The organism is Gluconobacter sp. OJB (assembly GCF_039638275.1).
Classification (GTDB): domain Bacteria; phylum Pseudomonadota; class Alphaproteobacteria; order Acetobacterales; family Acetobacteraceae; genus Gluconobacter; species Gluconobacter cerevisiae.
On sequence record NZ_JBDIWH010000001.1, the window covers coordinates 115,344 to 171,309 of the forward strand.

The window sequence follows — 55,966 nt, forward strand, 5'->3', positions numbered from 1 at the left end:
GCAGGAGGTGCGGAATGCCCGGAGACAGGATGAGGGCCGTCATCCCTGACAGATCGTTCAGAGGAGCAAGCGTCAGGCCCGGATGTGCAGGCAGATCGGCATTGCGATCGTCCCAGGCCTGAACCTGTGCGCCCATTCCGAGCAGGGCATGGACGACAGCTGCGCCGTTGCGTCCCAGACCGCAGACGGCATAACGCTCGCCTGCAAGAAGATTGGACGGGAAGCCGTTCATCGCAGTTTCAGGGTCGCAAGGCCGCACAGGCCGAGCACAATGGAGACGATCCAGAAGCGGATGACGATTTTAGGTTCCTGCCAGCCTTTTTTCTCGAAATGGTGGTGGAGCGGCGCCATGAGGAATACGCGGCGTCCTGTTCGCTTGAACCAGAAGACCTGAATGACGACGGAAAGGGTTTCGGCCACGAAAACGCCGCCCACAATGCACAGGACGAGCTCATGCTTGGTGGCGACGGCGATGGCGCCAAGTGCTCCGCCGAGGGACAGCGAGCCGGTATCGCCCATAAAGACAGCCGCAGGCGGGGCGTTGAACCATAGAAATCCGAGGCCTGCGCCAATCAGGGCTGCACAGAAAACCGCCAGTTCGCCCGTACCTGGAACCGGGTGCAGTTGCAGATAATCCGCAAAAACGTGGTTGCCGACCAGATAGGAAATCAGGGCGAAGACAAGTGCAGCGATCACGACCGGCACGATGGCCAGTCCGTCCAGCCCGTCCGTGAAGTTTACGGCATTGCCGAAGCCAGTGATGGCGATCATTGCGAAGATCGGGAATGCATAGCCCAGCGGAAGCAGCACATCCTTGACGAACGGAAAAGCCACCATGTTCTGCAGTTCCGGTGGCGTCAGATATTGCAGCCAGATCCCGGCGATCAGCGATGTGAGGAATTCGCAGCCCAGCCGGGTGCGTTTGGACACGCCGATTGTGTTGCGTTTGGAGAGCTTCAGGTAATCGTCCGCAAAACCAACGGCTCCGAAAGCTGCCGTTGTCAGCATGACAGCCCAGACGAAGCCGTTTGTCAGGTCCGCCCAGAGCAGGGTCGCCGAGAAAAGCGCAATCAGGATCAGCATGCCGCCCATCGTCGGCGTGCCGGCTTTTTCCAGAATATGGCGTTCTGGTCCAACAGAGCGGATCGGCTGGCCTTCGCGCTGGATCCGTTTGAGTTGTGCGATGAAGGGTTTGCCCAAAGTCAGCGAGATGACCAGCGCCGTCAGACAGGCGCAGCCCGAGCGGAACGTCAGGTAATGGAACAGGTTGAAGAACCCGCCATGAGACGTATCGTGAGCGGCGATAAGATTGAAAAGCATCAGGCAGAGACCGGGCTGGAGGCATTGTCGAGGGCTGAGATCACGTCGCGCATCCGGCTGCCGAAGCTGCCTTTTACGAGCAGGAGATCACCGGGGCGGAGGGCGTTGAGAAGCACAGGCGCGAGAGAGGCGGCATCGGCGGCGTAACCTCCCTGAAGCCCTTGGGGAAGTGCGTCGTAAAGAGCGCGCATATGGGGGCCGCAGCAGAACGTAAGAGCGTTTGCGGTCTGCACGGCGTCCGCCAGAGAGCGGTGCTCGTCATCGGCGAATGTGCCGAGTTCGCGGATGTCTCCGAGGGCTGCGACATGCCGCTCGGCCGAAAGGAGAGCAAGCGTTGCCAAAGCGGCGCGGACGCTGGGTGTGGAAGCGTTGTAACTCTCATCGAGCAATCGCACGTCGTTCAGGATCGTGCGCATCTGTCCGCGCCCTGCGCCCGGTACGAAACTGCTCAGGGCGTGGGTTGCTGCTGCGACGTCTTCGCCAAGGGCTGCAACTGCACCGAGGGCCAGAGCCGCGTTTCTGGCAAGATGCTCGCCGGGCGCGGTGAGCGTCACGTTCTGCTCGCCGCAGGGAGTGTGGAGTGAAAAATGGCTGCCGTCCGCCGCGCAGTTCAGGTCTTCAAGGCGGAGTTCCGCCGTTGCGGAAAAGCCGGACCGCCAGAGGGTGCAACCTTCTGGAAGAGCGTCCGTAAAGACTGTCTGTCCATGAGCATCATCGGGAACAATCGCGACCCCATGCTCGGGGAGGGCGCCGAACAGGGAGGCTTTTTCCCGTGCAATCGCTTCGATGCTGCCCATATGGCCAAGATGCGCTGTGCCGATCGTAGTGATGATGGCCACATCGGGACGCACCTGCGCGGCAAGGGGCGCGATTTCTCCCACATGGTTCATGCCGATCTCGCTGATGCAGAAGCGCGCGCCCTGCGGCAACCGGGCCAGCGTGAGGGGAACGCCCCAGTGATTGTTGTAGGAGGCAACGGCGGCGTGGGTCGGGCCGATCACGGACAGGGCGACTTTCAGCATGTCCTTGGTCGTTGTCTTGCCGACGCTCCCGGTAATGGCCACGACTTTTCCGCGGAAACGGGAGCGGGCGTAGCGGCCCAGATCTATCAGTGCGGTCATGGTGTCGGGCACGATCAGGAGGCGCGGATCGTTCAGACCGGCGGTGTCATGCACGAGGACACAGGCTGCGCCCTTGTCCAGAGCCTGCCGGATATGGGCGTGGCCATCGCTGCTTTCGCCGCGAAGGGCGATGAACAGGTCTCCGGGCGCGAGCGTGCGGGTGTCGATCGAGATGCCCGTAATATGAACATCGGCTTCAAGCGTGCCGCTCGTCGCAGCCCGCAGGTCTGCGCTGGTCCACAGAACGTTCATGCTGCACCCGCCAGTTCGCGGAGGACGAGACGATCGTCGAAAGGCAGGATGTCCGTGCCCACGATCTGTCCCTGTTCGTGTCCCTTGCCTGCTACGACAAGAATATCGCCGGGCTTCAGAATCCCAAGCCCTGCTGCGATGGCGCTGCGACGGTCTGCGATTTCCAGAGCGTCCGGGCAGGCCGCGCGGATTTCGGAACGGATCGTCATGGGGTCTTCCGTGCGGGGATTGTCGTCCGTGACGATGGCCAGATCTGCCATACGTGCCGCGACCTCTCCCATCAGCGGACGTTTGCCGCGGTCACGGTCCCCGCCTGCGCCGAACACCACGACCAGACGGCCTGTCGTATGCGGGCGCAGACTGGACAGGACGCAGTCAAGGGCATCGGGCGTGTGGGCATAATCGACATACGCCGCGGCACCGTTGGGCAGTTCGACCGCACGTTCGCATCGTCCGTGGACGCCTGTCAGGCGTGGTAGTAACTCGACAACCTGCCGGGCATCAGAAACATCATCCGTCCAGCACATGGCTGCGGCCAGCATCACGTTGTCGGCCTGAAAACGACCCGGCAGCGAAAGGGATATTTCGGACAGTTCTTCATCATGCAGGGCCAGACGCAGGATCTGACCGGACGGCGTGGGACGGGCTTCGATCAGTCGCAGGGCCGCGCCATTACGTCCGACGCTACGGAGTTTCAGGTTTCGTCTGGCTGCAATCGCCTGAAGGGCTGCGAAAGTCTCGCTGTCCATATCGGCATTGACGGCTGCAACGCTGCCCTCGGGTAAAACTTCGTCAAACAGGCGCAGTTTGGCCGTGCGGTAGGCTTCCAGTGTCAGGTGATAGTCGAGATGATCACGGGTGAGGTTGGAAAAGCCAGCAGCTGTCAAGGTGATGCCGTCCAGCCGGTGCTGCTCCAGCCCGTGCGAGGAGGCTTCAAGCGCGACATGATCCACCCCGTTTTGGGCCAGTGCGGCAAGGGTCCGGGCGAGTGAGACGGGATCGGGGGTGGTGAGGCTTGGAGGGGCGGGGATTTTTGTATCTGACACAAGCCCCAGCGTTCCCAGACTGGCCGCGCGGTTTCCCTGAAGAATCCAGAGCTGTCGAAGGAAGTCGGCCGTGCTGCTTTTGCCGTTTGTCCCTGTGATGGCCGCGATGCAGGAGGGCTGGGGGCCGGCGAGGGCGAAGGCCATGCAGGCCAGAAGATGCTTGGCATCCGGGCGCACGATTACAGGAACCCGGCCTGAAGTTTCTGCGGCGTCATGATCCACGATGACCGCTGCGGCGCCCTGCGAGAGGGCCTGCACGATGAAGGTGCTTCCATCCTGTTTTGCGCCGCGCAGAGCAAAGAACAGCGTACCCGGTTTGACGCCGCGGCTGTCGGCAGTCACGGCCAGAATATCAGGATCATCCGTCAGGGCGTGTGATGTGCCACAGAGGGCAAAGAGTTGGGAGAGGCGCATGGGACGGTTCAGTGCTGTGTCTTGGAGGGCAGGGTCTTGGGTGTATGTGCCTGATTACGTGGATCGCCAGGGTCGTTTCCGGGGCCGAGCGCATGATAGCCGGGGGGAACAGGTGGGTTCATCGGAATGGCCAGGGAGGCGTCGATGGCGTCCTTGTTCGCAAGATCCGGGAACTGGTTAAGGATCGGACCGACGCGTGAAATGATTCTCTTGACCGTGGGGGCTGCGTTCCATGCTGCCGTTGTCCAGCCATGTGTTGCCGCCGTTCCCTGTGGACTGTCGAGCATGACATAGACAGCGTAATGCGGATTGTTCATCGGGAAGACGCTGGTGAAGGCCGAGACGTTGACGTGCTTCAGATAGCCTCCATGCGCGCCGATCTTTTCCGCCGTACCGGTCTTGCCGCCGACGTAATAGCCCGGAACCTCGGCGGACTTTCCGCTTCCCAGTGTGACGTCGAGCCGCAGAAGCTTGCGCAGGAGTGCGGAGGTCTGTTCGGACAGGACCCGCGTGCCCACAGGGGTTTCGGCGCCGATTTCGTCACTGTCAGCACCCGGACGATAGGCGACCGGGCGGAGTTGCGCTGCATCAGCATCGGGTGTTGGTTTGCTGTCGTCTTCGGTATCGCGGGCTACCAGCGTTGGTTTCAGTAGAATGCCGCCGTTTACGGTCGCTGCTGTACCGCGCACGATTGCCAGAGGTGATTCGGCCACACCGTGTCCGAAGCCGACCGTCATGACAGTGGAAATGCCCCAGTTACGGGGTGCCGGAACAAGCGGACGTCCGGCTTCGGGCAGTTCGACGGGGACACGGTTGAAGAATCCCATGTTCCGCAGCCAGTCCTGCTGCCGTGTCGCACCGACATCAAGCGCGATATGTGCGGCGGCCGGGTTGGACGAAAAAGCCAGAACGCCGGGCAGGGAAAGCCAGGGCGCGAAATGATCCGTTCTCATGTCCCGAATGGTGAAGCGGCCGACCCTGATCGGAATGGTTGAGAAACGGTCCCATATATGAACGACACCGAGTTGCAGGCCCATTGCGGCAGTCTGGAGCTTGAAGGTAGAACCGGGTTCGTACATGCCGGTGACGGCGCGGTTGAAGCGCGCATCATTGGGTGCGTGTCCGAAATCGTTGGCGTCATAATCGGGCAGGCTGACCATGGCCAGAATTTCACCGGTGCGCACATCCATGACGATCGCGCTGGCGCCAATGGCGGAGAACTCGTCTTTCGCGGCCTGAAGTTCATCATGCGCGACGGTCTGGACACGAACGTCCAGAGACAGGCGTAGAGGAGATTTGTCGGAATTCAGGCGCTTGTCGAAATACCGCTCCACGCCCGCGATGCCATGATCGTCGATATCGACGCTGCCCATGATCTGGGCGGCAGTGCGGCCAAGCGGATAGTGACGGCGTTCGCCCGCTTCAAAATAGATGCCTGGAATGCCCAGATTGTTGATGGCGATTTCCTGAACGGGGGAAATATCGCGTGCCAGATAAACGAACTGTTTTTTCAGCGACAGGCGCCGGATTGTCTCATCCCGATCCAGTTGTGGGAGGACTTTGCGGAGTTTGTCTGCCGCGTCTGCCGGGTCGATCAGTTCCATCGGGTTGGCGTAAACCTGCGCTACGGGCAGCGAGAGCGCCAGAGCCTGACCGGTCCGATCGGTGATGGTGGCGCGCTTGACGGTCGGTAGCACGAAATCGCCTGACATTTCTCCGCGCGGATCGCTCTTGGGAATTTCAGGAACCTGCGGGGCGATCTGACGCTTTTCCGGCTCCATGGGCATCAGGACTGTGGCGACGGTCGCCTTGAGGGCCACAGCGCCGTAAATCGCGAGAAAACCCATCCCGACGCCGAGCAGGCGACCGTGCATCTGGTCAAGATTCAGGCGGCTGCCTCTCCGTGGTGCCGCACCTTTCCGGAGACGCCCTGACGGCACATCCTGACGCGCGGGGCGCTGCGAACCGGAAGAAGGTGGCACGTCCTGGGGCATCGTGCGGGGGTGCGTCCTGTTAAAAGGCTCGCCCTAAGCTATCCGAAAATGCTGAACGAGCGGTTAACGATGAAAGGGCTTTCAGTTAGCCAACGGCACCGGCGCGGGCAATGCGTCATTTGCATTTGCCAGAGCAGAAAGTTGAGCGTGACGCACTCGCGGACGTTCTTCCGCAAGGCGGGTCGGCACCGCAGCATGGCTGACGCGTACGATCTGCGGATGCCAGGCAGCAACCATCAGCGGCGCTGGGTGGCTTTCACGATAGCTCACGAGATGGACGTTTGGCGCAGGGTCCGCATGGCTGTGGACGGGAGCAATAGCCGGACGGGATGCGGCGGAGGCGAGTTGAACATCTGCTGCATGGGCATGGGAGGAGCGCGCCGGGATCGCAGCAGGCTTGGCGACAAGGGCCGGATGGTTTGCCATGGCTACGACCATAGGCCGGGGTGCTGGAGCACTCTGGCTAGGAGGCTGCGTATGCACGACAGTCTGCGGAGCGGGCAGGGGAAGATGCGCGGCTTCTGCGGCCCTGTTGACGACTTCATGCAGCCCTTCGCGAGGATCTGCTGCCTGTGCCTTGGAGCCGGGAGCCGGCAGATGCGCTTCAAGAGACGCCATGCGGATGAACTGGTCCGGCTCCATCGGATGCAGCGCCGGAACGAAGCGGGCGGCGAGTGTGTTGAGGCGGTCCGGCTGGTTCAGAAGTGCCCATTCCGTTCGCAGCATGGCGGTCTGGCTTCGCACGCGCTGCGTGTCCTGCACGATTTTCGTGATCTGCTGGTCCAGAACCGTGGTCTCATGCTTCTTCGTATAGAGAAACAGGCCGGATCCTGCGGCAAGGACGGCGCAGGCGACGGTGAAGGGCCGGATCATGAGGACATTCCTGAGACGGGATTACGGACCAGTGCACGCAGACGGGCGCTGCGCGCGCGCGGATTTTCCCGGGATTCCTCGTCCGTAGCGGAGAGGGGGCGGGAATGGAGAAGGGAAAAAGCCGGCGCGTCCTGACGGAGCGGAGCCGGTTCGTAGCGGGAAGGATTTCCCGTCCGTCCTGCAAGGACGGCCATGGCGCGCTTCGCCAGACGGTCCTCGAGGGAATGGAAGGTGACGACCACGAAAATACCGCCCGGCGCCAGAAGGCGTGGTGCGGCTTCCAGCGCCCGTTCCAGTTCGCCCAGTTCGTCGTTCACGGCAATCCGCAGCCCCTGAAAGCTGCGGGTCGCAGGATCGATATTGGCGCGGTCACGAGGGACGCAGCACCGGATGATGTGGGCAAGCTGGCCGGTCGTAGTGATCGGAGCTTCGGCGCGGGCAGCCACTACGGCGCGCGCAATGCGGCGGGAGAGTTTTTCTTCGCCGTATCGGTAAAGGATGTCCGCAAGGTCTGCTTCCTTGAGGTCATTGACCAGATCGGCAGCGGAAGGCCCGTCCGAACCCATGCGCATGTCCAGTGGGCCGTCGTTCCGGAACGAAAAACCGCGCTCGGCCTGATCGATCTGGAAAGACGAGACACCCAGATCCAGTACGATGCCGTCAAACGGCCCCTCTGCGCCGACCAGGGCCTCCATGTCTCCGAACGTGCCCTGATGCATCCGCAGTCGCCCGTTGGCCTGTACGGCCATAGCGTTTCCGCGTTCGATAGCTGCCGGATCACGGTCGATGCCGTCGAGCGTGCAGTCAGCGGCGTTCAGAATGGCGCGGGCATAGCCACCGCCTCCGAACGTGCCGTCCAGATAACGGCCGCCAGCGCGTGGCGCGAGGGCTTCGAGGACCTCGTGCAGCATGACCGGGACATGGCCCGAATGAACCAGAGTGATCGCGTTCATTCGGCTGCTCCGGCAGTGTTGATGGCAGCGGGGGCGCTGATGGGGCGACGGCTGGTTGCAAGTGTTTTTGCGCGGCTGCGGGCTGCCTGACGGCGCTCTTCGGCAGCGGCGGGATGCCAGATCTGGAATGTCCGTCCCAGCCCCATGAAAGACACTTCGTCCGTCAGCGCTGCGTGGGTGCGCAGGGTTTCTGGAAGAATGATGCGGCCTTCCTTGTCGCTGTCCAGCGGATAGGCATCCGCATAGAGACTGGCGGCCAGATCTTCATGGTCTTCCGAAAACGGATCATATTCGTCAAGCGGGGTGGCAAGGGAGGCAAACGCGCCAACCGTCCAGCCCTCAATGCACGGGTGGAGATGGGACGGACGAAGAATAACAAGCGGATCACCCGGCTGCGCCTGGGATTTCAGGGCGGCACGAAAAGGTGCAGGAATGGAGACGCGCCCCTTGGCATCGAAACGGTTCTGATGCGTGCCGAGGAACATGCTCATGAACGATGTGCCTCCTTCCTGCATTCAGAACCGGGTATTCGGCTGCTGATTATTTGGCTTGGTCTTTATTGGGATATCATGGGATTTCATGGGACGTCAAACAGATATCATTAAAAAACCGCAGAAAACTGCGGCATTTTCAAAAGTTGAAATGTGACGGAAATTTTTGCGGTTTATTAGGGTTTATCAAGGATAATCGCGGAGGCGGATCTATACCTGCCGTTATTTGTTCTGTTTTTGTTCTTCTTTGGGGGAGGGGATAATTACTGGAAGAACAGATTTTCAGAGGGTGCCAGACGGCCTGTAAGCCGGGTTCTGTCCGCCCGAAAGCGGGACGATCATTCCTCTGGGACCTGCATTGCTGCAGGCCTCACGCAACCAACCCGAACGACGGGGCGAGAAGCCCCCGGCTTCCTTGCGGAAACCTGCCGTTCCTATTCGGTCTTGCTCCCGGTAGGGTTTACCATGACCATCGCCGTTGCCGGAGATGCGGTGCGCTCTTGCCGCACCGTTTCGCCCTTACCCGCAACGTATTTTCCCGGCGATAAATCGCTGGGGAAACAGTCCGGCGGGCGGTCTGTTTTCTGTGGCACTGTCCCTGGGGTCGCCCCCGCCGGCAATTAACCGGTACCGTTTTCCCGTGGAGCCCGGACTTTCCTCCCTGTATGCGATCCTCATCGCACACACAGCGATCGTCCAGCCGTCTGGCGGGGCAGACACTGCTCCGGGATGACTGCGGGGTCAAGGGCAGACTTTTCAGGGACAGGTCGGCATAATGCAGACATGCTCCCGAGCCTGCCCAAACCACTGACCCCGGCCCTGACATTGCGGATCTTCCTGTTCTGGCTGAACCGCCAGAGCCGTAGGCGCGGTTTTACCCCGCGAAAAATCGTCCTTGACGAAATTCCGCCCATCCCTGCTCCACAGCCTTCTGCGGACGCCCTGCGGCAGATCCGCCGTGTGACGGGGCGTCCGAGTTTCCCGGTCAGTCTTTCATCGCTGCGGATCCGGCGGTGGCGTGAGATTCGTGTTCCCGGAGCCGAGGGACCGCGCAGTGCGCGTCTGTACCGGCCGCGGGGGGAAGTCAGGGGTATTGTGCTGTTTCTGCATGGCGGCGGATTCGTGCATTGCGATCTTGTCTCCCATCATGGGATCTGCTGCCGTCTTGCGGCCTCTTCAGGGGCGATGGTGTTGTCGCTGGATTATCGTCTTGCGCCTGAGAATCGTTTTCCAGCCGCTCTGGACGACGCCAAAGCCGCGCTGGACTGGATTTTCAGGACGGTGCCAGCCGATATGCCTGTGGCTGTGGCGGGCGACAGTGCGGGGGGAAATCTGTCCGGGGCGCTCACGCAATGGGTGAGGGCGCGGGGGGCACGCCCGCTCAGCGCGCAGCTTTTATATTATCCCGCCTTGAGTGGTCCGTTCGTTCCGCCCTCCCGTCAGGATTATGCGGACGGCTACATGCTGAGTGCGGAGCTTCTGTACTGGTATTGCGGACAGACGCTGGCGAGCCCGGAGCAGCTTTTCGATCCTGCGTTTTCGCCGCTGCTGGCAGATGATTTCAGTAACCTTCCGCCTGCCATGATCGTCACTGCGGGGTTTGATCCGCTCAGGGGCGAGGGCGAGCTTTATGCCCGCCGTCTTGATGAGGCCGCCGTGCCGGTTGTGCTGAAAAATTTTCCGCGCATGATTCATGGTTTCCTGAACGGCTATGCGCTGTTCCGGGACGGACGTCGGGCGTTGAGGGAAGGGGGGATGTTCCTGCGCGAGGCTTTTGCGCGGGAGAGGGGTGGAACGTCCTAACTCAGACGTTCCACCTTTTCAGGAAACGCTACAGGGGCAGATTGTGAAACGAGCCGGGGGTTCCGGCGTCGGTCTGCACAGTCCGTTCGGAACGGTTGATCTTCAGGCTGAACAGCTTGTCCGCCGACGGTGTTGCGCCGGGACAGCCATTTCCGTGGCGTCCGAGCACATCCATTGTCGGCGTATTGTCAGATGCATTGCCATTAACAACGAAGACGAGGCAGTTGCGCGGCAGATCTGTCAGGTTGTCCTTTACCACCGCGAGGCGCAAATGCTCCACGAGGGCGGTATTGTCGAACCAGCTCAGTTTGCTGAACGTGATCTTGTCATAAGACATGTCCAGCAGTCCGCTTCGGACTGCGATGAACATGAGCAGAAAAGCCGGGATGACAATCAGAAGCCGCCGCAGCAGAAGCTGTTTGAAGCTGCGGGGCTGACGACGTGTATTTTTTCCCGGCGCGCGGCCCAGACGGGGCGTTGCGCTTTTATCATCACTCAAATGTGCTCACTCCGAGGCTTCATGCCAGGTGTCGTTATGCTCGGCGAGCAGACGAGTAGCCTGATCGGGACCGTAGGACCCCGCGCTGTAGGTCTGCATGGGAACTTTGTTGTGCTTCCATGCATCGAGGATCGGTTCTGCCCAACGCCATGCAGCCTCGACCTCGTCGCGACGGATGAAGAGGACCGGATCACCCCGGACCGCGTCAAGCAGCAGCCGCTCGTAGGAGTCGGGGAAGGGCATGCCGCCTTCCATACGGATGGACGTGTCCAGATCCGCAGTGTGAAGGTTGAACACGTCCAGTGCGGGATTTTTGACGTTCAAACGCAGTTCCACGCCCTCATTGGGCTGGATACGCAGGACGAGCCTGTTGCTGGCGGGGGTGGCGCCGAACATTGTGGTGGCGGCCGGGCGGAACGTCACGACGATCTCGCTGACCTTGCGGGCTGAGCGCTTGGCTGTGCGGATATAGAACGGCACGTTCTTCCAGCGCGGCGTATCAACCCAGGCGCGGACGGCAGCATAGGTTTCCGTGGCGCTGGGCGTGCCCAGCTCTTCAAGATAGCCCGGAACATTTTCACCGCCGACCACGCCGGCAGTGTATTGCGCCCGTACGGTCTCGGTCGCCACACTGGCTTCGGTCATTGGACGCAGAGCGTTCAGAACGGCCAGCTTGGCGTTGCGGACGGCATCGGCCTCAAGAGAATCCGGCGCTTCCATGGCGACCAGACACAGCACCTGAAGCAGATGGTTCTGGATCATGTCGCGCAATGCGCCCGACGTATCGTAATAGGCGGCACGACCTTCCACGCCGACCGTCTCGGCGGCAGTGATCTGCACGCTCTCGATATGCTCTGCCGACCATGCCGCGTTCATCAACGGATTGGCAAAACGCAGGGCGAGAACGTTCTGGACCGTCTCTTTGCCGAGATAGTGATCGATCCGATAGATCTGCTTTTCCGGGAAGTATTGGCCCACGCCGTCATTAATGGCGGTTGCGGTTGCCATATCCGTTCCGATGGGCTTTTCAAGCACCACCCGCGAACTGGGCGTGATCAGCCCGTAGCGGTGCAGGTTTTCGCAGATGCTGCCGTAAAGCTGCGGCGCAGTTGCGAAATAAAAGACCCTCACACGATCAGGCTGCGCCTTGGCGAGAAGAGATGTGAGGCTGTCCCACTGTGTGCTCTCGCGGCTGCTGTCGAGTGTCACATAGTCCAGACGAGCCAGAAAACGGTCCACCAATCCGGGGCTCAGGACATCCGAAGGAAGAAAGCGCTCAAGCGCTTCACGGGCCCGCGCAACATAGGCTTCCCGGCTCAGCTCTGTCCGGGCGGCTCCGATGATGCAGGCATCATCCGGAATCTGCCCCAGACGGAGGCGGTTATAGAGCGCGGGCAGCAGCTTGCGCATCGTGAGATCGCCAGTGGCGCCGAAGATGACATAGTCGAAGGGCTCGACCTGCTGAAAATGTTCCATGGAAGACTCTCTGACCTCTCGAACCCGCAGACCGGGAAAAAAGGGTTAAGGTTCAGGCCGTTTCAGGCACCGTTTAGTTCCCTGTCGGGGGGCTTTCTGTCAAGGGACGAGCGGTGCACGACATCGGGAGAAGAGCTTCGTCATGCTCACGCGTTCATGAAACGTGCACATAATTCCGTTGACCGTCCTGCCCTCATCACGATAAGCCGCGCGGCGGATGCTGTGTTTGCGCAGCGTCGGCAAAACATAGCCCAGACGACATAAGGAAACCGGACCATGGATGCAGAAATCAAGAACGAAGGCGCTGCCACGGGCGGGATCGCTGCGGACCGTCTGCGCTCCATCATCGAGCGTGTTGAGCGTCTGGAAGAAGAACGCAAAGCTTTGGCTGGCGATATCAAGGATATTTTTTCTGAGGCCAAATCGGCCGGATTTGACGTAAAAGTCATCAAGCAGATCATCCGTCTGCGCAAGCAGGAGCCAGCAGAAATCGAGGAGCAGGAAACCCTGCTTGATATCTATCGTCGCGCCCTTGGAATGTAATTCCGGCCGCCGGAACATCGAACACGCCACTTTCAGACTGGACCGGGCCTCCTCATGATGTCTGATTTTTCCTGGCTGCCAGGCTGGGCCTTCGGGTGCCTGGTCGTGGTGGCCGCTTTTTTCGTGCTGGCACTGCTGTGCATGCCCTTCGCCGTGTTCGGTACCAAGCCCCGGTTACAGGATCTGGAGTTCCAGATTGCCGAGATGCGTGCTGAACTCCGGGCATTGAATCTGCGTCTGGCGGTCTCGACGCGTCCGGATACTCTGTCTGCGGAGCCGGTGGCGCAGACTGCCCCTGCATCTCAGGAGCGCATGGCGCGGATAGATGAAGACTATCTGATGCCAGCACGTACTCTGCGTCCTGACCTGCCCTCCTATGAAGATGGTCCGGAGCAGATTGGTTCGGGACGAGACGCGATGGGGAGGGACGACCCTGAGACCCTGCCGCGTCGGGGTTTTAAGGCTGCACCAGCTCCAGCGAGGGATGACCTGTCCGGTGCGTCAGAACGGGCTTGGTCACGCGCTCCGTGGGAGCAAGGCGCAACAGAGACTGCCCGCCAGCCCCTTGGTCGCGTCATAGACAAGAAGCAGTCTGCAAAATTGGTTGCTGAGAATGACGCTTACCAGCCCCGTTCCGAACCAAAGCTGCGCTGGCCCCCACGGGGCTGAGCAGCAGGGCAGGGCGTATCAGGGATGATCGAGGGCCAGATCATCCCGATGAATTAACGCATCCCGCCCGCGATATCCCAAAAGCTGCTCCATTTCGCCGGAGCGATGTCCGATCAGTTTCAGGCTTTCGTCCGAGTCATAACCAATCAGGCCACGTCCGACCACACTGCCTTCAACATCTCGGATGACGACAAGATCGCCACGTCCGAACGTGCCCTCAAGTCCGGTTACGCCTGCGGGAAGGAGAGATGCCCCTTCCTGAAGAGCGCGGCCTGCGCCGGCGTCAATTGTCAGTGAGCCTTTGGGGTGGAGGCTCCCGCCAATCCAGCGCTTGCGAGCTGATCCTGCATCGGTCTGGGCCAGGAACCAGGTGCAGAGGCCGCCATTTTGCAGCCTGCGCAAAGGATGGTGTTCCTGTCCGGCTGCAATGACCATGTTGGCACCGGCGCGCGTTGCAATTCTTGCGGCCAGAAGTTTTGTGCGCATTCCGCCGGACGAATAGCCGGGTGGCGGCGCGCCCCCCATGGCCATAATGTCGTCAGTCATCTGTTCCACGACGGGAATATGCAGTGCGGAAGGATGCTGTCGGGGATCCGCCGTATAGAGACCGTCAATATCTGACAGCAGCACCAGACAGTCCGCGCCCGTCATCTGGGCGACGCGGGCGCCCAGACGGTCATTGTCACCGAAGCGGATTTCGCTGGTGGCGATGGCATCGTTTTCATTGATGACCGGCACACAGCCCAGATCGAGTAGTGTCTGGAGCGTGGCGCGGGCATTCAGGTGGCGCTCACGGTTTTCTGTATCGTCCGGCGTCAGGAGAAGCTGTGCCGCGACCAGATCGTGGTCTGCGAGCGCTGCACTCCAGCCCTGCGCCAACCCGATCTGCCCCACACTGGCCATGGCCTGCTTCTCATCCAGACGCAGTCTGCGGGACGTGAGGCCAAGACGATGTCGCGCAAGGGAGATCGCGCCCGATGAGACGACAATGATCTCTGCACCGTGCGCGCGCAGTTCGGCGATGTCTGCGCACACGCTCTGCAACCATTGCTGTCGTAGGGTGGCGTTGGCTGAATCGACCAGAAGCGCGCTTCCGATCTTGATAACGATCCGGCGGGCTTGCGCCAGATGAGGAGCACAAGCCGCAGCGATCATCCCTGACGGTCCTTTTTGGCAACCGTCACGCGATCCTGAAGCATTCGGAGCAGTTCGGGCAGGCCTTCCTGCGTCGCGCCAGACAGCATCAGCACTTCGGCACCGGACGCTTTGGCCAGTGCCCGTTTTTTGGCGGAACGCTGCGTGGGCGTCAGAGAGTCGCATTTGTTCAGGACAATAATCTCGGGCTTGGCCGCAAGCTCTGGATCATAAGCCTGAAGTTCCTTGCGGATCAGGCGCCAGTGCTTGACGACCTGACTTTCCGTTCCGTCGATCAGGTGAAGGAGGGTAGCGCAGCGTTCTACGTGGCCGAGGAACCGGTCCCCGAGGCCAGCGCCTTCGCTGGCGCCTTCGATCAGGCCGGGAATGTCGGCGATCACAAATTCTTCGGTGTTATTCAGGCGAACCACACCGAGTTGGGGGTGCAGGGTCGTGAACGGATAATCAGCAATTTTTGGGCGCGCACGAGATGCGACGGAGAGAAGTGTCGACTTGCCCGCGTTCGGAAGGCCCACAAGGCCGATATCGGCAATCAGCTTGAGACGCAGCCACACCCAGCGCTCTTCGCCCGGCCAGCCTTTATCGGCACGGCGTGGCGCACGGTTGGTGCTGCTTTTGAAATGGGTGTTGCCCAGACCGCCGTCGCCACCGCGGCACAGCAGGACTTCCTTGTCTTCCACATCAAGATCGGCCAGCAGGGTTTCGCGATCTTCGTCAAAAATCTGTGTGCCGATCGGTACATTGATGGTGACGGTTGCAGAGGCTGCACCGGTCCGGTTGGAACCTGCGCCATTTCCGCCTTTACGGGCTTTGAAATGCTGTGTGTAGCGAAAATCGATCAGTGTGTTCAGGCCGGGTACAGCACGAAACACAATATCACCGCCACGACCGCCATCACCGCCGTCCGGACCGCCATACTCGATGTATTTCTCGCGCCTGAATGCGATCACGCCGTCCCCGCCGTCACCGGAACGCACATAGATCTTGGCCTGGTCGAGAAACTTCATCGTATTGTCCGAAAAGAATAAGGTGTGGAGCGCTTTATACGCAAAAAGGCCGGCCCCGAACAGGACCGGCCCTTTCTGCTCGCGCTGGAACAGCGGGCTGCTTATTCAGCAGCTTCCGGCAGTGCCACGGAAACGTGGACGCGGCCTTCTGCGCGGCGCTGGAACTGCACGTGGCCGTCCGTCAGAGCGAACAGCGTGTGGTCGCGACCGATACCGACATTGGCGCCAGCCTTCATCTTCGTGCCGCGCTGACGGACGATGATGTTGCCTGCGATGACGCTTTCGCCACCGAACTTCTTCACACCCAGACGACGACCTGCACTGTCGCGTCCGTTACGGCTCGAGCCGCCTGCCTTTTTTTGTGCCATGACTGTTTGTCCTTACCTAAAGTGTCTGGCCAATCAGGCCGCGTTGATCGCGTTGATACGCAGGACGGTCACCGGCTGACGGTGGCCATTCTTGCGGCGGCTGTTCTGACGGCGACGCTTCTTGAAGATGATCACCTTCGGCAGACGATCCTGAGCAACGACGGTTGCCGTCACGGTTGCGCCAGCAACCAGCGGTGCGCCAACGGTCAGGATGCCTTCGCCGCCAACCATCAGGACGTCGGTGAAGGTGATGGTGCTGCCGGCTTCAGCTTCGAGCTTCTCGACCTTGAGGATGCTCTCGGGAGCAACGCGATACTGCTTACCGCCGGTGCGGATGACTGCGTACATTCTGGAAACTCTCTCTGTTCCGATCTCGTGGCCGCTGCTGCCGGGTGTTCCCGGTCTGGCGCGACCCAGTCGCTTTTTGTCGTTGGCTCCACGATGGCCACAAGAAACGGCCATATGGAACAGTCGCGGTCGATACAGAAGTGAGGGCTTTCAGTCAATCAGAAACGACGAAAAAACAACGTTGCAATCAGATTTCTTGAAGGAAGTCGTTTCTAGCCTCTTGCAATATCGGATAAACCCCGTCATAAGCCCGTCCGTCGATCAGGTTCAGCGCAACAGCAGAGCCGTACGGAGAGGTGCCAGAGTGGTCGATCGGGGCGGTCTCGAAAACCGTTGTGCCTTCGCGGGTACCGTGGGTTCGAATCCCACCCTCTCCGCCATTTTATATATTACATAGTGTAAATTTAGGTTTTGAATTCCGCGCGCTTGCGACGAATTTAACGATTCTATGGCGCACTATAATAATCTTTGGTGGACACACTGCGGGGGCAGTTTACAGGATATTAAATTGGACTTGGGGATAGCGATGCTGATGGACATTCAGATCCCGTTACCTTGATTCGGAAGGCAGGACTTACAACCCTCTAGATGCAGGCAGTCCTTTTATTCTGATCAAACCGAATGGCTCGGGCCTCTGACGTATGAAATATCGTTTCCGCAACTAAAAAAAGCTTCTTCAGCAGGCCCGAATGGCCGCGAAGTTTAAAGAGGTGAAATTTGAGGTTGGTGAGGATCGTGGCGGGTGGTTGATAAAGCGCAACGGGTCTATCCCCCTCGTACCTAAATTGGCACAGAAATATGGTCGACAGTCGATAATCTATATCTTTCACTCCAATGATGGCAGCCAAGATTGCTCCCATAATTTCTGAAAGAAGCTTGCGGATTACAGAATGATCCGTCTATGCTAGTCATGGAAACTGCTTTTATTGACCTTTTTTCGAAGGGCTGAAGATTAATTTTGTCTGTCGACAAACATGGAGGATAAGGCCACAGGTAATCGATGACGTATTGTAACATATTAATAGTTTCTATACTCCGCGACAAAGGCATTCATAACTTGGCGGCACCAGCCCAATCGTTTTGTGCCCAAAGCCACAGCAAATCCGGTGCCCTATTGAGTAGGGTTTTTTCGATCAGAAATCACAAGATAAGATTGTCTATCCGGGTAGAAAGCATTATTTATGATGCCATAATGGAAAATAATAATTAACATCTGTTCAGCATACGGCATCACCGGTCACTCTAATATTTTTTAATACCTATCTATTTTTTTTTGAAAATACTTATCCCTAGATCATGTGCGATAGACTGGATAGCTAGTTGTCCACGCACACTGTTTCCTGCGGGATCGAGAGGTGATGAGTAGACTGCAATTGCCATTTTTCCAGGTACAACAGCCATAATACCGCCGCCGACACCACTTGTTGCAGGCAATCCAACATTGTAAAGCCATTCGCCCGAGGTGTTATAAAGGCCAGCAGTCGCCATGACTGCGAGAACTCTCATACTTGTTTCCTCGTCGACGACATTTTGATGTGTAAGAGGGTTATTTCCGCCATTAGCCAATGTGGCTCCCATAACAGCCAAATCTTTTGCTGTAATGTTATAAGAGCATTCACGTGTGTATAGATCGATGGTCTCGGTTGAATCGGCATAGAGATAGTTATAGCTTTTCAGAAGAATAGCTATGGCTAGATTGTGCTGATTATCTGCCATTTCAGAGTCGTAAACATCTTTGTTTAGACTCAATGGGTGTCCTGCAAAAGCAGAAGCTGTCTTAATGACAGTATTCCATTTTTCTTCAAATGATTTGCCTTCGACAAGGCTTGCAGTGGCAATTGCACCAGCGTTTACGAGAGGATTACCAGGTGGGGGACTGCCTGTCAGTTTGTCGTTATTAAGTTCAATAGCCAAAGCAGAATTAAAAGGAAGACCGGTGGCATTGACGCCAATTTTATTTTGCAGATTCTTTGCGCCTTGTATTTTTAATACGTGCGCCAAGGTAAAAACTTTTGAAATTGATTCAACTGGAAAAGAATAATCAGAATCTCCAGCCTTGAAAATTTTTCCGTCTATCGTGACAATGACAATTCCATAAAGTTTTTTATTAGCTTTCTCTAAATACGGAATATACGACGCATTAGACCCATCTGTTGTTGATTTGTAATTATTGTAGGCACGGTTAACGGCCTCTTGAGTGGTCAGGGTATGGTTCGGTTGGGGGGCGTCGCGCGCGAGTACCTTTTGGGTTGGACTGAAAAAGGCGTATGAGCTGATTGATGCTACAATCAAATATTTTAAAAAAGTTTTTTGTTTTGTCATTGGGATGGGCATTTCTGTATCTTTGAATGAAAGCAGAATAGAAAAACCACTCTGCAATTTTATGAATGGTTGTGTTGCAGTTTAGTTCCGCATTTCTGAATGTTTGGTTGTTTGATTTGGGAGCATATGTCTGGGAGGCTTAGGTGTGCCCTCAGTATGGTTTTTCCGGCCATCGATTCCGATGGTGCGGTTAATGTACAGGATATAAAGCATACTGCTGGAGCTTTAGCAGTTATTCCCATTGAGTAGGACTCAATGCGATCGTTTAAAGAGGTGAAGATAAGCCCTGAAAATAGTTCGCAAATAAATTTGCAAATAAATTTAGTGTTCAGATCATGTTTTAAGAACGCGGTTATTTCTTTCGCCACGGAATGGTCTGCTGGCATCAAGAAAATCTTCATTCGTCCGCATGGTATGGGCGATCACGACCAGGTAGGTGATGGCGCGTGTGAGCTCAAGACGGGTCACCAGATCCGTTTCCCGGGCATCGAGAACGCGTAGCCGTCGTACTGCGGCTTCTGCGATGCGGGCGGCTTTGTCGTGCCGACGGGTTGATTCTTCAACATAATGCAGAACCAGCAGAATTGGTCGTCTTGCGCTCTCTGGGAGATATTCGCGGTCCAGCAGTGCGCGCAGTCGTATGACATTCAATCCGAGGGTGAGTGTTGCCAGCGTTCCGAGGATGCAGGCTTCGATCAGAGGGGCAGGTGTTGGACCTGCATGACGGATCAGGCGAGCAAAGCGATCCGTATTGCGTCCGATCCATACGCTGATGCGCGGGGTAAAGCCCGGATGGGCCAGATGTTGCAACTCGCCCAGCATGACACGGCGGAGGCGGAGGCGTTCGGCATCGCTGCTGAAGGGCAGGACGCTTCGGAAAACGATCACGCTAACGGCGACAGCAAGAACGGTCGCCATGTTGCCATTATAAAAAGCGAGCTCGTTCATGACGTGATGGTTTTCCAGACCGAGCATAGCGGGAAGCAGAAGCCCGTAGGCGGCCGAACCACCAGCTGTCGCCGGATTTCCTTTGGCCAGTCCGCCCAGAAACATTGCGGGGCCCAAAAAGAGCGTCAGGGTTTCGAAGGTCGTGACCTTCGGCATCAGAACGAAGACCAGAAACCACGCGACGATATAGGCTGCCACGGCACCTTTGAGGAATTCCGTGGTGCCAAGAACAGGATTTTCCTTTGTGGCGAAAAGCCCGCAAACCAGCGTCGTAATGGCGATGAAACCAAGGCCGTTTGGCCAGGCTGTCACTTCGTAAATATAGGCTGTGATCAGAACTGCACAGGCTCCCCGCAGGCCGTTATGCACGGCTTCACGTGTGTCTCGATGGGTTTCGAGCTGGAAATGGAAGTGATCGCCTTTGATGCGGTGCGTGCTGGCCTCGTATTCCTTGATGGCCTGTTCCAGATCGCCCAGAAGCTCTCCGAGTGAGACGAAAAGCACGCGCTCGTCCAGCCTGTCATCCAACATCTCCGGGCTGGTATCGATCGCGTCAAAAGGCTCATGTCCGGGGATGGGTTCAAGATCGGGGCGAATGTCTGTTTCGCGATGTGGCGCAGCGTATAGGCGGCAGACATCCCGGAAATGCTGTAAATCCGCGAGGAGGGCAGGGACGGAATTCTGGTCGGGCAGGCGTTGTGGAAACTGCTTCAGAAATGCCAAGATCTCGTCTGCGGTTTTGGTAAATGCGGGGTGGTTATGGTTGAGCACCTGAAGGCGCATGGCCATTCCGAACCCGCGCGAGAGAAGGGCTGAGACAGCCGCAAGGGCAGCGCGCGCATGGTCGCCTTCATGGCCGTGCGGTCCCATTTCGACTTCGGCAAATTCGATCTGGTCATTGATGGTGAGGATTGTGCCGAACTGGCGGCGGGCTGCGTTCAGCGCTCCGCGTTCTTCGCCCAGAAGGCTGCATAGGGTCGTCGTGACGAGAACCAGCGCTGATTCAAGTTTCTGCCTGAGCTGCGCACGGGCGTGCCGTTCCTGACTGGTGGCAAAAATCAGCCCCATGAAGGCTTCACAGAGCACGCCAAGCACGATGTATGTGCCGCGCGACATCGCGACCATGAAGATATTGTCGGGATTGGACGCTGCGCCCATGCAGATGATGGAGCAGGTATATCCTGCAAGAACAAGGGCATAGGAGCGAAAGTTGCTAACGAATGTTGCAAAGCCGCTGCACAGGCCAATCCATAATGCGATCATGGGAAAAAACAGCCATGGCGCCTGTGGAGCAAGCGCCATGATGCTGATGGCGGCAACGCCGCCACTGATGGTGCCGACGATGCGCCATTTGGCCTTGGACTGGCTTTCGCCCCGGCTGGTCTGTGCGACGGCCCACACAGTCATTGCAGCCCAGGCTGGGTCGTCCAGTTCCATCCAGAACGCAATTCCAATTGCCAGACAGGCGGCAATGGTATTGCGCAGGGCAAACGTGACGGATGAAGCGCTGGGAGCGTACAGCCACGAGAGGAAAGGGCGCGCCCGCGGCCGCAGCGGTGCAGGCCGTGTGGTCGTATTATCCGGAGTCGGTTGTCCCGAGGAGATGGTGCTGCCACTCATTGCGTGGGTTTCTTAGCCCTAACGGCACTATCCGGCGAGAGTGGAAATTGCCATTCGGAGATCGTTTACGAATTTTGTATATTCGCGTGCCTTGGACTCCTCATCGGGAAGGCGCAGCAGATAAGATGGATGTACGGTTACCAGACCGATACTTCCATCCTCCAAAGGAATATGCTTCGAGCGCTCGCGCGACATTGTGACCGAACGCCCAAGGACAGCGCTGGCTGCTGTAACGCCCAGCATCACCGTCACTCTGGGAGCCAAAACCCGACGTTCCGTCATAAGCCAAGGGGCGCAGGCGCTGATGTCGGATGCATCTGGTTTTTGATGAATGCGGCGGTTGCCCCTGGGAATGAATTTGAAATGTTTGACGGCATTGGTGACCCACGTCTCGGCCCGGTTTCCGCCAGCCTCTCGCAGGGCACGGTCGAACAATTGTCCTGCTGGTCCAACAAAGGGGCGTCCCTGAAGATCTTCCTGATCTCCGGGTTGTTCACCAATAAAGAGGAGTCTGGCTTTGGGATCGCCTTCGCCGGAGACAGTCCGTGTCGCTAGTCTGCACAATTCACACATCTGGCAGTCGATCGCCTTGGCGCGGAGGCTGGCGAGTGAAGGAGAAGCCGCAATATTTTCCGGATCAGGATGCAGTCGCACCTGTGCAATTCCGTCCCAGAAGGCATTTTTGTTGCCGGAGCTGGCGAGGCTGCGTGCAGTCTCAATAAGCTCTGATGGAGGCAGGTCATCGTCTGTGAAGCCCGGTCCGAAGCGATATTCCCCGGCGTCCCAGAACAGTGTTCGGTCGGGTGCTATCACGACCCAGGGTTCCGGACGTAAATTTGATAGTGCGTCTGCCTGACTGTCGATCAGGGCTGCCGCATGGGAGGTGCGGAGGATCTGCCATTCCGGATTGCGCGCGTCGGGCATCTGACAACGCAGGTCGAGCGCTCTTTTACGGCTTTCCGTAGCGAGTCTGCGCAGACTTTCAATAAGTTGATCGGGCACTGACATGCCGTCACGTAAAGTCTGAAGCGTGAGATACAGCAGGTGAAGTCTATCGCGGTCTTCGGATACGAATACAGCCGGGAAGAGTGAAGCAAGGGCGCGGGGCAGATTGGTTGTGGACGGGGCGTTGGGAAGAAGCCTTGTGGCAGAAGGGGCATACAGGAGTGGTGGAGGGCTCACGATCCATTGTATTGAACTGGCGGGAACTCTGTCGTGAAGCAGTTTGCGCGCCCATGCACGCCAACCGGAAAAATCACTTGCTGTTGAGAGCGTGACAGTTTCTCTGATCATGTCGTCATCCCAGTTGTGAACTGCAGCGCAGAATACTTTTGTAAGCGCATAGGCTTATTTTTGTTTGCGGGTTATTTTGATATGATGATAATCATGGGTTGGAAAAGGAATACGTCAAATATTTCCATGCTGCATTTACCTGACCCTGTACAGGCGTTAAGGAACTGAAAATTCATTCGAACAGATAGGGTGAAAATATTATGTCTGATAGCACTTCCAATACAGGTCTTCTGGAACTTACCGCCAGGATCGTTGCTGCCCAAGCGTCCCGTGGAGCCCTCGAAGCGGAAACACTGCCGACTCTGATCCGGCAGGTATATGATGCTCTCTCAAAGGCTGGAGTTCCCGAGGAAGCGCCACAGGCCGAGCGCCCACAACCGGCAGTACCTATCAAGCGCTCTGTTTTTCCTGATTACATCATCTGCCTTGAGGACGGTAAAAAACTGAAGATGCTCAAGCGCCATCTTCAGAGCGCCTATGACATGACACCGGAACAGTATCGTGAACGCTGGGGTCTGCCGGCAGATTACCCTCTTGTAGCTCCGAATTACGCCCAGCGTCGCTCGGCTTTGGCACGCGAGATTGGTCTGGGGCGGAAGATCAGTGCGGCAAACGGCGAGGGAAAGAAAGAATCTGCTCGTGGGCGTCGCGTCAAGAAAGAAGACTGATTGTTCTCTGACCGTGTCTGAAAAACGGAAGCAGGATTCGCTTCATGAGTGCTGAGCTAAACCTTTTTCTGGCAAGTCAGACAAAGCATCGGCAGCTGGTGTTATGGCGGGTCGGGGCGCTGGTGGCTTTTTGCAGCGCCCTTGTCATTTCGATGATGGGCCATAGCGGGTCTGTTGGTTCAAATTTCACCAACAGACCACATATTGTTCGTCTCACCATCACTGGTGTTGTCCAGAATAATGTCTCGCAGATCGTGCGCGCGCTGAAGCAGGCTCAGAGTGCGCCGGATGTGACTGGGCTACTTCTGGTTGTCGATAGCCCGGGCGGAGGCGTTACTGGTGGGGAAAGGCTTCATGACGCAGTTAAACGTTTTGCAGCCGTCAAACCAGTTTCCGTCTCAATGGGCGATATGGGAGCTTCGGCGGCCTATATGCTTTCCGTGCCGGCTCAGCATATCGTTGCTTTGCCTTCAACTCTGACGGGATCGATAGGCGTCATTTTTCAGCGTCCTGACGTCTCGGTTGGTCTTGGGCGTCTGGGAATTGGGGTCGATGCCATCACATCGGGCGCCATGAAAGATCAGACGGATCCAACCAGTGCGCTGACACCCGAAGGGCGGCAGATGCTTCAGGGCATCGTCAACGATTTGTTTGCTCAATTCGTTTCGATGGTTGCGGATGGCCGCCATCTGACAGAGGAAAAAGTCCGTAGCCTGGCGGACGGGCGTGCTTATACAGGGCGGCAGGCTATTGCTCTGGGTCTCGTCGATGAACTTGGAGACGAAGACGCGGCAAGGTTATGGCTCAGAAAGCGGCTGAATATCGGGACATCGTCCTATCCTGTTCTTCCGCTGGTACCCGAACGTTCGAGGCGGTGGTATGAGTGGCCCGGCAAAAAGGCGCTTCTGACAGGGCTGCTTGGAGGAAGTTTCTCCAGCGCTCTCGACCGCGAAGCCCTTGACGGAGCCGTTGCGATTTTGCAACTCTGATGGCCTGTTTCAGAAGGCGGAGTCAGGTGGAACAACTGTCATGACTCGATCCGAGCTTATTGCCCAACTGGCGGAAGCATATCCGCACCTTCTTACCCGCGATATAGAGCGCATCGTTCATGCGGTCTTTGACGAGATCGGCTCTGCGCTTGCGCGTGGGGATCGGGTGGAACTGCGCGGTTTTGGAGCATTTCTTCCCCGTGAACGTGCGGCCCGGACGGGACGTAATCCCCGCACGGGCGACGTTGTGCCTGTTGAGGAAAAGAGCGTCCCGTTCTTCAAGGTGGGCAAAGAACTCCGGGAGCGTGTCAATCAGCGCTTGTCCTCAATGAAATCCGGTAACTGACATTATTGTGTCCGAAGCGCATCAGAGGCGCTGCAAGGTGATAACCGGGACCGGTCAAGACTGGTTCGACAAGCTGCTTTTGCGGTATCATGAGGCCATGAAGCCTTTTCCGCATTTTCTGGTGACTTTTGTCTGGGTTATGGGCTTGTCCCTTGGGGCTTCGCTTGTGGCACCCGCGACGGCATGGGCTCACGGATCGCCACAGCCTGTGGAAAGCTCTCTGGCTCATCATGGCAAAAAGACCCGATCATCGCAGGTAACAGTCTGTTACCGGATGGCGTCTGGTGTCATCGTCCTTGCGCAGATGCCCAATAATACGCATCGCCTTGGGCGGGGTGGAGGATTTGCGCCGATTGGGGAAGCAGTCTTCCGCTCCAGCAATCGGCCTCATGCCTGTACCCCAACTCATGGTCGCAGGGGATAGGAGGCATAAAGCCCCCTGATTTTTTATCCTTAGTCCTGGCCTTTGAGGTTGCTGATTTCGGAAAGCAGAAAATCCCTGAAGACCGCAATCCGCTTTGATGTCCGCAATTCTTCAGGGTAGACAAAATAGGCTTCTACCAGAGGTACCTGCTGGTCCGGCAGAATACGGACCAGATCTGGATAACCTGCAGCCGCGTAAAGGGGCAGGGACCCGATGCCTGTCCCGGCTGCAATAGCATTCGCGACGGCCGAGATGTTGTTGATCGCCAGACGACGGCTGCCCTGCCGTGCAACACCTTCCTGACGCAGAAGATCAAGCAACCAGTTCACATTGGGCAGTGGCAGATGCCAGCCTGCAAAGCTGATGATCTGATGATGAGCTAGATCTTCGATAGATTGTGGCGTCCCGTGGCGCTCAAGATATGCGGCGCTTGCATAAATTGGCATAGGGAAATTGGCGAGATGACGCTGCACCAGATCGGGCTGTGTGGGCGGGTGCAGTCGGATAGCGACATCTGCCTCACGCATACCCAGATCCAGATCGGCATCTTCGAGCAGAAGCGTGACTTCGATGTCGGGATGAAGTTCAAGAAACCGGTTCAGGCGCGGAGAAAGCCATGACAGGCCGAAACCTGTGGTCGTGGTGATCTTGATTTTCCCCGCGGCCCGCTCCTTGCTTTCGCTGAGGAAAGCCTGAGTCAGGGCCAGTTTGGAGAAGACTTCGCGGACCGTACGGTTCAGGACATCACCCTGTTCCGTCAGGATCAGCCCGCGCGCATGCCGATGGAAAAGCGGCACGCGCAGGACGTCTTCAAGCGCGGAAATCTGCCGGGATACTGCCGACTGGCTCAGTCCCAGCCGGTCACCGGCATGAGTAAAGGAGCCGGCTTCAGCTACAGCGTGAAAAATCCGCAGCTTGTCCCAGTCCATCTGGTTTTCTCCCCGTTCGCCAAGGCGACGGTCCTCGTCCTTTTTACCCATATGTCCCGGCGTTATCCGTCAAGATATGTCGTTGAATGGACGAAACTGTCTGAAGCACGCGCGAGGGTCAAGTTTTTGTCATGGCAGGTATGCCAGAAAGATATCGTTCGGCTTCCAGAGCGGCCATGCAGCCTGTTCCGGCCGCGGTGACGGCCTGCCGGAAAATACGATCCTGAATGTCACCTGCCGCAAACACGCCTTTGACGGATGTTTCAGTTCCGCCACTTTCGGTCAGGATATATCCATCGCTGTCACAGGCGACTTCATGCAGGAAAGGACCCGTGTTCGGCGTATGGCCGATGGCGACGAAAACGCCGTCGACGTTCAGTCTGGAGAGTGCGCCTGTCTGGGTGTCTTTCAGTGCGATCCCGCAGACCACTTCCGGTTCGCCTGAACCCAGAACCTCTTCGACGGCCTGATTCCAGTGCACTTCGATCTTCGGGTTGGAGAACAGACGCTCCTGAAGGATGCGCTCGGCCCGCAGACTGTCCCGGCGATGGATCAGATGCACTTTGTCGGCATGATGCGTCAGATACAGGGCTTCTTCGACCGCCGTATTGCCGCCACCGATCACAGCCACCGTCTTACCGCGATAGAAGAACCCATCACAGGTCGCACAAGCAGAGACACCGCCGCGCTGGAGACGTTTTTCCGATTCGAGGCCAAGCCATCTGGCCTGCGCGCCCGTAGCGATCACGACAGTCCGGGCCCGGAACTCGTCCCCCGAATCTCCGATCAGCCGGAAATACCCATCCGGTCCAGGGCCTTTCTTCAGATCGGCCTGAACGATCAGGTCATAAATCAGGCGCGTTCCGACATGCTCGGCCTGCGCGCGCATCTGCTCCATCAGCCAGGGACCCTGCACAGGAGTCGCAAAGCCGGGGTAGTTTTCCACATCCGTTGTGATGGTCAGCTGACCACCGGGCTGCATTCCGGTCACGAGAATCGGCTTAAGACTTGCGCGGGCCGCGTAGATTGCCGCCGTGTAGCCAGCAGGGCCAGCGCCCACGACCAGCAGATCCGTATGATGGATTTCGGGCATGATTGGTCCTCAAATGATATCAGGCCCCTTCATATAGGGACTTCGGACGCATGTGCCATCTTTGCGGATCATGTCGGCTGACATATACGTCAGATTGAAATGAACGCTTCTCCGCACTCCGCACCGATTGAACTGGACGCCATCGACCGGCAGATCATTGCCGAACTCCAGGCCGATGGTCGCATGACCAACGTGGAACTTGCCCGTCGTACGGGCATTTCCGCGCCTCCCTGTCTAAGGCGGGTCCGGCGGCTTGAGGAGCTGGGAATCATCAAGGGGTATCATGCCGAAGTGGATGCTGCCCTGCTGGGCTGGTCCCTGAACTTCTATGCCCTGATTGGCCTTGAAAGCCAGAAGGGAAGCATTCTCGAGGCCTTCGAAGCGCAGGTCGGCGCATGGCCTGAGACGCGTGAATGCCACATGATCCGCGGTGGCGGAGATTTTCTCGTGCGCCTGGTCGCCCGTGACGCCGCCCATCAGAACGCCCTGACACGCCTGCTGACTGACAGCCCGCACGTCGTCCGCGTCCAGACCCTCCAGACCATCCATACTAGCCGCGATCTTGCCGGCGTGCCGATCTGACCGGCTGCCGCCATGATCGCTTCCCGGCTGCTGCCGCTTCCGGCCGAACTGAGCGTCGTTGTTCCCTGCTATAACGAGGTTTCCAATGTGGCGCCGATGGTTGCGGCACTGGAGGGAGCGCTTGAAGGGAATGCATGGGAAGTCATTTTTGTTGATGACAACTCACCTGATGGCACGGCCAATGAGGTTTCCCGTCTTGCGTGTCTGGACCCGAGGGTCCGCCTGCTGCGCCGGGTTGGTCGCCGTGGTCTGTCTTCTGCCGTAATCGAAGGCATTCTGTCTTCCAGTGCGCCTTTGGTTGCAGTTATGGACGGCGATTTGCAACATGATGAATCCGTTCTGCGGACCATGTTGGCCGAATTGCAAAGCGGTGCCGAACTGGTCGTAGCCAGCCGCCATGTCGATGGTGGCGATAGTGGCGGACTGGCCGGGCGTTGGAGACATCTGCTTTCGGATGCGGGTATCAAGGCCGCGCAGGCCGTTATGCCGCATCCGCTGAGCGATCCGATGAGCGGCTTCTTCGCCATGCGCCGGGATCTTTTTGAATCCCTGCTGCCGCGCCTATCCGGGACGGGATTCAAGATCCTGCTCGATCTGGTGATGTCGGCTCCTAAAACTGTCCGGATTGTCGAGGTGCCGTTCGTCTTCCGCCCCCGCCTTGCGGGCGAAAGCAAACTTGATGTCGTGGTGCTGCTTCAGTTTGCGACGATGCTGCTCGACAAGCTGACATATGGTTGGCTGCCAACACGCTTCATGGCCTTCGCGTTGGTCGGGCTTATCGGCGTCGTCGTAAATGTGAGCGTTCTGAATCTGGGAAGAGCATGCGGCCTGAACTTTTCCTGGGCACAACTCGCCGGAACCGCTGTCGCGATCCTGACAAATTTTCTGCTGAACAACCGCTTCACCTATCATGATCGCCGCCTCAAAGGGCAAAAGCTCTGGAGGGGGCTGGCCATCTTCATTGCAGTCTGTTCTCTGGGCGCCATCGCCAATATTGGCATTGCCCGGATGATGCTGGACAGTGCAGGTCATGGTCATTGGGACCGCTCGTCTGCGGCGGGAGCCGTGGTTGGTGTGGTCTGGAACTATGCGGTGTCCTCCACGCTGGTCTGGCGCTGAGGCCATGAGTGAAAATGTAAGGAATACCCGGCTGTTTTGGGGGCTTCTGGCAGGGCTGACGATCATTCGTCTGTACCTTGCAGCCAGTGTACCATTGACGCCGGACGAGGCGTATTACTGGGTCTGGTCGCGCAATCTTCAGCCCGGCTATCTGGACCATCCGTTCATGGTGGCTCTGTGGATCCGTATTGGAACGTGGCTCGACGGGGACACGACGCTGGGTGTTCGTTTGCTTGGACCTCTGTCTGTTCTGCCGGGAAGCTGGGCGCTGTATCACGCGGCGCGACGGCTGTTACCCGACTGTTCGTGGCCGCAATCAGGGCTCAATGCTGCGCTTTTGCTGAACGCCACTCTGATGCTCGGTCTGGGTGCTGCGACGATGACGCCCGATACGCCGCTGCTGTTCTTCATCACGCTGTTTCTCTACACACTCAGTCGCGCGATCGACCCGGCACAGACGCCACGCGCAGCTCTTCCGTGGTGGGTCGGATCTGGCCTTTTGCTAGGGCTGGCGTTTGATTCAAAATATACCGCCGTCCTGATCGGTCTTGGGCTGGGAGGGGCGGTTCTTACGACGAAACGTCTGCGCCAGCAGCCCGGTCCCTGGCTGGCTCTTCCGGGGCTGTTTATGGCGATGTCGCCTGTCATTGTTTGGAATGCGGGACATCGCTGGGCCAGCTTTATCAGGCAGGGAGGGCGGACGGGCGACTGGCATCCGGCGCGGGCGCTCCAGTTCATGGGGGAACTGATCGGCGGACAGATCGGACTTGCCACGCCGCTTATTTTTATCCTGTTTGCGGTCGGGCTGTGGGTATGTCTCAAGCGTAACCGGCTTCTGGCGTGTCTGGCTCTGGTGCCGACAGTCGTGTTTGTCACTCATGCTTTCGGAGACCGGGTACAGCCAAACTGGCCTGCCGTCATCTATCCGGTGCTTGCCATCGCCGCCCTTGAAGCCGGATGGCGTATTCGCTGGCCTGTTGTCAGCGGCTTGGTCATCACCATGATCGTTTGCATTCAGGCGATATTTTCGCCGCTCCATCTTGTTCCGCATCGCGATCCGGTATTGCGTCTTACAGGAGGATGGGATGAGTTTTCCCGGAAGGTTGCTTTGCAGGCAAAAGCGCAAGGCGCGACGGTTCTGGCAGCAGGGGATTATGGTCTGGCATCCCGTCTGGCATTCACGCAGAATATTCTGCCTGTTATCGGAACGGATCCGCGTTGGGATCTTTTCCGCCTTCCTGCGACAGCAGCTGCAAAAACGGTCGTGATTGAAGAGCAGAGGCATGGGGGGGAAGGGCAGAAAGCCGCGACAGCCTGCCGCGAAGTTCGGGGGCAGGCTATCCGCTGTTACACCGTGCATGAGCCGGATTTTGTCACAGGCGTGCGGTTGCCGGAGCGTTCTTAAACCTCTCCTTAAGAACTCGCCTGTCATACTGAGACCACTCAGGAGGCGGGATGTCCAACCAGAACGGCAAAGAAGCACGAAAGATCATCATCAAACGTTTTGACGTTGTTGAAGGTGGTCATCACGGCGGGGCATGGAAAATCGCCTACGCCGATTTCGTAACGGCCATGATGGCGTTCTTTCTGGTCATGTGGCTCATCAACGCCACGACGGAAGAGCAGCGAAAGGGTATCGCCAACTTCTTCAATCCGATGGCGGTCTGGAAAGACATGCCACCACCCGTGGATAATGTTCTGCCTGCGGCTCCCGAGCCTGTTTCTCTTGAAACAAAAGCCGTTGCCCTGAAACCGGGTAAGGACCAGTACGGAAAACCGGTGCAGGGAGGGGCTTCGGGCGCACAAACGGCCAGAGATCAGAGCGCGTCCAGCACTCATACGGCTCAGATCGTCGTTCTTCATGACAATCAGATCCAGCCCGGCGAACCGCCTGTCACGTCTTCTCCCCAGAGCGCAGACCAGAAGGCCGAACAGGCTGCCAGAATGGCCGCGGCCCAGAAAATTCAGGCTCTGATCAGCAATGCGCCGGAACTGGCCGATGTCCGCTCGCAGGTCTCGGTTTCGGCGGGCGATGATGGCCTTCATATCCAGATCGCAGATTCCGACCATCAACCGATGTTCGCTTTGGGCAAGTCTACTCCTGATGCCCATGCGGTTCAGTTGATCAAGGCGATCGTGCCTTATCTCGAAAAACTGCACGGTAAGCTGTCCATCGCCGGTTACACGGACGCGACGCCTTACCGTCCCGGACAGATGAGCAACTGGAGCCTGTCGAGTGCAAGGGCAGTCGCTGTGCGGGATCTGGTGGTTCAGAACGGCTTTCCCGATGGGCGCCTGAAATCCGTTAGCGGATATGCGGATCGGAATCTCTTTGATCCCACCCAGCCTCTCAATCCCCGGAACCGTCGCATCGTGCTGGTGCTATCGCCCGATATTTCGCAATAAATTCAGGTCAGTCAGGAAGTTTTCGGATGTTCATCATTATCGGTCTGGTTGTTGTTCTGGGCTGTGTTTTCGGATCGTTCGTAGCATCTGGCGGAGCGATTGGCCCTCTCGTTTCTTCAATGCCTTTCGAGCTTCTGACCATTCTGGGGGCTGCTGTCGGAACCTTCCTGATGGCCAATTCCATCGCCGCCGTGAAGCACCTGCCGGCTGGCTTGAAGAAGGCCATGAAAGGCTCGCAGTATGTTCGCTCAGACTATGTCGACCTTCTGAGTCTGCTGTTCCATATTGCGAAGCTGGCCTCTTCCAAGGGGTTCATGGCACTGGAATCTCATATCGAAGACCCACAGGGCAGTACGGTTTTCGGCGCTTTTCCGAAAATCCGGGACAATTCCCATGTCTGTTTGTTCATCTGCGATTATCTGCGTATGGCGGGTATGAACGCCACCGACCCGTATCAGATGGATGAGGTGATGGGGAATGAGCTCAAGAAAAACATGCGGGAGGAAATGCATCTTTCTCATGCCCTTCAGTCCATTGCCGATGCGCTGCCAGCTCTGGGAATTGTTGCGGCCGTTCTGGGGGTGATCAAGACCATGGCGTCCATCAGCAAGCCTCCCATCATTCTGGGTGAAATGATTGCAGGTGCTCTGGTCGGAACATTCCTTGGTATTCTTCTGGCTTATGGAATTGTCGCGCCAATCGCCAGTCGGCTGGGGGGCGTAGTGGAGGAAGAATCCTCTTATCTCGATCTCGTGCGTTCTGTGATTGTGGCGCATCTTCAGGGCAATGCGCCTCAGGTCAGTGTCGAAATCGGACGTAAAAGCATTCCGTCAGATCTGATGCCGAGCTTTCAGGAAGTGGAGGAAGCGGTCAGCGCAGCAGCTGTGGCCTGATCGAGCGGATGTCTTTACGATGCCGATATTGTCGGTATCGTAAAGGCGTTCCATGTCTCCTGTTCTTGCGAGAGCACTCTGTCTCTCTCTCTCCATCCTGCCTCTGGCAGCCTATGCGGGTCCATCTTCTCTTCCGTCGCCTGCCGAATTAAGTCAGACGGATGGTGTCAGGGCGCTGGAATGGGTGCGGGCACAAAACGCCCACACAGAAGCGACGCTCACTTCTGATCCCCGCTACAAGCCTCTCTATCAGAAAATCCTGACGGCCCAGCAATCTCCGGCACGTCTTGCGCTCCCGACGCAGCAGGGTGGAGAAATCTGGAACTTCTGGCAGGATGATCGTCATACACGCGGGATATGGCGCAGCGCGTCTACCTCCTCCTTCCAGTTCGGCCATCCGCAATGGAAAACGCGTTTCGACCTTGATGCTCTGGCACGGAATGAGCATGCCAACTGGGTCATGGAAGGCCTGTATTGTCTCAGCCCGCAGGAGCGTTTCTGTCTCATGTCGCTCTCACAGGCGGGGGAAGATGCTCATGTGGTCCGGGAATACGACACGCAGACAGATACTTTTGTAAAAGACGGCTTTGATCTTCCGTCCGGAAAGCAGACGGCCATCTGGGTTGATGCCAATACACTTCTGGTTTCGCGGGACTGGGGGCCGGGAAATGCCGGGCTGACGCATTCGGGCTACCCCTATTCGGTTCGGCTTTTGCATCGTGGGCAGAAGCTGGATCAGGCCGTCGAAGTCTATCGCGGTCAGATCACGGATATGGATGTGGCGCCGGAGCGCCTGCGTGATGAAAAAGGCCACAAACTCTTTCTGATCGGCCGTCATCGGGATTTCTTCCACACGGAAGTCAGTCTGTTCAATCCTGCGACACAGACGCTGACCCGGCTGCCTCTGCCAGGAAAATATGACAGCCTGTCCTATCTGGATGGCCAACTGGTTCTGCATCTCTTGCAGGACTGGACGATGTCCGGTCAGACATTTCACGCCGATAGCATTGTCGCGCTGGACCTGAAAAATCTTGCCGTGCCTCAGCTCATCCTGTCGCCGACATCCCGTCAGACGATCGGGGATGGTATGGGTGATGCTCTGGCGGTGACAAAAGATGGCCTGGTGGTTGTTCTATATGACAACGTTCAACCTGTCCTGAAGCTCTTTCGCCGGGCCGCGACTGGAGCATGGACGTCGCGGTCTATTGATCTTCCCAAGAACATGGCCGCAGAAATCGTTTCGTCAGATCCTGGTCTGTCACAGGCCTATCTTCAGCTTGAAGGCTTCATTCAGGCGCCACAGATCTGGAGCCTGAATACGACAGCTCAGACCGCTCAGCCTCTGTATCGCCAGCCCGATCTGTTCGATGCATCCAATCTGGCTGTCGAGCAGATGTCGGCGACCAGCACGGATGGGACGGCCATTCCCTATTTCATTGTGCATGCCAAAGACTGGCAGAAAGACGGTGCCCGTCCGACGCTGATGACGGCCTATGGTGGTTTCGGATTGTCCTACCTGCCGGTCTATCATCCCGATCTCGGGATTACATGGTTTGACCGGGGCGGCGTTTACGTCATGGCCAATATCCGTGGTGGCGGAGAATTCGGGCCCGCATGGCACGATGTCGCGCGTCGAGAAGGAAGGCAGAAGGCTTATGACGACTTTGCAGCCGTTGCCCGGGATCTGACGGCGCGCCACATCACATCACCACGGCATCTGGGGCTGCGGGGCCGGTCTAATGGCGGTCTGCTGGCGGGAGTGGAGTTCACCCAGCATCCTGAGCTGTGGAATGCTGCGATCATCGGTGTACCGCTTCTGGACATGATGAATTATGAGCAGATGGCCGCGGGAGCGTCCTGGGCTGCCGAGTATGGTAGCGTTTCGGAGCCGGGGCCGCGTGCGTTCTGGGAGAAAATGTCGCCTTTGCAGAACCTGAAGGCGGGCGTGTCCTATCCGGAGCCGTTTATTTTCACCTCAACGCGTGATGACCGGGTCGGTCCGATCCATGCGCGTCGCTTCGCGGCCCGGCTGGAAAGCCTGAAACAGCCCTTCCTGTATTATGAGGATGTGGAAGGCGGCCATGCCGGTACGGTCAATGCGGCGGAGGTCGCGCATGAACGGGCTCTGGAAGCCATCTATCTCAGCCATCGCCTGATGGACGCGCAATAAGCTATGAGTCTCCTCTGTCCGCTTATGGCCGGCAGAGGGAGGTCCAGGGCTTCAAGCATTAAAAAAGCCGCGCTCCCGAAGGAGGCGGCTTTTTTCCGTTCGGAAAACGGGAAGACTTAGAAGCCTTCACGCTCCAGACGCTTACGCTCCATCTTGCGGGCGCGACGAACAGCTTCAGCTGCTTCGCGGGCGCGCTTCTCGGAGGGCTTTTCGAAGTGGCGACGCAGCTTCATTTCACGAAACACGCCTTCGCGCTGCATCTTCTTCTTGAGCGCCTTAAGCGCCTGGTCAACATTGTTGTCACGAACGAGAACCTGCACGGTGCCGTCAACTCCTTATGGGCCCGCTCTTCAGCGCCACCCGTGATATGGCAATCCAACTAAGGATGCTGCCCTTAACACATCTTTTGCGGGGAACGCAATTCATTCGGCCATGCTTGAATGGATTCTTCGCAAAGCGCACTCTGCGACGTGCATTTGCGTTCTACCGGATGCAATGCCCGTCTGAAGGAAGAAGATTTCATGGCCCTGCTCAAGATTGCCCGGATGGGCAACCCCGTCCTGCATCAGGTGGCACGGGCCGTTTCCAACCCGAAAGCCCCGGAAATCCAGTCTCTCATCGTAGACATGATGGAAACGATGGCCGATGCGCGCGGGGCTGGGCTGGCTGCACCTCAGGTCCATCAGCCGCTACGGATGTTCGTTTATCACGTTCCTGCAAACCGCGTGACGACTCCCGAAGAGGCATTGCTGCCCCGCGTTCTCATCAATCCCGAAATAACCCCTCTGGGTGAAGAAATGATGACCTGCACCGAAGGATGCCTGTCGATTCCGGGATTGCGGGCTGACGTGCCGCGTTATGCCGCAGTACGGTATTCCGGGCTGGATCAGGATGGTGTTCCGGTCGAAGGCGAGGCGAGAGGATTTCATGCCAATGTCCTGCAACATGAAAACGATCATCTGAATGGCATTCTCTATCCGCAGCGTATCATTGATTTCGATCGCTTCGGATACGTGGAGGAAGCTGTCCGGTGACGGCCCGATCCATGGACATCCCGTCATCCGCGACGGCGCATCTCTATCTGCGGGAAGACCGTATCCGCCAGTCTTATGAGGCCATGATGCTGGCCTGGCGGACCCTGAATGCCGACTGCGAAAGTCTTCTGCGCGAGAAAGGGCTGGGGCCGGCGCATCACCGCATTCTTTTCCTGACGGCTGCACACCCGGGGATTACCCCTGGTGCGCTTCTGAGCAGTCTCGGCATTACCAAACAGTCTCTTGGCCGCGCTCTGGGCGATCTTCGGGATCGCAGGCTGCTCGTGCAGGAAGAAGACCGCCATGACCGCCGCAGGCGTCCTCTGCGTTTGACGGAAGCAGGGGAAGCCCTTGAACGTGAACTGTTCCTCATGATCCGCGAAGTAATGACCCGGGCCTATCGTGAAGCCGGCATGACGGCTGTGGAAGGGTTTCGCCGCGTCCTCACCCCACTTCAGATGCCAGTCGGGAGTTCCGTCCCATGAGTGACGAACATATTCTGGTCGTTGACGACGATCCGCGCCTTTTGCGGCTGCTTCAGCGTTACCTGTCCGAAAACGGTTATCGGGTGAGCACCGCCCTTGATGCCCTGGCGGCCCGCGACGTCCTGCAACGGATCCAGCCCGATGCGCTTGTCCTTGATGTTACCATGCCGGGCGAGGATGGTCTGTCTCTGACTAACAGCCTGCGCAAAGATGGTCTGTCACTTCCCATTCTGCTCCTGACGGCGCGGGGGGAGCCTGCGGATCGGATCGGGGGGCTTGAAGCCGGTGCGGACGACTATCTGGGCAAACCTTTCGAACCGCGTGAGCTTCTGCTTCGCCTGCGGGCCCATCTTCGACGTGTGGTGCCTGCCTTGCCGGTAGTGGACGAAGTTCCCGACATCCTGCGGCTGGGAGAGCTGGAATTCGACGTCAAACGTGGCCTGCTTAGCGGTCCTCAGGGGGCGGTGCATCTGACGGGAGGAGAATCCGCGCTTCTGGGTGTTCTCACCAGCCAGCCGGGAACGGTTCTATCGCGTGAAGCCATCGCCAAGGCATTGGAAATGGACGAGATTGGCGAACGTGCCGTCGATGTTCAGGTCACGCGTCTGCGTCGCCGGATCGAGGTGGATCCCAAAGAGCCCCGTTTTCTTCATACCGTGCGGGGCAAGGGTTATGTTCTCAAACCGGGACGCTGATCCGACGGTTGAGCGGGACGAATCCTGGCAGAAGCTGGATCGACCGCTGAGGCGTATCCTGCCCCGCTCCCTCATGGGGCGGTCAATGCTGATCGTACTCATTCCGCTGCTGGTGACGCAGGCGATCGCGCTCGGCCTGTTTTACGGAACCTATCTGAACGTCGTCTCCCGCCGCCTCTCAGATGGTGTAACAGGGGAGATCTCGCTCGTCATCGCCATGACCGAGCACGCATCATCCGCAACGGAACGGGCGCTCATCCTTCAGGATGCCTCTTCGCGGACCCAGTTGGGCTTTTCATTCCATCCTACCGAAAAACTCTCCCGGTACGGCACCAATCATGTACTGGGACCAATGGATGACGATTTTGCCCGCTCGATCCGGCAGAATCTTGGCCCTTCCTATGATGTGGACTGGTCTGAAGCCCCTCAGACGGTGCGGGCTTCGATCCAGTTGCCGCAGGGTGTGATGGTGGTCATGGTACCGGTCAAGCGCCTGAATATCGGGCCGATCTGGCTTTTCGTGGTTTGGGCTGTCAGCAGTTCCATTCTGTTGTTCCTGATCGCCGGGCTGTTCATGCGCAATCAGGTGCGCGCTATCCGTCGTCTGGGCCGTGCTGCCGAACTGTTCGGGATGGGAAGGGATGCAGGACCGATCCGCCCTCAGGGCGCGCGGGAGGTGCGACAGGCCGCTGTTGCGTTCAATCGCATGCAGGCGCGGGTGAACCGCTTCGTGGCGCAGCGTACGGCTGTTCTGGCGGGTGTCTCGCATGATTTGCGAACACCCCTGACGCGACTGCGCCTGACGGTTGCTATGATCCCCACCTTCGGTCAGATCCGCGCCGAGAGTCTCAAGCCGGATCTGGCGGATATGGTCACGGATATCGAGGACATGGAACGCCTGATCGGCAGTTATCTGTCATTTGCTCGGGGAGAAGGGGCTGAAGATCCTGTCCTGACCGACCTGAGAGGCATGCTGGATGATGTTGCAGCTGCCACTTTGCGTGCGGGCGGAGAGGTGCTGGGAGTCGAAGGCCGGGAAGGCGTGGAAGCTGTGGTCCGACCTGACGCCCTGCGTCGTGTTCTGACGAATCTGGCAGAAAACGCTCGCCGTCATGGGGGTGCGATGCGTTTTTCCCTGCGTGAAGGAGAGCGGAATATCGAAATCACTGTGGAGGACAACGGACCGGGCCTGTCCGCCAGCCGTCGGGCTGCCATTTCGGAGCTCAACGGTACGAGCAGCAGTCATGATGGACAAAGTGGGGGTCTGGGACTGACAATTGTGCGGGACATCATCCACGCTCATGGCGGCTCCATCCGCCTGATGGACAGTCCGCTGGGAGGTCTGGGCGTTCTGCTCAGCCTTCCCAAATAATCAGGCTTTCAAAATCTTAGGGCAGCGAATTACCTGAGCCACCATTACCGGTGCCCTGACCGCCCATCGGCCCGGAGCTGCCGCCGAACTGGCTGCTCATGCCGCTCATCGGGTTGTAGCGGCCGACATTGCCCAGCAGTTCCTGAAGGATGGACGAACTGGTGCCTGGTGTCGGCGTTTTTGCGCCCACCATACCGACATACATCGCGTTCTTCTTGTTGAGCGTGTCCACCTTGCGCAGTACGCCGCCATTATCGAAGTTCAGGACAACAACTTCCTGTTTTTTCACACTCGGGAAGGTCAGCGGTGTGGGCGACGTGATCATGGAAACATAGATCCATGTGTTGTCGTCGAAGGTCGCATGCGCTGTCGGTGATCCCAGCAGATCGAGCACGTCCGTACGGGTGCTCGTGCCGGGAACAAGCTGTGCGTAGTCGGTCTTTTCGATCAGGGAGCCACGAGGCTCGGGAATCGGAGAAAAGAACGAGCATCCGCCGAGCAGCAGCGGAACACATGCCACTCCCGCCTGTGCGAAACGGCGAAGGATGTGTGTTCTGCTTTGGGGCGTCAGGGAAGATGCGTTATTCATGGATCCGGAAACTATCCTGTGCAAGAGAACCGCTCTACTGAGCGCGTGCCCGAATGGCGCCTGCATGTCAACGATTTCCCCCATATTCCGGGGGCTGGAGTGCCTGAATGTCCCATTCTCCTGAATTTTCCCGACGTATTCTCTTCAACCGGCTGGGATCGGGACTGGACGAGACGATCGAGGCGACGCCCGCCGAGCGGGCAGCCCTTGCGGCTCGTCTGGGAATCCCCGAGATCGAAACACTGACCTGCCGTTTCCGTCTGACACCATCAACCAATCGAAGTGTTCTGGCGGAAGGGCATCTTGCCGCAAAGCTTACGCAGGTCTGTGTCATTACGTCAGAGCCCTTCAAGGATGTTCTGGCCGAAACCTTCTTTCTGAAGTTCATCCCCGCAGAGGAAATGCCGGAAGACGAGTTCGATATCGATTCCATCGATCTGGATGGTCCGGACGAAGTTCCGCATGACGGCAAGGCCCTTGATATTGGTGAAGCTGCAGCTGAACAGCTCGCTCTGATGCTCGACCCATATCCGCGCAAACCCGGCGTCGGTCTGGAAAATGCAGTTGACGTAGCGCCTGTAGAAGGGGAAGAAGGGGCTGAGTTGTCTGGCGAAGGGCCGGACGGTCCACGCCGTCCCAATCCGTTTTCGGCGCTTTCCGCACTGAAAAACGGGGACAGGAAAGAATAAAATCCTACGTCTGACTTGCGGGTTTCCTCAGGCTCTGCTAGAGCCGCCCGCCTGAACTCGACGTAAATACGAGACGACGAACAACAGGGCACCGGATGCCGCGGGGAGCGGAGCAGGGGTGCCGACACAGAAGCAGAAAGAGGCATAAAAGCCATGGCCGTCCCTAAAAGAAAGACTACGCCGTCCCGTCGTGGCATGCGTCGCAGCCACGATGCCCTGACCGTCGAGGCGCACGCAGAGTGCTCGAACTGTGGCGAACTGAAGCGTCCGCATCACGTTTGCAGCCATTGCGGTCACTATGACGGCCGTGAAGTGGTCGCCGCTGGCAACAGCGGCAAGGGCCTGAAGACCGCCGTCCGCGCCTGATCCTTACCTGCGGGTCCGTCGCCTCCCAGGAGCGCGGCCCCGCATCTGTGATGCTGTCCGGGAAACTGTCTCAATGACCAATGCGCCTGTCACGCCCGAACGTGACGTCGCGGCCTCCGGGCCTTATGCCCTCGCCGTTGATGCAATGGGTGGTGACAGGGCCCCGGATATCGTCCTTGCCGGACTTGATCTGGCTGCCGACCGGCACCCGAAGGCCCGCATTCTTCTGATCGGAGATGAATCCGTCCTCCGGGCCGCTCTGGCCAAACACCCCAAAGCCGCGCGCCTGTGTGACATCCGTCACTCAGAAGCCAGTATTCCCATGGACATGAAGCCAACGTCCGCCTTGCGCGTTCGGGGATCGTCCATGCGCATGGCCATGGAAGCTGTCGCGGCGGGCGAAGCGCGTGGCGTTGTCTCTGCAGGCAATAGCGGTGCCATGCTGGCGCTTGCGAAAATTATCGTCAAAGCACTCCCGGGAATTTCCCGACCTGCCATGGCAGCGGTTCAGCCGTCTGCACGTGGAGATGTCGTGATGCTCGACCTCGGTGCGAATATCGCCTGCGACGCGCGCAATCTGGTCGAATTTGCGATTATGGGTGAGGCCTTCGCTCAGGCCGCTCTCGGACTTCCTTCTCCGACAATCGGTCTCCTGAATGTCGGCTCGGAGGAGCTGAAGGGGGACGACCGTCTCCGGCAGGCTTCCGAGCGCCTGAGAGCCAGCACTCTGGCGCCTCAGTTCCATGGCTTTGTTGAAGGACACGACATCACCGCCGGGACGACCGACGTGATCGTGACGGACGGCTTTACAGGGAATATCGCGCTGAAAACCGGCGAAGGAGCGCTGAAGCTTGCCTTTGGCCTCCTGCGGCGCGTTTTCGAAACCAATCTGCTGACCCGCCTTGGATATCTGCTGGTCAAACCCGGACTGGAGCGAATGCGGGAGTGGATTGATCCGCGTCGCTACAACGGAGCCCTGTTCGTCGGTTTGAACGGCATTGTCGTGAAATCGCATGGTGGCGCGGACGGCGAGAGCTTTGCCGCCGCCGTCGATGTTGCCATGGATGCCGTCACGCACCATCTTAACGACAAGATCCGTGATCGTCTGGAGCAGTTGGGTATGGGGGCTTCCGAACCGACTGAGACCGTCTCCATCAAGGCTGTTCCTGAACCTGTGAGCTGAAAAAATATGTCCGATCCCATTCGTGTCCGTCTGACGGGTGTCGGGGGCTATCTGCCGCGCGACGTCGTAACCAATGATGATCTTGCCCTGAAATACGGTATCGAGACTTCGGACGAATGGATCAGGACCCGAACCGGCATTGCCCAGCGGCATATTGCCTCGGGTGACGAAACCACAGCCAGCATGGCGGCTGAAGCAGCCCGACAGGCGCTGGAATATGCCGGTGTTGAGGCATCTGAAGTCGATGCGGTTCTGGTCGCTACAGCCACACCAGATCAGGTTTTCCCAGCTGTGGCTGTGCAGGTTCAGGCCCGGCTCGGTATGACGACAGGTTTCGGTTTTGACCTCAGCGCTGCCTGCTCGGGCTTTGTCTATGCGCTGGCGACGGCCCGCGCGTTGATGCAGGCAGGTCAGGCGAAAAAGATCCTTGTTATCGGAAGCGAGGTTTTCTCGCGTCTTCTGGACTGGACTGACCGTTCCACCTGCGTTCTTTTCGGAGATGGCGCGGGGGCAGTATTGCTGGAAGCCAGCAGTGACGGGAAGGAGGGCATTCTCTCCACCCACCTGCATTCCGATGGTCGGACTGGCGATATTCTTTATGTGGATGGTGCTGCGGGATGTGCATCCACAACGCAGCAGCTCAGGATGCAGGGACGCGAGGTGTTCCGTCATGCCGTGGTCAAGTTGTCGCAGGCCGTGGATGAAGCGCTGGAGGCCAATGCGCTGACAGGACAGGATATCCAATGGATGGTTCCGCATCAGGCCAACCTGCGGATTATCGAAGGTATGGCGAAGAAGCTGGCATTGCCGTCGGAACGGGTCGTCGTGACCGTGGATCGTCATGCCAACACGTCTGCGGCCTCCATTCCGCTGGCCCTGAACGAGGCTGTGCGGGACGGACGGATCCGAAAAGGCGATCTGGTGCTCATGGAGGCACTGGGTGGTGGTCTGACATGGGGATCCGCTCTCGTCCGGATGTAACCTGCTCCTCGTTTAGGGTAGGTTAATGATTGATTCCTTTGACTGTTCTGAGTGGCATGATACGCAAGTGACATGAGCACAGTCACGCGCGCGAATCTTGTTGAGCACCTCTATAGTCGTGTCGGCCTTTCCCGACACGATTCCTCCATGATTCTCGAAAGTCTTCTGGGTGCGATTTCCAACCGGCTCGAGGCGGGAGAATCCGTGAAGCTGAGCGGGTTTGGAACCTTTTCTGTTCGCCAAAAGGGGGAGCGCATTGGGCGTAATCCCAAAACGGGCGTGGAAGTTCCCATCCTCCCTAGAGCTGTATTGGTGTTCAGGCCTTCCCAATTGTTGAGGGATCGTATGAACGGCTCCGAGACGGTCGCTACCGAGGCATCGTCCCATGACAGATAAGTCTATGCCCGAAGCCTTCGCGCTGCTGCCGAATGACGATATTTCGCCAGGCGTTGAAAAGGTCAGGAAGGCTCCGGATGCTTATCGGACCATCAGCGAAGTTGCCGAAGAACTGCATATTCCCCAGCATCGCCTGCGATCATGGGAAACAATTTATCCGGGTGTAAAGCCGTTTCGTGGCGAAAGCGGTCGGCGTTATTACAGCCCCGAGCATATCGAGACACTTCGGCTGATTTCGGACCTGCTTTATGTGCAGGGTTACAAGGGGCAGGGGGTTCTGCGTGTGCTGCGGGAACGCCGTGCGCAGAAAGCACGGGCCGGTCAGAAAGCTGTAGAAGAGGTTGCTCTGGAAGCAGTCCCTGAAATTTCAGCAGAAACCGCGGAACTGGTTTCTGCGCCAGTCGTCACCGCCGCGCTGGTTGAGGAAGAGCAGTCACTTACGGAAGAAGCGCCGGTCGTGGAAACTATCTGTGATGAAGATATTGATGCCCCTTCGACGACTCAGCCTGACGATGGAATCATTTTCCCGGAACTTCCAGCTGAAGCTCATCATGTCATCGTGACTGAGGTGGTTGACATTCCGGAAGAAGAGAAGACACCCGAAGCCGAAGCCCATGACTCTGATCTTCTCGTGACCCTGCGCGACGAAAACGAACTTCTGTTCAGCGCACTCGAAAAGACCGAGGCCGAGAACGGTCTGCTGCGGGCAGAACTGCGCGAAATTTTTGAAGAGCTTCAGAATTTGCGAAATCTTCTGCCAGTTTAGTCACAATCCCCCATTGCGGTGAGGGTGGGACACTGCTAAACCACCGCCACCGCAGGACGACGGGCAGTAGCGCAGCCTGGTAGCGCACCAGTCTGGGGGACTGGGGGTCGTGGGTTCGAATCCCGCCTGCCCGACCAGTCCTGCGGTAATAACTCTTCCTAAAATTCAGTGTCTTTTGCATAGATCCCTTTGCGGGGATTTGTCTCTGTCCAGAGCGTCCACAGTAGATGTAGGGCGGACATGATGGCCGGACCGAGGAAGAGTCCCAGCAGACCCCAGGTCTCTGCACCCCCAAGAATTCCCAGAAGAACCCACAGGAACGGCATTTTCGTGCTGCCACCAATCAGGGCGGGGCGGATAAAATGGTCTGCGATGAAGATCACGACGGAGCCGATGGCGGCTACGACGATCGCTCCGATCATGCTGCTTTTTGCCAGCAGCAGCAGCGCCACCAGCCCGACCGTCGGCCATGCCAGAAATGGGATCATGGCAGCCACAGCCGTGACCATCGCAAACAGCAGGGGCTGTGGTGCCCCCGTCGACATATAGACGATGCCCATGATCGCGCCTTCACCCAGACCGACCAGAACCAGTCCGGCCAGTGTTCCGTGAACAGACGAAATCATTTGCTTGGCGAGGCTTTCTCCCTGCTCACCGAACAGACGCTGTGATCCCAGAAGGCATTTGCGAATGACGCTGTCGCCATCTTTCAGCAGGAAAAATAATGTCAGGAGCGAGAAGGCGAACAATGTACCCCGGCGGGCGAGCTGGGTGCCCACCTGTCTGGTCATCTGCATTCCGTGCCCGACATCGACGGAATGAAGCAGATGGGAGAGGCGTTGCGGGCTGGTCATGTGGTTCTGCCACCAGTTGGTGGCCTGAGTGGCCATAAATGGCAGACGAGGCACCCATTCCGGCATCGGAATGCCGTTGTTGCGGACGTCATCAATCCATTCCAGCGCGCTTCGTGCTTCATCTGCGACTTTCACCCCAACCAGCGAGACAGGCATCAGAAAGATCAGCGCCACTGCCAGAGTGAAGACCATTGGTAGCCAGTCGCTGCGGCCAAAGCGCAGTTCAGCCCGGCGATAGAGCGGCCAGATCGAAATTGTGAACACACAGCCCCACAGGAGCGCCGGCAGGAAGCCCTTGAGGGTGTAAAGCCCTATCGCTACGAAGAAGAGTGCCAGAAAGCCTCGTGCGCGCCGCTGGATCGTTCCTGTGGAGGCTGAAGCCTCTATCGTGATGGTGTCGGGTGAGGAAGAAGAAAGATCGGTCATGGGACTTCCGGGAGAAAAACATGCCTGAACTGTCGTCCCGTACAGAGAGATCTGCCTTGACGAGAAAAGTCCGGATGAAGAAGACATCAAAAAAAACCGGGAAACGCGGTTCCGTAGTGTGGAACTATTCCACGGGAAGGCTTTCGAATGAAGAGCAGCCAGACTGGATGGTCAGTCCAACGGCCTGCTGATTGAAATGTTTCTGATAGATCTGACGAATGGCTCTCAGATGAGCCTGAAGACTGCGGTCCGAGGACGGAGCAACGATCCAGACGATTCGTGACCCTTCCTGAATGATTTTGTGACCAGCGGCATCATACCACTGTCCCTGAGCGTCGATCACGGTAAAACCCGCAGGGAAACGCGGTGTGATTTCGCTGTCCACAAATTGCTGCCAGTCCTGCCTCTCGATCACACTGCCATCCGGGCGGGTCAGGCCGAATGCCAGACGGATCTGCAATCCGTCATGTGCGCCGATTTCTCGGCACAGATTGGGTGTGACACTGACGGGAACAATGCATCCGCCCAGCAAAGGTGTCATCAGGATCAGGGAAACGAATGCCTTTCTCACGCGACCTGCCCGGAGAGGGCACGGCGTAAAATGGCGTCGTCGATGGGATCAAAAAGACTACGGCGGAGGAAAAGGTCGATCAGGACGAGATTGACGTTGAACTTGAAGTCGTCAGTGTCCCGGACCAGTGCCATAACCTCTTGAATGGGCAGAAGGTGGAAGCTTTCCACTTCTCCATCCTCCGCGATGGGTACGAAGTCTTCGGGAAGCAGAAGATCATAGCAGTGCAGGACATCGCGCCGCAGCCCTTCAGGCCGTTCAAGAGCATAGTGGATCCGACCAACCGCCTGCGCTGTTGCGGCCATTTCGGCTGGGATCCCGGCTTCTTCCTGCGCTTCCTTGATCACGGTCGTCTGCGGGGCGAGGCCGGCGCTCATGCCCCCCGCAACCAGATGGTCCAGCTTGCCCGGATCGAGGCGCTTGCTCATGCTGCGCCGTGCAACCCAGAGGAAAAGCCCGTCCGCACGCTCGACCAGTCCGTTCAGATGCACACCCTCGGCCGCAAGCCCCAGAACCGGAATGGCACCTCGGTCCACCTGTCCGAGAACGGCGCCCCTGTCGTCGCGCACGTCGAATGCTTCGTTGTGGGAGGCGTAGAGGCCCATCTCGCAGAGCGTTTGGGAGAGGGGAAAGAGGTCTGTTCCGGCACTGACGCCGAATTGCCCCGCTTCGCGAACATCAAGGGTTTCAAGAGCCTGCACCGTGGACGGACTGACCCAACCGATCTGTGAACCTGCACAGAAGAACGGAGTACGACCGCCCGGCAGGACGGCGCTGTTGCAGGCTGCGATATGTCGCAGAAACGGCTCAAGGGTGCGGGAGAAAGATTTATTCGACACAGCTCGATATGTCGCATGCAGGACGGCCATTTGCAAAGCGCCGTCAGCACTTCCACATAGTCGATCCATGCTCAAAAAAACCGATTCGACGTCTGAAGCGCTTTCCCTTCGTGTTTTATGGCCCCTGATCCGACCGGAGAAACTCTGGCCGGATGCCACGCGTATCGGATTTGCGCTGGTCATTCTTCTGGTGGAGAGCGCGACTGCGGTTGCAACGCCCTGGCTCTTCAGCCGCATGGTCAGCAGTCTTTCGCGTCCCGAAACCCTTCTGGCCGTCCCGGTCTGGCTGATCGCCCAGTATGCGGTCATCCGCATTATTTCCGGACTGGCCAGCCCATTACGGGAATTTCTGGTCAAGCCGGTTGAAACGGATCTCGAACGTCGTGTCGCGGTTCTCGGCTTACGACATCTGCATGATCTGAGCGTCCGGTTCCATCTGGACCGGCAGACAGGTTCCCTGACCCGGACGCTTGATCGTGGAGCCGATGCCGTTGGAACACTGCTCTCACTGGCGCTGTTCAACGTTCTGCCCAACGTCATCGAACTCATTATGACGCTGACCGTCATCCTGAAAATCTTCGACTGGCGGTACGTGGCGCTGCTTCTGGTAGCGCTTGGGCTGTATTCCGCCGTTTCGTATGTATTCACCCGTCTGAGGATGACGGCCCGACGGGCGCGGAACCGTGCCAGCAACCAGGCACAGCATCAGCTTGTGGACAGTATTCTCAACTTCGAGACGGTGCGCAGCTTTGCCAATGAAGGCCATGAGATCGAGCGTTACGACGCAGCCCGCAGGGATCTTCGGAAGGCGGAAATCAGCCTTCAGCGTTATGTCAGCCTGTCCCAGATCAGTCGGGGTTTTCTGATTGCCGCGACGACTACAACGCTTCTGGCCATGGCGGCGCATGACATCGTGCTCCATCGTCTCGCGGTGGCGCAGTTTGTCCTGATCGGCAGTTATCTGAGCGGTCTTTATTCGTCCGTCGGCGCCCTGAACTACGTCAGTGCAGGCTGGCGCAATGCCCGCGTCGATCTGGAGAACTATCTCGAATTGCTGGCCGTCCGTTCCGAAGTTATTCAGGCCCCGCACCCTGTGCATCTTGCTGGAAAACTGTCGGAGGCCGGAGCGGCGGCGGTTGCGTTCCGCCATGTTTCTTTCGGCTACAGTCCCGCACGGCAGATCCTGCATGATGTCTCCATCACCGTGCCCGCAGGCACGTCTCTGGCCATTGTCGGCCATACAGGCTCCGGGAAATCCACTCTGGGGCGTCTGCTGACACGCGCCTATGATCCCACGGAAGGCTCGGTCTGCATTGATGGGCATGATCTGCGTGAAATCGCACCGACTGACATTCAGAACATCATTGGGACAGTCCCGCAGGATACGGTGCTCTTCAATTCCAGCATTGGCGACAATATTGCTTATGGCGATCTGTCCGCCTCCCGTGAAGATATTGAGAACGCGGCCCGAAGCGCGCAGATCGATACCTTCATCAGGGAACTGCCCGAGGGATACGACACCGTAGTTGGAGAGCGGGGCCTGAAGCTCTCGGGGGGCGAGAAGCAGCGTGTGGCTATTGCCCGTGTCATCCTCAAAGACCCGCGTATCCTGCTGCTGGATGAGGCGACGAGTGCGCTTGATACCCGCACGGAGGTGGCCATCCAGAAGGAACTGGCGATCCTCTCTCAGGCCCGCACAACGATCATTGTCGCGCATCGCCTGTCCACCGTGCAGGATGCCGATCGCATCGTGGTCCTTGACGCGGGACGCGTGGTGGAGCAGGGAAGCCACATGGAATTGCTGTCCGCAGGTGGTCATTATGCCGCAATGTGGGCCGCACAGGCCGGGGAAAACGTCTCTGGGGGTTGACGAAGCCCCCAAGCATACGTCATAAGCCGCGCCTGATTTACGGAACACGCCGGGCCTCGCTGTCCTGCGTCATCCAGCATCGAGGAAAGTATCACCATGTCTCGCCGTTGCCAGATCACGGGCAAGGGCGTGCTGACGGGCAACAACGTCAGCCACGCCAATAACAAGTCCCGCCGTCGTTTTCTCCCGAACCTGCAGGAGACCACGCTGATCTCCGATATTCTTGGTGCTTCGGTGCGTATGCGCCTATCCACCAACGGTATCCGCACGGTTGAGCACAACGGTGGACTTGATTCGTTCCTGCTGGGTACGCCGAACCGCAAGCTTCCGACGGAAGCCCAGGTCATCAAGCGCCGTATCCTGCGCGTTCAGGAACGCAAGGCTGCCCAGACCGCCTGAGGAATCTTTGCCGAACTTTGTTTGGTAACAAGATTGCTCTTGAAAACCATGGCGGTCTGGGTCATTCAGCCGCCACTGGGATAAATCAGGTTCGGTCCTTTCACAGGGCCGCAGCGGAGGTGTTTCGGTTCAGGCTGAAACACCTTTCATTGTATTTTGGAGGTTCTCCGTGTCCGAAAGCGTTCAGGAAGCCAAGTCGGCTCTCTCGAAGATTCGCAATATCGGTATTACCGCGCACATCGATGCCGGTAAGACCACGACGACCGAGCGTATCCTGTATTACACGGGTGTCTCTCACAAGATCGGTGAGGTCCACGAAGGCAACACCACCACCGACTACATGGCGCAGGAACGTGAGCGTGGCATCACGATCACCTCGGCTGCCGTGACGTGTGAGTGGAACGACCACCGCATCAACATCATCGACACCCCGGGCCACATTGACTTCAACATCGAAGTCAACCGTTCGCTCCGCGTGCTCGATGGCGCGATCTTCGTGATCGAAGGCGTGGCGGGCGTGCAGCCGCAGTCTGAAACGAACTGGCGCCTTGCTGACCGTTACAACGTTCCGCGCGTCATCTTCATCAACAAGCTCGACCGTACCGGCGCCGACTTCTACTACGCTTTCAGCACGCTGAAAGAGAAGCTGGACATCGTGGCCGTGCCGCTGCAGCTCCCGATCGGCGCCGAAGAAAACTTCGTTGGCGTTGTCGATCTGGTCGAGATGCGCGCCATCGTGTGGGAAGGCGGCGAACTCGGCGCCAAGTTCCACTACGAAGAAATTCCGGCTGACCTGAAGGAAAAGGCTGACGAAGCCCGCCAGGTCCTGCTCGACACGGCTCTCGCCGTCGACGACGCTGCCATGGAAGAGTACTTCGAGAAGGGCGACGTGGACGTTGCAACCCTGAAGAAGTGCATCAAGAAGGGTGCGATTTCCGGTGAATTCCGTCCCGTCATGTGCGGTACGGCGTTCAAGAACAAGGGCGTGCAGCCCCTGCTCGACGCCGTCATCGACTACCTGCCGGCTCCTGACGAAGTCGAGGGCATCCGTATTGCTCCGCCGGAAGGTGAAGAAGTCGACGAAAACTTCCTGCCGATCGTTCCGGTCGATCCGGATGGCAAGTTTGCCGGTCTTGCGTTCAAGATCATCTCCGACAAGTACGGCACGCTGACCTTCGTTCGCGTCTATCGTGGCGTCCTGAACTCCGGTGACACCATCCTGAACACGACGAAGGGTCACAAGGAACGCGTCGGCCGCATGTTCCAGATGCACGCCGACAAGCGTCAGGAAGTGAAGTCCGTCGGTGCCGGTGACATTGCCGCGTTCGTGGGCCTCAAAGACACCGTCACGGGTGACACGCTGGCAGACGGCGCTGATCCGGTGGTTCTGGAGCGGATGCAGTTCCCGGTTCCGGTTATCGATATCTCCGTCGAGCCGAAGACCAAGGACGGCGTTGAAAAGATGACGCTGGCGCTGCAGAAGCTGACGGCTGAAGATCCGTCCCTGCACCTCAAGACCGATCAGGAAACGGGTCAGACCATCCTGTCCGGCATGGGCGAGCTTCACCTGGATATCATCGTGGACCGTCTGCGTCGTGAATACGGCGTTGATGCCAACATCGGTGCACCTCAGGTGGCTTATCGTGAGACGATCACGAAGTCCCATATCGAGACCTACACCCACAAGAAGCAGTCTGGCGGTTCGGGTCAGTACGCTGAAGTCAAGATTGAATTCGCTCCGTCTGACAAGCCGGATGAGATCATCTTCACGAACAAGGTTGTCGGCGGTACGGTTCCGAAGGAATACATTCCGGCTGTCGAAAAGGGTATCCGCATGCAGAGCACTACGGGTGTTCTCGCCGGCTTCCCGACGGTGGACTTCCAGTTCACGCTGCTCGACGGTAAGTACCATGACGTTGACTCGTCGGCTCTGGCCTTCGAAATCGCTGCCAAGGCTGCTTTCCGTGAAGGTATGAAGCAGGCTGGCCCGGTCATTCTCGAGCCGATCATGGACGTCGAAGTCACGACCCCGAACGACCATGTCGGTGACGTTGTCGGCGATCTTAACCGTCGTCGCGGCATCATTCAGAGCCAGGAAACGTCTGGTTCGACCGTCATGATCCGGGCACAGGTGCCGCTGAAGGAAATGTTCGGCTACATCTCGCATCTGCGCTCTGCCACGAAGGGCCGTGCGTCCTTCACCATGCAGTTCCATCACTACGAGGCCGTTCCTCGGAACGTGGCCGACGAAATTATCGCGAAGTCCGCCTGATTTCTTCAGCCTCGCTGAAACATCAAGCCCCGCCAGAGCAATCTGGCGGGGTTTTTTGTGTCTGATTTTTTGCTGAACGAAGCCGGTGTCCCATTTCTTCCGTTTCACCAGCGCATAAAAAAGGCGGCGGAAGGTTTCCCCTCTGCCGCCTTTTCCGGTCCCGTCAGAGATCAGTGCAGATTGTCAGTCCGGCGGATGAAGGCCGCAACGTTGTCATGCAACTGCTGGAGCGTCGTCGGGTCCACATAGACCATATGGCCGGAAGGATACTGTGCGTATTCGATGTTCTTCTGCAGGCTCTTTGCCATCGGCAGGTGCTTCATCTCGTAAATGCCTTCAAAATATGGCGTTGCGAGATCGTAGTAACCGGCGTTGAGCATCACATGCAGGTTCGGATTGGTTTTCATCGCCATGGCCAGATCCGTCATGACGTTTGGCTCGCCCTTGGGCTGGTAGCCATGACCTGGCTGACGGTGATGACTGTCCCAATGGCCCTGGCTGTTAAAGAGGCGATAGTCCTCGTCCGAACCGTATTTGAGGGTGTTGCGGACATAGTCATTGAAGGCCGTGACATAGGCCGAACTGATGGCGCTGGATTGCGGATCATAATCCACCTCCTGGCTCATCGGATCGATCGTCGGGCTTGAATAGCGCGTATCCAGACGGCCCGTTGCCATACCGGTCTTGGCCTGGAGCTGCTGATCGAACTCGCCGCCATTGACGCGCAGATCCGCCCGCAGAATGTAATCGACGGGCAGGCCCGTATAGTCATGCAGCTTTGCCGCAATCGCCTGACGCTGATCTTCCGGTAGATCCGCACCCTGACGCAGCGCCAGTGTGTAGTCGGTCATCGCGAAATGCTCGACTTCGTGCAGGAACGCCTTCAGATCCGGGTGCTCGGCGGGCAGGCAGTGATGATACCACGCTGTGGCCGCATAGGTCGGTAGCGCCAGCACATACGGGTCGTCCATGCCGGCGTTGAACTGCGGGCTGTCATCGCTGTTGTCGTAGTTCAGGATCTGCGATAGCAGGATCACGCCGTTGAAGTCGATGTTCTCGTCCTGCTCAAGGTCGTTGATGACCACAGCCGAGCGCATCGTGCCATAGCTCTCGCCAAACAGGTATTTGGGCGAATTGTAGCGGTGATATTTGGCGAGGAACTTCGAGATGAAATGCGTGAACGCCTCGCCGTCGCCATCAACGCCCAGAAATTCCTTGGCCGCATCCTTGCCTGCGATCCGCGAAAAACCCGTTCCCGGGGCATCAACAAACACCACGTCCGACACGTCCATCAGAGACTGTGGGTTGTTAATGAGCGCGTAGGGGGCGGCGGGCAGATGGGTGTCGCCCGGCGTATTGACGCGGCGTGGCCCGAACGTGCCCATATGAACCCAGACCGAAGCTGATCCCGGACCGCCGTTATAAAGAAACGTGATCGGACGCTTCTCGGACGGCACACCTTCCTTGAAATAGGCGGTATAGAACATGGACGCGACCGGCGCGTTCTTGCTGTCGTCGTCCTTGCCACCATCAATTTTCGTACCGCGCTTAGCCAGAATATCGCTGGAATCGTTGTAGTCGGCACCATGGACCAGAATGGTTCCCGCAATAGCCCGGTAGGGGATCGTGACGCCATTGACCGTCACCGTCCCATTCGTCACGCTGTCAGCATTGGGTGCCGGTGTTGCGGGACCTGCGGCCAGAGCAGGCACAGCCATCATGGCTGCACCCAGAAGAAGGGCCTTGCGAAGCATGCAGAGGAACTTTCCGTTAGGGTTTGTTACGGGACCTTTCTAAACGGACGCAGCCATTACCGACAAGGGTTCCGGCTGCGTATCATTCCTTAGCCGAAAGCGCGATTGGCATGCATGATCGCGATCCCCACTTCGCGCAGCAGCGCAAAACAGTGCGACAGTGGCTCGAAAATTTCCTGATGCTCGCGTGCAAAGCCGCCAGCTTCAGCCGCATCGCCCGGCTCTCCGAAATCGAGATTGGCAACGCTGGGAACGGTGACCGGGAACAGATCGTCCAGTAGATGCAGTGCGCGCGGCACATCCAGACAGAGGATCAGGTTCGTGATGGACTCTCGCGTCAGGCTGTTGCGGGGGCCGAAATAGGGAATGCGCGTCGAGAGACCCCACAGACGGTCGATGAGGGCGAAGCGGATCGCGTGAAGGAGTTTTTCACGAGCCGCCATGCGCGGCGCATCGGGCCATGCGGCACGGAGCGCGATGTGGTCCGTCTGAATGCGCCGGAACATTGCAGGACCGCTGGTCCAGAAGCGCAGCAGTTCCAGCCCGTGCGAAATGCTCAACAGGCTCTGTCGTTCTTCGTCGCTCTGTGCATTGGCCGCACGGTCCAGCCGGGTTCCAGGATCGAGCTGATGGATCGTCGTCCGCAGGACATCCAGATCGGAATGGGCCAGCGCCTGACGTGCGAAATCCATGGCTTCGCGGAAGCGCGATGATTCTGTTGCGAACTGCTCGAATGTCTCGGGATGGCGTTGCGCCGCATTGCCCAGTCCGTGCAGCACATTCGCCCACCAACCCAGCTGCTGGAGAATCGCATTATTGGGAATGGCCCGAAGCTGCCCCGGATGGGTGATGCGCGTCACGGTCGCTGCATCCGACTGACGAGCCGATGGTCGTGAGCCCGTCTTGTCGATCAGTGACGGCCCGAATGCGCTGAGCAGGGCGGCATAGCCCGGGTCATCGACCAGCGCGCCCATGTCGAGCGCGATGGTAGAGAAGAAATCTGCTGCGAAATCGGGCCGCGTATAGACTGGATCTTTCGTATCCTGTGGGACTTCAGCCGTATGTTCAGCAAGAGTGGCAATCGTGGACGCTGCAAGCGCTTTCGTTCCAAACAGCGTGTAGCCGTCACCGCCCTGAAATGCGGTCTCAACGCGGCAACCGATCCCGGCTTCGCGCATGGCCAGTCGTGTGCGGGCAGGAGAGAAATAATCCAGACGCTGACGCAGGCTGAAAGGATGTGCGCCGCGTCCGATACTTTCGCCATGCGTATCGAACAGGGTCAGGGCAACGTCTTCCAGTTCGTGTTCTGCCAGCAGGCCCAGTGTCCGCATCCGCAGGCGTTCGACCAGATTGGTGGCGGCAAGCTGTCCGACATATCGTCCCGAATCGGAATAGCCGAACTGAAGCGACAGCCGCCCATTCGTCCGTAGATAATCGCGCCAATGGCTTGAACGGAAAGCTTCTTCCAGAATGGTCTCGCCGTTTTCGAGCGCACTTTCCGTCTCGAAGAGCGGCGAAATCTCGATCTGATGGTCCTTGATTCCGAACAGTCGTGCCAGCCAGAGCGTCGCCAGCAGCGTGTAGCCACTCTCCGTCTCGGCAATGAGGAAGCGGATGGGCGATCCTGAATCGATGTGTTTCAAGATCTGCGCCATGGTCATCATTAGCCGTGCGGCGGATGCAGGTTCGACCAGCAGCGAGCCGAAATCCACAGCGCGCGGCGTCAGGTCCGACAGAGCCTCATCGATCTTCGTCAACAGGACGCGACGACGCGAGGGCAGGGCAGGATCATCCGTCAGGCCCAATCGTGTGCGCGCCACATTATAGATCTGTGCCGCGTTCAGCCGGGTATGGATGCGTGCGATCCCGAGGCCGTGGCTCATGAAGCCAGCGCGCAGCGTCCGCAGGTGCAGCAGGCTGTCTTCATCGAGACCGGAAGCGGCATCCTGAAAGAGCGGCAGAAGTTCAACCGCGTCCAGAAGTGCCTTGTCGCGGTGCGAAATCAGCGTCTGGGCAAAATCGCGGATCATTTCCGGCGCGGCATCCCGCCCGGTCGGACAGGCGGCGTGCTGAGTCTTGACGGCTTCGATTGCCCGGCGGGCGCGCATGGCCAGAGCGCTCTCCTGTAGACCCAGGCGTGCCAGCCCGTCCGTCAGACGATGAAGCTGGGACGATTTCAGTTCTAGGCGGATACGGAGCGTGTCCCACCAGCCGATATCGTTGCGCCCGTCCGTATCGAAACCGACCCAGCTCGCCAGAACCACAGGAGCCGGATCGACCTGACTGTTCTCTCCCGACCAGCGATATGACATCTCTCGCAGGAGTGCTGCTGTCAGATCATCAAGGGCATCACGGCCTCGCAGGATGGCTGCGAGCGCGAGAGCCTGTTCCTGCGCCAGTGTGGGAGGGGCCGGACGGCGATGCGTTTTCAGGCATGGGATCGGCATTTCGGGATTTTCGGCCCGCTGCGTCAAAATGTCATACACGCCGTCCGCCAGTGCGAAGGTTGGATGCGCAGTGAAAACCGCAGCAATCTTAGGCACGGTCAGCGACACCGCATCCGAGGCCTGTTCGACCAGACGCTTTGCTACGGCCTCAAGACGCTCCTGCGGTGCGGCGTCATCAAGGCCGACATAGGCGCGCAGATGGGTAGCACGATCCACGAAATGCTCGTCACGCAGAGCACGCACGACGTTCCCGATCTCGGTGAGCCGTACTTTGTTCGCGTCTGGATCATCGCCGGAGAGATCCTGCCCGATGGACGCAATCAGGTCTTCGAGGCCATCGCGTTCGTGGAGGAGCCGGGACGTCATCGCGTCAATACGGTCATGGAGAGACGGATCGAGCCGGGAGGCGCAGTCAGACATCGGCAGCAGTCTCGCTTCTGCGAAAAAAGAAAAATGGACCAAAAACGGGCCGCAATACTTTTCACGCCCTGCCGCCAAGTGCAACCTTGCTCTGGACGCGACAGCCCGTCAGGATGATGCTATCTGTGTGCGGATGCACGCGGACACGCCCCATCCCGTTTCCCGAAAATCCGACCCTTCAGGTCTGTCGCCACGGTTCATGGCCGGTGGCCTGCTTGTTGGCATGGGAGTACTTGCCGCAGGTACGACGCTGGCGGCGGCCCGTCATATCGGCGATGGCAGTCTGGCATTTGGCCTTCTGAGAGCAGGTTCGAGGGCAGGTGTGGTTGGTGGGCTTGCCGACTGGTTTGCAGTGACCGCGCTGTTCCGCCACCCGCTGGGGCTCCCCATTCCGCACACGGCCATTCTGCCGCGTCAGAAAGAGCGCCTCGGACAGGCACTGGGCCGCTTCATTTCGGGACAGTTCTTCACTGAGGACGACGTCCGCCGCGCTTTGTCGAAAATCGATCTCTCCGGTCTGATCGCTGATATGCTGAGCGAGCCTGCGACACGCCAAACGCTCGTCAACAGTATGCGGTCCGCGATCCCCCTGATGTTCGATCATCTGGAGGACGGGCGGGCCAAGGCTGCCATCTCACGCGCTCTTCCGGTCCTGCTGAATGGAGAGGAAATGGCTCCTCTCGTCTCCCGTGGCATGCGTGCCATGGTGGACAGCGAAATGCATCAGGAGGTCCTGTCCTTCCTGCTTGAACGCATCAAGACCACCGTGACGTCCCGGGAATCGGACCTGCGACATTTTGTTGAAGAACGGGTGCGCGAACAGGGTGGTCGTTTCTTGGGATGGGCGATTGGCGGCTCAGTCGCCAGTCGTGTTCTCATGGCGCTTCATGCCGAGTTTGAACGGGTCGATCCGATGGATTCGGATTTGCGGCACGGATTTACAACATGGGTTCGGGGTGAAATCGACCGGATCGAACACGATCCCGTGCGCCGCAAGGATATGGCCGACACCATTACCTCCGTCCTGACTCATACCAGTCTGAAAGGATGGAGCTCGGAGCTTTGGGACCGTCTGCGGCGTATGGTGGAGGAGGACAGCAGTCGGGAAGACGGTTGGAGCGCTACGGTCATTGATGCCGCGGTCGTCCAGCTTGCGAGTGCTCTGCGATCCAACGACGTCCTGCGTTTGAAAGTCAATCAGGCTGTCGAAAGCACAGTCCAGCGGATCCTGCCGGGTCTGCGTGAGAAACTGTCCGGGTTCATCGCCGCCGTCATGGCGGGGTGGGACGGAAATGATTTGGCGACGAGGCTGGAGTCGCGTGTCGGGCGCGACCTCGCCTATATCCGCATCAACGGCACGGTGGTCGGTTTTCTCGCCGGAGCGGTGCTTGACGGCGTTTCGCGGCTGTTTTTTGGTTTGTGAC

At 58.2% G+C, this 55,966-nt stretch carries 53 protein-coding genes, 2 tRNA genes and 1 other RNA gene (1 of these 56 running past the window's edge); 29 read left to right on the forward strand and 27 right to left on the reverse strand.

Going from position 1 to position 55,966, the window contains the following annotated elements:
• From murD to rnpB, 9 genes are all read right to left on the reverse strand, one after another.
• On the reverse strand, positions 1-232 hold the beginning of the coding sequence (gene murD, locus ABDK74_RS00530; protein ID WP_346002292.1) for a UDP-N-acetylmuramoyl-L-alanine--D-glutamate ligase. 1,115 nt of this gene lie to the left of the window's left edge; only the first 232 of its 1,347 coding nucleotides appear in the window; the start codon lies at positions 230-232; the stop codon falls past the left edge of the window.
• Positions 229-1,320: a phospho-N-acetylmuramoyl-pentapeptide-transferase gene (mraY, locus tag ABDK74_RS00535; protein ID WP_346002293.1), complete on the reverse strand. Its 1,092-nt coding sequence runs from the start codon at positions 1,318-1,320 to the stop codon at positions 229-231. Before mraY ends, murD begins: the two co-directional genes overlap by 4 nt.
• Entirely contained in the window at positions 1,320-2,693 is a 1,374-nt protein-coding gene (murF, locus tag ABDK74_RS00540) for a UDP-N-acetylmuramoyl-tripeptide--D-alanyl-D-alanine ligase (protein ID WP_346002294.1), read from the reverse strand. The genes mraY and murF overlap by 1 nt, the downstream gene beginning before the upstream one ends.
• Positions 2,690-4,153 (reverse strand): UDP-N-acetylmuramoyl-L-alanyl-D-glutamate--2,6-diaminopimelate ligase, encoded by a 1,464-nt coding sequence (locus ABDK74_RS00545; protein WP_346002295.1) that lies wholly within the window; start codon positions 4,151-4,153, stop codon positions 2,690-2,692. Before ABDK74_RS00545 ends, murF begins: the two co-directional genes overlap by 4 nt.
• Positions 4,154-4,161: 8 nt before the next feature.
• A complete protein-coding gene (locus ABDK74_RS00550) occupies positions 4,162-6,147 on the reverse strand; it encodes a penicillin-binding protein 2 (protein WP_346002296.1) in 1,986 nt (661 codons plus the stop codon).
• A gap of 81 nt (positions 6,148-6,228) precedes the next feature.
• Entirely contained in the window at positions 6,229-7,020 is a 792-nt protein-coding gene (locus ABDK74_RS00555; RefSeq protein ID WP_346002297.1) for a hypothetical protein, read from the reverse strand.
• On the reverse strand, positions 7,017-7,973 hold the full coding sequence (gene rsmH, locus ABDK74_RS00560) for a 16S rRNA (cytosine(1402)-N(4))-methyltransferase RsmH (protein WP_346002298.1): 957 nt from the start codon (positions 7,971-7,973) through the stop codon (positions 7,017-7,019). Before rsmH ends, ABDK74_RS00555 begins: the two co-directional genes overlap by 4 nt.
• Positions 7,970-8,464, reverse strand: coding sequence for a division/cell wall cluster transcriptional repressor MraZ (mraZ, locus tag ABDK74_RS00565; protein WP_346002299.1), 495 nt, complete (start codon positions 8,462-8,464; stop codon positions 7,970-7,972). Before mraZ ends, rsmH begins: the two co-directional genes overlap by 4 nt.
• A gap of 288 nt (positions 8,465-8,752) precedes the next feature.
• Positions 8,753-9,172: RNase P RNA component class A (gene rnpB / locus ABDK74_RS00570), an RNA gene on the reverse strand.
• Between the two features lie 99 nt (positions 9,173-9,271).
• Between rnpB and ABDK74_RS00575 the strand changes: the two genes are divergently transcribed.
• Complete coding sequence (locus ABDK74_RS00575; protein ID WP_408874488.1) at positions 9,272-10,267, forward strand: alpha/beta hydrolase; 996 nt, start codon at positions 9,272-9,274, stop codon at positions 10,265-10,267.
• A 28-nt stretch (positions 10,268-10,295) separates the two neighbouring features.
• On the opposite strand, the gene ABDK74_RS00580 is transcribed toward ABDK74_RS00575, so the two are convergent.
• A complete protein-coding gene (locus ABDK74_RS00580; protein ID WP_346002301.1) occupies positions 10,296-10,766 on the reverse strand; it encodes a hypothetical protein in 471 nt (156 codons plus the stop codon).
• Positions 10,767-10,772: 6 nt separating this feature from the next.
• Positions 10,773-12,242 (reverse strand): glucose-6-phosphate dehydrogenase, encoded by a 1,470-nt coding sequence (zwf, locus tag ABDK74_RS00585; RefSeq protein WP_346002302.1) that lies wholly within the window; start codon positions 12,240-12,242, stop codon positions 10,773-10,775.
• Between the two features lie 276 nt (positions 12,243-12,518).
• On the opposite strand from zwf, the gene ABDK74_RS00590 reads away from it, so the two are divergent.
• Positions 12,519-12,785 (forward strand): DUF2312 domain-containing protein, encoded by a 267-nt coding sequence (locus ABDK74_RS00590; protein ID WP_099286501.1) that lies wholly within the window; start codon positions 12,519-12,521, stop codon positions 12,783-12,785.
• A 54-nt stretch (positions 12,786-12,839) separates the two neighbouring features.
• A complete protein-coding gene (locus tag ABDK74_RS00595; RefSeq protein ID WP_346002303.1) occupies positions 12,840-13,454 on the forward strand; it encodes a hypothetical protein in 615 nt (204 codons plus the stop codon).
• 18 nt (positions 13,455-13,472) lie between these two features.
• Here the strand turns inward: ABDK74_RS00595 and proB are convergent, their stop codons facing one another.
• The 4 genes from proB to rplU all read right to left on the reverse strand — a co-directional run bounded on the left by proB (position 13,473) and on the right by rplU (position 16,332).
• Positions 13,473-14,609 (reverse strand): glutamate 5-kinase, encoded by a 1,137-nt coding sequence (gene proB / locus ABDK74_RS00600; RefSeq protein WP_346002304.1) that lies wholly within the window; start codon positions 14,607-14,609, stop codon positions 13,473-13,475.
• Positions 14,606-15,616: a GTPase ObgE gene (gene obgE, locus ABDK74_RS00605; RefSeq protein WP_346002305.1), complete on the reverse strand. Its 1,011-nt coding sequence runs from the start codon at positions 15,614-15,616 to the stop codon at positions 14,606-14,608. The genes proB and obgE overlap by 4 nt, the downstream gene beginning before the upstream one ends.
• Positions 15,617-15,717: 101 nt before the next feature.
• The gene (rpmA, locus tag ABDK74_RS00610) at positions 15,718-15,984 is read right to left on the reverse strand and encodes a 50S ribosomal protein L27 (protein ID WP_194254651.1); all 267 of its coding nucleotides are present in this window, start codon (positions 15,982-15,984) and stop codon (positions 15,718-15,720) included.
• A gap of 33 nt (positions 15,985-16,017) precedes the next feature.
• A complete protein-coding gene (gene rplU / locus ABDK74_RS00615; RefSeq protein ID WP_346002306.1) occupies positions 16,018-16,332 on the reverse strand; it encodes a 50S ribosomal protein L21 in 315 nt (104 codons plus the stop codon).
• A 290-nt stretch (positions 16,333-16,622) separates the two neighbouring features.
• Between rplU and ABDK74_RS00620 the strand changes: the two genes are divergently transcribed.
• Positions 16,623-16,712, forward strand: a tRNA-Ser gene (locus ABDK74_RS00620).
• 883 nt (positions 16,713-17,595) lie between these two features.
• Here ABDK74_RS00620 and glsA read toward each other — a convergent pair.
• The 3 genes from glsA to ABDK74_RS00635 form a co-directional block, all read right to left on the reverse strand.
• Positions 17,596-18,666, reverse strand: coding sequence for a glutaminase A (gene glsA, locus ABDK74_RS00625; RefSeq protein WP_346002307.1), 1,071 nt, complete (start codon positions 18,664-18,666; stop codon positions 17,596-17,598).
• A 321-nt stretch (positions 18,667-18,987) separates the two neighbouring features.
• Complete coding sequence (locus tag ABDK74_RS00630) at positions 18,988-21,222, reverse strand: FUSC family protein (protein ID WP_346002308.1); 2,235 nt, start codon at positions 21,220-21,222, stop codon at positions 18,988-18,990.
• A 27-nt stretch (positions 21,223-21,249) separates the two neighbouring features.
• Entirely contained in the window at positions 21,250-22,515 is a 1,266-nt protein-coding gene (locus tag ABDK74_RS00635) for a UdgX family uracil-DNA binding protein (RefSeq protein ID WP_346002309.1), read from the reverse strand.
• Positions 22,516-22,715: 200 nt separating this feature from the next.
• Here ABDK74_RS00635 and ABDK74_RS00640 point away from each other — a divergent pair, with 200 nt between their 5' ends.
• Genes ABDK74_RS00640 through ABDK74_RS00655 form a run of 4 tightly spaced genes read left to right on the forward strand, consistent with a single transcriptional unit; the run spans position 22,716 to position 24,942 of the window.
• Positions 22,716-23,183, forward strand: coding sequence for a MucR family transcriptional regulator (locus tag ABDK74_RS00640; protein WP_194254647.1), 468 nt, complete (start codon positions 22,716-22,718; stop codon positions 23,181-23,183).
• A 44-nt stretch (positions 23,184-23,227) separates the two neighbouring features.
• A complete protein-coding gene (gene sppA / locus ABDK74_RS00645) occupies positions 23,228-24,172 on the forward strand; it encodes a signal peptide peptidase SppA (protein WP_346002310.1) in 945 nt (314 codons plus the stop codon).
• Between the two features lie 40 nt (positions 24,173-24,212).
• Positions 24,213-24,518, forward strand: coding sequence for an integration host factor subunit beta (locus ABDK74_RS00650; RefSeq protein WP_346002311.1), 306 nt, complete (start codon positions 24,213-24,215; stop codon positions 24,516-24,518).
• A 37-nt stretch (positions 24,519-24,555) separates the two neighbouring features.
• Positions 24,556-24,942 carry a hypothetical protein gene (locus ABDK74_RS00655; protein ID WP_346002312.1) on the forward strand — a complete coding sequence of 129 codons (387 nt, stop codon included), beginning with the start codon at positions 24,556-24,558 and terminating at the stop codon, positions 24,940-24,942.
• A 29-nt stretch (positions 24,943-24,971) separates the two neighbouring features.
• Here the strand turns inward: ABDK74_RS00655 and ABDK74_RS00660 are convergent, their stop codons facing one another.
• Together ABDK74_RS00660 and trxB are read right to left on the reverse strand one after the other, a co-directional pair.
• Complete coding sequence (locus ABDK74_RS00660; RefSeq protein ID WP_194254775.1) at positions 24,972-25,871, reverse strand: LysR family transcriptional regulator; 900 nt, start codon at positions 25,869-25,871, stop codon at positions 24,972-24,974.
• Positions 25,872-25,989: 118 nt separating this feature from the next.
• Positions 25,990-26,964, reverse strand: a complete 975-nt coding sequence (gene trxB, locus ABDK74_RS00665) for a thioredoxin-disulfide reductase (RefSeq protein WP_194254644.1) — start codon at positions 26,962-26,964, stop codon at positions 25,990-25,992.
• A 99-nt stretch (positions 26,965-27,063) separates the two neighbouring features.
• Here trxB and ABDK74_RS00670 point away from each other — a divergent pair, with 99 nt between their 5' ends.
• Genes ABDK74_RS00670 through ABDK74_RS00695 form a run of 6 tightly spaced genes read left to right on the forward strand, consistent with a single transcriptional unit; the run spans position 27,064 to position 34,134 of the window.
• On the forward strand, positions 27,064-27,546 hold the full coding sequence (locus ABDK74_RS00670; protein WP_346002313.1) for an Lrp/AsnC family transcriptional regulator: 483 nt from the start codon (positions 27,064-27,066) through the stop codon (positions 27,544-27,546).
• Between the two features lie 12 nt (positions 27,547-27,558).
• The gene (locus tag ABDK74_RS00675; RefSeq protein ID WP_346002314.1) at positions 27,559-28,665 is read left to right on the forward strand and encodes a glycosyltransferase family 2 protein; all 1,107 of its coding nucleotides are present in this window, start codon (positions 27,559-27,561) and stop codon (positions 28,663-28,665) included.
• A 4-nt stretch (positions 28,666-28,669) separates the two neighbouring features.
• Complete coding sequence (locus ABDK74_RS00680) at positions 28,670-30,070, forward strand: glycosyltransferase family 39 protein (RefSeq protein WP_346002315.1); 1,401 nt, start codon at positions 28,670-28,672, stop codon at positions 30,068-30,070.
• Positions 30,071-30,120: 50 nt separating this feature from the next.
• A complete protein-coding gene (locus ABDK74_RS00685) occupies positions 30,121-31,071 on the forward strand; it encodes a flagellar motor protein MotB (RefSeq protein ID WP_346002316.1) in 951 nt (316 codons plus the stop codon).
• A gap of 26 nt (positions 31,072-31,097) precedes the next feature.
• The gene (motA, locus tag ABDK74_RS00690) at positions 31,098-31,964 is read left to right on the forward strand and encodes a flagellar motor stator protein MotA (protein WP_346002317.1); all 867 of its coding nucleotides are present in this window, start codon (positions 31,098-31,100) and stop codon (positions 31,962-31,964) included.
• A gap of 52 nt (positions 31,965-32,016) precedes the next feature.
• Positions 32,017-34,134, forward strand: a complete 2,118-nt coding sequence (locus ABDK74_RS00695) for a prolyl oligopeptidase family serine peptidase (protein WP_346002318.1) — start codon at positions 32,017-32,019, stop codon at positions 34,132-34,134.
• 116 nt (positions 34,135-34,250) lie between these two features.
• Here ABDK74_RS00695 and rpsU read toward each other — a convergent pair whose 3' ends face one another.
• Positions 34,251-34,454: a 30S ribosomal protein S21 gene (rpsU, locus tag ABDK74_RS00700; RefSeq protein WP_011251722.1), complete on the reverse strand. Its 204-nt coding sequence runs from the start codon at positions 34,452-34,454 to the stop codon at positions 34,251-34,253.
• Between the two features lie 201 nt (positions 34,455-34,655).
• Between rpsU and def the strand changes: the two genes are divergently transcribed.
• From def to ABDK74_RS00720, 4 genes are read left to right on the forward strand one after another with little or no spacing between them, the layout of a single operon-like run.
• A complete protein-coding gene (gene def, locus ABDK74_RS00705) occupies positions 34,656-35,168 on the forward strand; it encodes a peptide deformylase (protein ID WP_346004118.1) in 513 nt (170 codons plus the stop codon).
• Positions 35,165-35,653: a MarR family transcriptional regulator gene (locus ABDK74_RS00710; RefSeq protein WP_346002319.1), complete on the forward strand. Its 489-nt coding sequence runs from the start codon at positions 35,165-35,167 to the stop codon at positions 35,651-35,653. The genes def and ABDK74_RS00710 overlap by 4 nt, the downstream gene beginning before the upstream one ends.
• Positions 35,650-36,348 carry a response regulator gene (locus tag ABDK74_RS00715; RefSeq protein WP_099286479.1) on the forward strand — a complete coding sequence of 233 codons (699 nt, stop codon included), beginning with the start codon at positions 35,650-35,652 and terminating at the stop codon, positions 36,346-36,348. Before ABDK74_RS00710 ends, ABDK74_RS00715 begins: the two co-directional genes overlap by 4 nt.
• Positions 36,326-37,720, forward strand: coding sequence for an ATP-binding protein (locus ABDK74_RS00720; RefSeq protein ID WP_346002320.1), 1,395 nt, complete (start codon positions 36,326-36,328; stop codon positions 37,718-37,720). Before ABDK74_RS00715 ends, ABDK74_RS00720 begins: the two co-directional genes overlap by 23 nt.
• 16 nt (positions 37,721-37,736) lie before the next feature.
• Here ABDK74_RS00720 and ABDK74_RS00725 read toward each other — a convergent pair whose 3' ends face one another.
• On the reverse strand, positions 37,737-38,309 hold the full coding sequence (locus ABDK74_RS00725) for an outer membrane protein assembly factor BamE (RefSeq protein WP_194254633.1): 573 nt from the start codon (positions 38,307-38,309) through the stop codon (positions 37,737-37,739).
• 107 nt (positions 38,310-38,416) lie between these two features.
• Between ABDK74_RS00725 and ABDK74_RS00730 the strand changes: the two genes are divergently transcribed.
• The 7 genes from ABDK74_RS00730 (at position 38,417) to ABDK74_RS00760 (ending at position 42,827) form a co-directional block, all read left to right on the forward strand.
• Positions 38,417-38,998 (forward strand): DUF177 domain-containing protein, encoded by a 582-nt coding sequence (locus ABDK74_RS00730; RefSeq protein WP_346002321.1) that lies wholly within the window; start codon positions 38,417-38,419, stop codon positions 38,996-38,998.
• Positions 38,999-39,151: 153 nt separating this feature from the next.
• On the forward strand, positions 39,152-39,364 hold the full coding sequence (gene rpmF / locus ABDK74_RS00735; RefSeq protein ID WP_062026921.1) for a 50S ribosomal protein L32: 213 nt from the start codon (positions 39,152-39,154) through the stop codon (positions 39,362-39,364).
• A gap of 73 nt (positions 39,365-39,437) precedes the next feature.
• Positions 39,438-40,547, forward strand: a complete 1,110-nt coding sequence (plsX, locus tag ABDK74_RS00740; protein ID WP_346002322.1) for a phosphate acyltransferase PlsX — start codon at positions 39,438-39,440, stop codon at positions 40,545-40,547.
• A 6-nt stretch (positions 40,548-40,553) separates the two neighbouring features.
• Positions 40,554-41,528, forward strand: coding sequence for a beta-ketoacyl-ACP synthase III (locus ABDK74_RS00745; RefSeq protein ID WP_346002323.1), 975 nt, complete (start codon positions 40,554-40,556; stop codon positions 41,526-41,528).
• 72 nt (positions 41,529-41,600) lie between these two features.
• Complete coding sequence (locus ABDK74_RS00750; protein ID WP_346002324.1) at positions 41,601-41,924, forward strand: integration host factor subunit alpha; 324 nt, start codon at positions 41,601-41,603, stop codon at positions 41,922-41,924.
• A complete protein-coding gene (locus tag ABDK74_RS00755) occupies positions 41,914-42,690 on the forward strand; it encodes a MerR family transcriptional regulator (protein WP_346002325.1) in 777 nt (258 codons plus the stop codon). The genes ABDK74_RS00750 and ABDK74_RS00755 overlap by 11 nt, the downstream gene beginning before the upstream one ends.
• A gap of 60 nt (positions 42,691-42,750) precedes the next feature.
• Positions 42,751-42,827, forward strand: a tRNA-Pro gene (locus tag ABDK74_RS00760).
• A gap of 21 nt (positions 42,828-42,848) precedes the next feature.
• Here ABDK74_RS00760 and ABDK74_RS00765 read toward each other — a convergent pair.
• The 3 genes from ABDK74_RS00765 to ABDK74_RS00775 all read right to left on the reverse strand — a co-directional run bounded on the left by ABDK74_RS00765 (position 42,849) and on the right by ABDK74_RS00775 (position 45,410).
• Complete coding sequence (locus ABDK74_RS00765; protein WP_346002326.1) at positions 42,849-43,970, reverse strand: AI-2E family transporter; 1,122 nt, start codon at positions 43,968-43,970, stop codon at positions 42,849-42,851.
• A gap of 124 nt (positions 43,971-44,094) precedes the next feature.
• Positions 44,095-44,541 (reverse strand): DUF3574 domain-containing protein, encoded by a 447-nt coding sequence (locus ABDK74_RS00770; protein ID WP_346002327.1) that lies wholly within the window; start codon positions 44,539-44,541, stop codon positions 44,095-44,097.
• Positions 44,538-45,410 (reverse strand): NUDIX hydrolase, encoded by an 873-nt coding sequence (locus tag ABDK74_RS00775; RefSeq protein WP_408874489.1) that lies wholly within the window; start codon positions 45,408-45,410, stop codon positions 44,538-44,540. Before ABDK74_RS00775 ends, ABDK74_RS00770 begins: the two co-directional genes overlap by 4 nt.
• Before the next feature lie 37 nt (positions 45,411-45,447).
• Here ABDK74_RS00775 and ABDK74_RS00780 point away from each other — a divergent pair, with 37 nt between their 5' ends.
• The 3 genes from ABDK74_RS00780 to fusA all read left to right on the forward strand — a co-directional run bounded on the left by ABDK74_RS00780 (position 45,448) and on the right by fusA (position 49,921).
• Positions 45,448-47,250 (forward strand): ATP-binding cassette domain-containing protein, encoded by a 1,803-nt coding sequence (locus tag ABDK74_RS00780; protein ID WP_346002329.1) that lies wholly within the window; start codon positions 45,448-45,450, stop codon positions 47,248-47,250.
• Positions 47,251-47,346: 96 nt separating this feature from the next.
• Positions 47,347-47,649 (forward strand): 50S ribosomal protein L28, encoded by a 303-nt coding sequence (rpmB, locus tag ABDK74_RS00785; RefSeq protein ID WP_041110511.1) that lies wholly within the window; start codon positions 47,347-47,349, stop codon positions 47,647-47,649.
• Between the two features lie 169 nt (positions 47,650-47,818).
• Positions 47,819-49,921 carry an elongation factor G gene (gene fusA, locus ABDK74_RS00790; RefSeq protein ID WP_346002330.1) on the forward strand — a complete coding sequence of 701 codons (2,103 nt, stop codon included), beginning with the start codon at positions 47,819-47,821 and terminating at the stop codon, positions 49,919-49,921.
• A gap of 170 nt (positions 49,922-50,091) precedes the next feature.
• On the opposite strand, the gene ABDK74_RS00795 is transcribed toward fusA, so the two are convergent.
• Positions 50,092-51,675 carry a S10 family serine carboxypeptidase-like protein gene (locus tag ABDK74_RS00795; RefSeq protein WP_346002331.1) on the reverse strand — a complete coding sequence of 528 codons (1,584 nt, stop codon included), beginning with the start codon at positions 51,673-51,675 and terminating at the stop codon, positions 50,092-50,094.
• A gap of 89 nt (positions 51,676-51,764) precedes the next feature.
• The gene (locus ABDK74_RS00800) at positions 51,765-54,542 is read right to left on the reverse strand and encodes a phosphoenolpyruvate carboxylase (protein WP_346002332.1); all 2,778 of its coding nucleotides are present in this window, start codon (positions 54,540-54,542) and stop codon (positions 51,765-51,767) included.
• 133 nt (positions 54,543-54,675) lie between these two features.
• On the opposite strand from ABDK74_RS00800, the gene ABDK74_RS00805 reads away from it, so the two are divergent.
• Positions 54,676-55,965, forward strand: coding sequence for a DUF445 domain-containing protein (locus tag ABDK74_RS00805; protein WP_346004119.1), 1,290 nt, complete (start codon positions 54,676-54,678; stop codon positions 55,963-55,965).
• Position 55,966 lies beyond the last annotated feature (1 nt).

Bases quoted from the DNA above. Each gene is read 5' to 3' on its own strand.
- plsX (WP_346002322.1), top strand. From the start codon at position 39,438: ATGACCAATGCGCCTGTCACGCCCGAACGTGACGTCGCGGCCTCCGGG.
- ABDK74_RS00545 (WP_346002295.1), bottom strand. From the start codon at position 4,153: ATGCGCCTCTCCCAACTCTTTGCCCTCTGTGGCACATCACACGCCCTG.
- rpmA (WP_194254651.1), bottom strand. From the start codon at position 15,984: ATGGCACAAAAAAAGGCAGGCGGCTCGAGCCGTAACGGACGCGACAGT.
- glsA (WP_346002307.1), bottom strand. From the start codon at position 18,666: ATGCCCATCCCAATGACAAAACAAAAAACTTTTTTAAAATATTTGATT.
- mraZ (WP_346002299.1), bottom strand. From the start codon at position 8,464: ATGAGCATGTTCCTCGGCACGCATCAGAACCGTTTCGATGCCAAGGGG.
- def (WP_346004118.1), top strand. From the start codon at position 34,656: ATGGCCCTGCTCAAGATTGCCCGGATGGGCAACCCCGTCCTGCATCAG.
- ABDK74_RS00750 (WP_346002324.1), top strand. From the start codon at position 41,601: ATGAGCACAGTCACGCGCGCGAATCTTGTTGAGCACCTCTATAGTCGT.
- ABDK74_RS00660 (WP_194254775.1), bottom strand. From the start codon at position 25,871: ATGGACTGGGACAAGCTGCGGATTTTTCACGCTGTAGCTGAAGCCGGC.
- ABDK74_RS00630 (WP_346002308.1), bottom strand. From the start codon at position 21,222: ATGAGTGGCAGCACCATCTCCTCGGGACAACCGACTCCGGATAATACG.
- ABDK74_RS00640 (WP_194254647.1), top strand. From the start codon at position 22,716: ATGTCTGATAGCACTTCCAATACAGGTCTTCTGGAACTTACCGCCAGG.
- ABDK74_RS00680 (WP_346002315.1), top strand. From the start codon at position 28,670: ATGAGTGAAAATGTAAGGAATACCCGGCTGTTTTGGGGGCTTCTGGCA.
- ABDK74_RS00590 (WP_099286501.1), top strand. From the start codon at position 12,519: ATGGATGCAGAAATCAAGAACGAAGGCGCTGCCACGGGCGGGATCGCT.
- ABDK74_RS00650 (WP_346002311.1), top strand. From the start codon at position 24,213: ATGACTCGATCCGAGCTTATTGCCCAACTGGCGGAAGCATATCCGCAC.
- ABDK74_RS00725 (WP_194254633.1), bottom strand. From the start codon at position 38,309: ATGAATAACGCATCTTCCCTGACGCCCCAAAGCAGAACACACATCCTT.
- ABDK74_RS00765 (WP_346002326.1), bottom strand. From the start codon at position 43,970: ATGACCGATCTTTCTTCTTCCTCACCCGACACCATCACGATAGAGGCT.
- rpmB (WP_041110511.1), top strand. From the start codon at position 47,347: ATGTCTCGCCGTTGCCAGATCACGGGCAAGGGCGTGCTGACGGGCAAC.
- ABDK74_RS00635 (WP_346002309.1), bottom strand. From the start codon at position 22,515: ATGATCAGAGAAACTGTCACGCTCTCAACAGCAAGTGATTTTTCCGGT.
- motA (WP_346002317.1), top strand. From the start codon at position 31,098: ATGTTCATCATTATCGGTCTGGTTGTTGTTCTGGGCTGTGTTTTCGGA.
- sppA (WP_346002310.1), top strand. From the start codon at position 23,228: ATGAGTGCTGAGCTAAACCTTTTTCTGGCAAGTCAGACAAAGCATCGG.
- zwf (WP_346002302.1), bottom strand. From the start codon at position 12,242: ATGGAACATTTTCAGCAGGTCGAGCCCTTCGACTATGTCATCTTCGGC.
- ABDK74_RS00675 (WP_346002314.1), top strand. From the start codon at position 27,559: ATGATCGCTTCCCGGCTGCTGCCGCTTCCGGCCGAACTGAGCGTCGTT.
- ABDK74_RS00595 (WP_346002303.1), top strand. From the start codon at position 12,840: ATGATGTCTGATTTTTCCTGGCTGCCAGGCTGGGCCTTCGGGTGCCTG.
- ABDK74_RS00800 (WP_346002332.1), bottom strand. From the start codon at position 54,542: ATGTCTGACTGCGCCTCCCGGCTCGATCCGTCTCTCCATGACCGTATT.
- rplU (WP_346002306.1), bottom strand. From the start codon at position 16,332: ATGTACGCAGTCATCCGCACCGGCGGTAAGCAGTATCGCGTTGCTCCC.
- proB (WP_346002304.1), bottom strand. From the start codon at position 14,609: ATGATCGCTGCGGCTTGTGCTCCTCATCTGGCGCAAGCCCGCCGGATC.
- ABDK74_RS00780 (WP_346002329.1), top strand. From the start codon at position 45,448: ATGCTCAAAAAAACCGATTCGACGTCTGAAGCGCTTTCCCTTCGTGTT.
- ABDK74_RS00720 (WP_346002320.1), top strand. From the start codon at position 36,326: ATGTTCTCAAACCGGGACGCTGATCCGACGGTTGAGCGGGACGAATCC.
- ABDK74_RS00795 (WP_346002331.1), bottom strand. From the start codon at position 51,675: ATGCTTCGCAAGGCCCTTCTTCTGGGTGCAGCCATGATGGCTGTGCCT.
- ABDK74_RS00715 (WP_099286479.1), top strand. From the start codon at position 35,650: ATGAGTGACGAACATATTCTGGTCGTTGACGACGATCCGCGCCTTTTG.
- ABDK74_RS00555 (WP_346002297.1), bottom strand. From the start codon at position 7,020: ATGATCCGGCCCTTCACCGTCGCCTGCGCCGTCCTTGCCGCAGGATCC.
- rpmF (WP_062026921.1), top strand. From the start codon at position 39,152: ATGGCCGTCCCTAAAAGAAAGACTACGCCGTCCCGTCGTGGCATGCGT.
- ABDK74_RS00775 (WP_408874489.1), bottom strand. From the start codon at position 45,410: ATGGCCGTCCTGCATGCGACATATCGAGCTGTGTCGAATAAATCTTTC.
- ABDK74_RS00745 (WP_346002323.1), top strand. From the start codon at position 40,554: ATGTCCGATCCCATTCGTGTCCGTCTGACGGGTGTCGGGGGCTATCTG.
- ABDK74_RS00755 (WP_346002325.1), top strand. From the start codon at position 41,914: ATGACAGATAAGTCTATGCCCGAAGCCTTCGCGCTGCTGCCGAATGAC.
- ABDK74_RS00550 (WP_346002296.1), bottom strand. From the start codon at position 6,147: ATGCCCCAGGACGTGCCACCTTCTTCCGGTTCGCAGCGCCCCGCGCGT.
- murF (WP_346002294.1), bottom strand. From the start codon at position 2,693: ATGAACGTTCTGTGGACCAGCGCAGACCTGCGGGCTGCGACGAGCGGC.
- mraY (WP_346002293.1), bottom strand. From the start codon at position 1,320: ATGCTTTTCAATCTTATCGCCGCTCACGATACGTCTCATGGCGGGTTC.
- ABDK74_RS00670 (WP_346002313.1), top strand. From the start codon at position 27,064: ATGAACGCTTCTCCGCACTCCGCACCGATTGAACTGGACGCCATCGAC.
- ABDK74_RS00805 (WP_346004119.1), top strand. From the start codon at position 54,676: ATGCACGCGGACACGCCCCATCCCGTTTCCCGAAAATCCGACCCTTCA.
- obgE (WP_346002305.1), bottom strand. From the start codon at position 15,616: ATGAAGTTTCTCGACCAGGCCAAGATCTATGTGCGTTCCGGTGACGGC.
- ABDK74_RS00685 (WP_346002316.1), top strand. From the start codon at position 30,121: ATGTCCAACCAGAACGGCAAAGAAGCACGAAAGATCATCATCAAACGT.
- ABDK74_RS00730 (WP_346002321.1), top strand. From the start codon at position 38,417: ATGTCCCATTCTCCTGAATTTTCCCGACGTATTCTCTTCAACCGGCTG.
- trxB (WP_194254644.1), bottom strand. From the start codon at position 26,964: ATGCCCGAAATCCATCATACGGATCTGCTGGTCGTGGGCGCTGGCCCT.
- rsmH (WP_346002298.1), bottom strand. From the start codon at position 7,973: ATGAACGCGATCACTCTGGTTCATTCGGGCCATGTCCCGGTCATGCTG.
- ABDK74_RS00695 (WP_346002318.1), top strand. From the start codon at position 32,017: ATGTCTCCTGTTCTTGCGAGAGCACTCTGTCTCTCTCTCTCCATCCTG.